58 protein-coding genes, 1 tRNA gene and 4 pseudogenes (2 of these 63 cut by a window edge) are annotated in these 52,070 nt (G+C 67.5%); 30 read left to right on the top strand and 33 right to left on the bottom strand.

The window, feature by feature from the left end:
* The 8 genes and pseudogenes from QT17_RS00570 to QT17_RS00605 form a co-directional block, all read right to left on the bottom strand.
* On the bottom strand, positions 1-641 hold the start of the coding sequence (locus QT17_RS00570) for an FAD-dependent oxidoreductase (protein ID WP_039455136.1). The gene continues 691 nt to the left of window position 1, outside the view; 641 of the gene's 1,332 nt are visible here — the first part of the coding sequence; its start codon is at positions 639-641; the stop codon falls past the left edge of the window.
* 43 nt (positions 642-684) lie between these two features.
* A complete protein-coding gene (locus QT17_RS00575; RefSeq protein ID WP_039455138.1) occupies positions 685-1,365 on the bottom strand; it encodes an ABC transporter ATP-binding protein in 681 nt (226 codons plus the stop codon).
* A complete protein-coding gene (locus QT17_RS00580; RefSeq protein ID WP_039455140.1) occupies positions 1,366-2,508 on the bottom strand; it encodes an ABC transporter permease in 1,143 nt (380 codons plus the stop codon).
* Positions 2,509-2,552: 44 nt separating this feature from the next.
* Positions 2,553-2,821, bottom strand: a pseudogene (locus QT17_RS00585) (NIPSNAP family containing protein).
* A gap of 9 nt (positions 2,822-2,830) precedes the next feature.
* The gene (locus QT17_RS00590; RefSeq protein ID WP_039455144.1) at positions 2,831-4,180 is read right to left on the bottom strand and encodes an FAD-binding oxidoreductase; all 1,350 of its coding nucleotides are present in this window, start codon (positions 4,178-4,180) and stop codon (positions 2,831-2,833) included.
* Between the two features lie 9 nt (positions 4,181-4,189).
* Positions 4,190-5,434 carry an MFS transporter gene (locus QT17_RS00595; RefSeq protein ID WP_039455146.1) on the bottom strand — a complete coding sequence of 415 codons (1,245 nt, stop codon included), beginning with the start codon at positions 5,432-5,434 and terminating at the stop codon, positions 4,190-4,192.
* Positions 5,434-6,393 (bottom strand): aldo/keto reductase family protein, encoded by a 960-nt coding sequence (locus QT17_RS00600; RefSeq protein ID WP_039455147.1) that lies wholly within the window; start codon positions 6,391-6,393, stop codon positions 5,434-5,436. The genes QT17_RS00595 and QT17_RS00600 overlap by 1 nt, the downstream gene beginning before the upstream one ends.
* 43 nt (positions 6,394-6,436) lie before the next feature.
* Positions 6,437-6,646 carry a CDGSH iron-sulfur domain-containing protein gene (locus QT17_RS00605; protein ID WP_039455160.1) on the bottom strand — a complete coding sequence of 70 codons (210 nt, stop codon included), beginning with the start codon at positions 6,644-6,646 and terminating at the stop codon, positions 6,437-6,439.
* A 102-nt stretch (positions 6,647-6,748) separates the two neighbouring features.
* Here QT17_RS00605 and erpA point away from each other — a divergent pair, with 102 nt between their 5' ends.
* From erpA to QT17_RS00625, 4 genes and pseudogenes are all read left to right on the top strand, one after another.
* Positions 6,749-7,129 carry an iron-sulfur cluster insertion protein ErpA gene (erpA, locus tag QT17_RS00610; protein WP_039455173.1) on the top strand — a complete coding sequence of 127 codons (381 nt, stop codon included), beginning with the start codon at positions 6,749-6,751 and terminating at the stop codon, positions 7,127-7,129.
* Between the two features lie 129 nt (positions 7,130-7,258).
* Positions 7,259-9,127 carry a peptide ABC transporter substrate-binding protein gene (locus tag QT17_RS00615; RefSeq protein WP_039455188.1) on the top strand — a complete coding sequence of 623 codons (1,869 nt, stop codon included), beginning with the start codon at positions 7,259-7,261 and terminating at the stop codon, positions 9,125-9,127.
* 74 nt (positions 9,128-9,201) lie between these two features.
* Positions 9,202-10,211, top strand: a pseudogene (locus QT17_RS00620) (ABC transporter permease).
* Between the two features lie 9 nt (positions 10,212-10,220).
* Complete coding sequence (locus tag QT17_RS00625; protein WP_039455201.1) at positions 10,221-11,408, top strand: ABC transporter permease; 1,188 nt, start codon at positions 10,221-10,223, stop codon at positions 11,406-11,408.
* 38 nt (positions 11,409-11,446) lie between these two features.
* Here QT17_RS00625 and truA read toward each other — a convergent pair whose 3' ends face one another.
* The 5 genes from truA to QT17_RS00650 form a co-directional block, all read right to left on the bottom strand.
* Positions 11,447-12,211: a tRNA pseudouridine(38-40) synthase TruA gene (gene truA, locus QT17_RS00630; RefSeq protein ID WP_039455204.1), complete on the bottom strand. Its 765-nt coding sequence runs from the start codon at positions 12,209-12,211 to the stop codon at positions 11,447-11,449.
* A gap of 9 nt (positions 12,212-12,220) precedes the next feature.
* A complete protein-coding gene (locus QT17_RS00635; protein WP_039455206.1) occupies positions 12,221-13,270 on the bottom strand; it encodes an ABC transporter ATP-binding protein in 1,050 nt (349 codons plus the stop codon).
* A complete protein-coding gene (locus QT17_RS00640; protein WP_039455208.1) occupies positions 13,249-14,802 on the bottom strand; it encodes an iron ABC transporter permease in 1,554 nt (517 codons plus the stop codon). The genes QT17_RS00635 and QT17_RS00640 overlap by 22 nt, the downstream gene beginning before the upstream one ends.
* On the bottom strand, positions 14,803-15,792 hold the full coding sequence (locus QT17_RS00645) for an iron ABC transporter substrate-binding protein (protein ID WP_039455210.1): 990 nt from the start codon (positions 15,790-15,792) through the stop codon (positions 14,803-14,805).
* 80 nt (positions 15,793-15,872) lie between these two features.
* Positions 15,873-16,649, bottom strand: a complete 777-nt coding sequence (locus tag QT17_RS00650) for a metalloenzyme (protein WP_039455213.1) — start codon at positions 16,647-16,649, stop codon at positions 15,873-15,875.
* 74 nt (positions 16,650-16,723) lie between these two features.
* Between QT17_RS00650 and QT17_RS00655 the strand changes: the two genes are divergently transcribed.
* Positions 16,724-17,152 (top strand): OsmC family protein, encoded by a 429-nt coding sequence (locus tag QT17_RS00655; protein ID WP_039455215.1) that lies wholly within the window; start codon positions 16,724-16,726, stop codon positions 17,150-17,152.
* Here the strand turns inward: QT17_RS00655 and QT17_RS00660 are convergent.
* The 3 genes from QT17_RS00660 to QT17_RS00670 are packed head-to-tail and all read right to left on the bottom strand — an operon-like array spanning position 17,149 to position 19,204.
* Positions 17,149-17,904 carry a zinc ribbon domain-containing protein gene (locus QT17_RS00660; RefSeq protein ID WP_039455217.1) on the bottom strand — a complete coding sequence of 252 codons (756 nt, stop codon included), beginning with the start codon at positions 17,902-17,904 and terminating at the stop codon, positions 17,149-17,151. The genes QT17_RS00655 and QT17_RS00660 overlap by 4 nt on opposite strands.
* Positions 17,892-18,515: an MBL fold metallo-hydrolase gene (locus QT17_RS00665; protein ID WP_039455219.1), complete on the bottom strand. Its 624-nt coding sequence runs from the start codon at positions 18,513-18,515 to the stop codon at positions 17,892-17,894. The genes QT17_RS00660 and QT17_RS00665 overlap by 13 nt, the downstream gene beginning before the upstream one ends.
* On the bottom strand, positions 18,512-19,204 hold the full coding sequence (locus QT17_RS00670) for a sulfurtransferase (RefSeq protein WP_039455222.1): 693 nt from the start codon (positions 19,202-19,204) through the stop codon (positions 18,512-18,514). Before QT17_RS00670 ends, QT17_RS00665 begins: the two co-directional genes overlap by 4 nt.
* Before the next feature lie 97 nt (positions 19,205-19,301).
* Here QT17_RS00670 and QT17_RS00675 point away from each other — a divergent pair, with 97 nt between their 5' ends.
* Positions 19,302-19,766, top strand: a complete 465-nt coding sequence (locus tag QT17_RS00675) for an Hsp20/alpha crystallin family protein (RefSeq protein ID WP_039455224.1) — start codon at positions 19,302-19,304, stop codon at positions 19,764-19,766.
* 40 nt (positions 19,767-19,806) lie between these two features.
* On the opposite strand, the gene QT17_RS00680 is transcribed toward QT17_RS00675, so the two are convergent.
* The gene (locus QT17_RS00680; RefSeq protein WP_039455225.1) at positions 19,807-20,877 is read right to left on the bottom strand and encodes a MalY/PatB family protein; all 1,071 of its coding nucleotides are present in this window, start codon (positions 20,875-20,877) and stop codon (positions 19,807-19,809) included.
* A 19-nt stretch (positions 20,878-20,896) separates the two neighbouring features.
* Positions 20,897-21,832: a tRNA (guanosine(46)-N7)-methyltransferase TrmB gene (gene trmB, locus QT17_RS00685; protein WP_039455226.1), complete on the bottom strand. Its 936-nt coding sequence runs from the start codon at positions 21,830-21,832 to the stop codon at positions 20,897-20,899.
* 70 nt (positions 21,833-21,902) lie between these two features.
* Between trmB and QT17_RS00690 the strand changes: the two genes are divergently transcribed.
* The 5 genes from QT17_RS00690 to QT17_RS00710 are packed head-to-tail and all read left to right on the top strand — an operon-like array spanning position 21,903 to position 24,665.
* Positions 21,903-22,517 carry a DUF4388 domain-containing protein gene (locus QT17_RS00690; protein ID WP_039455229.1) on the top strand — a complete coding sequence of 205 codons (615 nt, stop codon included), beginning with the start codon at positions 21,903-21,905 and terminating at the stop codon, positions 22,515-22,517.
* Complete coding sequence (locus tag QT17_RS00695) at positions 22,505-23,017, top strand: ATP/GTP-binding protein (protein ID WP_039455230.1); 513 nt, start codon at positions 22,505-22,507, stop codon at positions 23,015-23,017. The genes QT17_RS00690 and QT17_RS00695 overlap by 13 nt, the downstream gene beginning before the upstream one ends.
* Positions 23,017-23,337 (top strand): CZB domain-containing protein, encoded by a 321-nt coding sequence (locus tag QT17_RS00700; RefSeq protein WP_039455232.1) that lies wholly within the window; start codon positions 23,017-23,019, stop codon positions 23,335-23,337. Before QT17_RS00695 ends, QT17_RS00700 begins: the two co-directional genes overlap by 1 nt.
* A gap of 14 nt (positions 23,338-23,351) precedes the next feature.
* Positions 23,352-23,714 carry a roadblock/LC7 domain-containing protein gene (locus tag QT17_RS00705; protein ID WP_039455234.1) on the top strand — a complete coding sequence of 121 codons (363 nt, stop codon included), beginning with the start codon at positions 23,352-23,354 and terminating at the stop codon, positions 23,712-23,714.
* Between the two features lie 9 nt (positions 23,715-23,723).
* Complete coding sequence (locus QT17_RS00710; protein ID WP_039455237.1) at positions 23,724-24,665, top strand: HD-GYP domain-containing protein; 942 nt, start codon at positions 23,724-23,726, stop codon at positions 24,663-24,665.
* Here QT17_RS00710 and QT17_RS14790 read toward each other — a convergent pair.
* The 3 genes and pseudogenes from QT17_RS14790 to QT17_RS00725 all read right to left on the bottom strand — a co-directional run bounded on the left by QT17_RS14790 (position 24,662) and on the right by QT17_RS00725 (position 28,145).
* Positions 24,662-26,448: pseudogene (locus tag QT17_RS14790) on the bottom strand (menaquinone biosynthesis decarboxylase). The gene QT17_RS00710 and the pseudogene QT17_RS14790 sit on opposite strands and share 4 nt — an antisense overlap.
* A gap of 45 nt (positions 26,449-26,493) precedes the next feature.
* A complete protein-coding gene (locus QT17_RS00720; protein ID WP_039455238.1) occupies positions 26,494-26,832 on the bottom strand; it encodes a YraN family protein in 339 nt (112 codons plus the stop codon).
* Positions 26,820-28,145 carry a PASTA domain-containing protein gene (locus QT17_RS00725; RefSeq protein ID WP_039455240.1) on the bottom strand — a complete coding sequence of 442 codons (1,326 nt, stop codon included), beginning with the start codon at positions 28,143-28,145 and terminating at the stop codon, positions 26,820-26,822. The genes QT17_RS00720 and QT17_RS00725 overlap by 13 nt, the downstream gene beginning before the upstream one ends.
* Positions 28,146-28,188: 43 nt before the next feature.
* Between QT17_RS00725 and QT17_RS00730 the strand changes: the two genes are divergently transcribed.
* The 3 genes from QT17_RS00730 (at position 28,189) to lysS (ending at position 30,840) form a co-directional block, all read left to right on the top strand.
* Positions 28,189-28,731 (top strand): NAD(P)/FAD-dependent oxidoreductase, encoded by a 543-nt coding sequence (locus QT17_RS00730; RefSeq protein WP_039455244.1) that lies wholly within the window; start codon positions 28,189-28,191, stop codon positions 28,729-28,731.
* A gap of 42 nt (positions 28,732-28,773) precedes the next feature.
* Positions 28,774-29,565 carry an isoprenyl transferase gene (locus QT17_RS00735; protein WP_039455247.1) on the top strand — a complete coding sequence of 264 codons (792 nt, stop codon included), beginning with the start codon at positions 28,774-28,776 and terminating at the stop codon, positions 29,563-29,565.
* Between the two features lie 144 nt (positions 29,566-29,709).
* Entirely contained in the window at positions 29,710-30,840 is a 1,131-nt protein-coding gene (lysS, locus tag QT17_RS00740) for a homocitrate synthase (RefSeq protein WP_039455250.1), read from the top strand.
* A 2-nt stretch (positions 30,841-30,842) separates the two neighbouring features.
* On the opposite strand, the gene QT17_RS00745 is transcribed toward lysS, so the two are convergent.
* Together QT17_RS00745 and QT17_RS00750 are read right to left on the bottom strand one after the other, a co-directional pair.
* On the bottom strand, positions 30,843-31,049 hold the full coding sequence (locus QT17_RS00745; RefSeq protein ID WP_015716116.1) for a type II toxin-antitoxin system HicA family toxin: 207 nt from the start codon (positions 31,047-31,049) through the stop codon (positions 30,843-30,845).
* Entirely contained in the window at positions 31,039-31,260 is a 222-nt protein-coding gene (locus tag QT17_RS00750; protein WP_039455254.1) for a type II toxin-antitoxin system HicB family antitoxin, read from the bottom strand. Before QT17_RS00750 ends, QT17_RS00745 begins: the two co-directional genes overlap by 11 nt.
* Positions 31,261-31,282: 22 nt before the next feature.
* On the opposite strand from QT17_RS00750, the gene QT17_RS00755 reads away from it, so the two are divergent.
* The 13 genes from QT17_RS00755 to QT17_RS00815 are packed head-to-tail and all read left to right on the top strand — an operon-like array spanning position 31,283 to position 41,626.
* Positions 31,283-32,548, top strand: a complete 1,266-nt coding sequence (locus QT17_RS00755) for a 3-isopropylmalate dehydratase large subunit (protein WP_039455257.1) — start codon at positions 31,283-31,285, stop codon at positions 32,546-32,548.
* The gene (locus tag QT17_RS00760) at positions 32,541-33,032 is read left to right on the top strand and encodes a homoaconitate hydratase (protein ID WP_038029259.1); all 492 of its coding nucleotides are present in this window, start codon (positions 32,541-32,543) and stop codon (positions 33,030-33,032) included. Before QT17_RS00755 ends, QT17_RS00760 begins: the two co-directional genes overlap by 8 nt.
* A gap of 10 nt (positions 33,033-33,042) precedes the next feature.
* Positions 33,043-33,363, top strand: coding sequence for a paraquat-inducible protein A (locus QT17_RS00765; protein ID WP_039455262.1), 321 nt, complete (start codon positions 33,043-33,045; stop codon positions 33,361-33,363).
* A complete protein-coding gene (gene lysW, locus QT17_RS00770) occupies positions 33,357-33,521 on the top strand; it encodes a lysine biosynthesis protein LysW (protein WP_039455264.1) in 165 nt (54 codons plus the stop codon). The genes QT17_RS00765 and lysW overlap by 7 nt, the downstream gene beginning before the upstream one ends.
* A 50-nt stretch (positions 33,522-33,571) precedes the next feature.
* Positions 33,572-34,417, top strand: a complete 846-nt coding sequence (lysX, locus tag QT17_RS00775; protein WP_039455470.1) for a lysine biosynthesis protein LysX — start codon at positions 33,572-33,574, stop codon at positions 34,415-34,417.
* A complete protein-coding gene (gene argC / locus QT17_RS00780; RefSeq protein WP_039455266.1) occupies positions 34,410-35,444 on the top strand; it encodes an N-acetyl-gamma-glutamyl-phosphate reductase in 1,035 nt (344 codons plus the stop codon). Before lysX ends, argC begins: the two co-directional genes overlap by 8 nt.
* Positions 35,445-35,452: 8 nt before the next feature.
* Complete coding sequence (locus QT17_RS00785) at positions 35,453-36,262, top strand: [LysW]-aminoadipate kinase (protein WP_039455267.1); 810 nt, start codon at positions 35,453-35,455, stop codon at positions 36,260-36,262.
* A gap of 4 nt (positions 36,263-36,266) precedes the next feature.
* Positions 36,267-37,826, top strand: a complete 1,560-nt coding sequence (locus QT17_RS00790) for a 1,4-alpha-glucan branching protein (protein WP_039455268.1) — start codon at positions 36,267-36,269, stop codon at positions 37,824-37,826.
* A 4-nt stretch (positions 37,827-37,830) separates the two neighbouring features.
* Positions 37,831-38,706, top strand: coding sequence for a nitrilase-related carbon-nitrogen hydrolase (locus QT17_RS00795; RefSeq protein ID WP_039455269.1), 876 nt, complete (start codon positions 37,831-37,833; stop codon positions 38,704-38,706).
* Positions 38,693-39,538 (top strand): NAD+ synthase, encoded by an 846-nt coding sequence (locus QT17_RS00800; protein ID WP_039455271.1) that lies wholly within the window; start codon positions 38,693-38,695, stop codon positions 39,536-39,538. Before QT17_RS00795 ends, QT17_RS00800 begins: the two co-directional genes overlap by 14 nt.
* A 3-nt stretch (positions 39,539-39,541) precedes the next feature.
* Complete coding sequence (locus tag QT17_RS00805; protein WP_039455273.1) at positions 39,542-40,192, top strand: nuclease-related domain-containing protein; 651 nt, start codon at positions 39,542-39,544, stop codon at positions 40,190-40,192.
* Between the two features lie 8 nt (positions 40,193-40,200).
* Entirely contained in the window at positions 40,201-40,623 is a 423-nt protein-coding gene (locus QT17_RS00810; protein ID WP_039455472.1) for a CoA-binding protein, read from the top strand.
* A 1-nt stretch (position 40,624) separates the two neighbouring features.
* A complete protein-coding gene (locus QT17_RS00815) occupies positions 40,625-41,626 on the top strand; it encodes an A/G-specific adenine glycosylase (protein WP_039455275.1) in 1,002 nt (333 codons plus the stop codon).
* On the opposite strand, the gene QT17_RS13140 is transcribed toward QT17_RS00815, so the two are convergent.
* Together QT17_RS13140 and QT17_RS00825 are read right to left on the bottom strand one after the other, a co-directional pair.
* The gene (locus QT17_RS13140; protein WP_081995741.1) at positions 41,519-42,217 is read right to left on the bottom strand and encodes an FAD-dependent oxidoreductase; all 699 of its coding nucleotides are present in this window, start codon (positions 42,215-42,217) and stop codon (positions 41,519-41,521) included. The genes QT17_RS00815 and QT17_RS13140 overlap by 108 nt on opposite strands.
* Before the next feature lie 38 nt (positions 42,218-42,255).
* Positions 42,256-42,331: transfer RNA gene (locus QT17_RS00825), tRNA-Trp, on the bottom strand.
* 67 nt (positions 42,332-42,398) lie between these two features.
* Between QT17_RS00825 and QT17_RS00830 the strand changes: the two genes are divergently transcribed.
* A complete protein-coding gene (locus QT17_RS00830; protein WP_039455280.1) occupies positions 42,399-43,211 on the top strand; it encodes a C40 family peptidase in 813 nt (270 codons plus the stop codon).
* Here the strand turns inward: QT17_RS00830 and QT17_RS00835 are convergent.
* The 3 genes from QT17_RS00835 to QT17_RS00845 all read right to left on the bottom strand — a co-directional run bounded on the left by QT17_RS00835 (position 43,165) and on the right by QT17_RS00845 (position 45,737).
* Positions 43,165-44,085: a nitroreductase family protein gene (locus QT17_RS00835; protein WP_039455475.1), complete on the bottom strand. Its 921-nt coding sequence runs from the start codon at positions 44,083-44,085 to the stop codon at positions 43,165-43,167. The two genes, QT17_RS00830 and QT17_RS00835, sit on opposite strands and share 47 nt — an antisense overlap.
* Before the next feature lie 10 nt (positions 44,086-44,095).
* A complete protein-coding gene (locus QT17_RS00840; RefSeq protein WP_039455282.1) occupies positions 44,096-44,599 on the bottom strand; it encodes a DUF2939 domain-containing protein in 504 nt (167 codons plus the stop codon).
* 67 nt (positions 44,600-44,666) lie between these two features.
* Positions 44,667-45,737 carry an A24 family peptidase gene (locus tag QT17_RS00845; RefSeq protein WP_039455283.1) on the bottom strand — a complete coding sequence of 357 codons (1,071 nt, stop codon included), beginning with the start codon at positions 45,735-45,737 and terminating at the stop codon, positions 44,667-44,669.
* Between the two features lie 255 nt (positions 45,738-45,992).
* Between QT17_RS00845 and QT17_RS00850 the strand changes: the two genes are divergently transcribed.
* Entirely contained in the window at positions 45,993-47,528 is a 1,536-nt protein-coding gene (locus QT17_RS00850; RefSeq protein WP_039455286.1) for a carboxypeptidase M32, read from the top strand.
* Here QT17_RS00850 and QT17_RS00855 read toward each other — a convergent pair.
* From QT17_RS00855 to QT17_RS00870, 4 genes and pseudogenes are all read right to left on the bottom strand, one after another.
* Positions 47,525-48,594, bottom strand: a pseudogene (locus QT17_RS00855) (YbfB/YjiJ family MFS transporter). The gene QT17_RS00850 and the pseudogene QT17_RS00855 sit on opposite strands and share 4 nt — an antisense overlap.
* Entirely contained in the window at positions 48,584-49,336 is a 753-nt protein-coding gene (locus tag QT17_RS00860) for a hypothetical protein (protein WP_039455288.1), read from the bottom strand. The pseudogene QT17_RS00855 and the gene QT17_RS00860 overlap by 11 nt, the downstream one beginning before the upstream one ends.
* Entirely contained in the window at positions 49,329-50,231 is a 903-nt protein-coding gene (locus tag QT17_RS00865) for an ABC transporter ATP-binding protein (protein ID WP_039455290.1), read from the bottom strand. The genes QT17_RS00860 and QT17_RS00865 overlap by 8 nt, the downstream gene beginning before the upstream one ends.
* Before the next feature lie 4 nt (positions 50,232-50,235).
* Positions 50,236-50,559 (bottom strand): nucleotide pyrophosphohydrolase, encoded by a 324-nt coding sequence (locus QT17_RS00870; RefSeq protein WP_039455476.1) that lies wholly within the window; start codon positions 50,557-50,559, stop codon positions 50,236-50,238.
* Between the two features lie 22 nt (positions 50,560-50,581).
* Here QT17_RS00870 and mgsA point away from each other — a divergent pair, with 22 nt between their 5' ends.
* Positions 50,582-50,959 carry a methylglyoxal synthase gene (mgsA, locus tag QT17_RS00875; RefSeq protein ID WP_039455292.1) on the top strand — a complete coding sequence of 126 codons (378 nt, stop codon included), beginning with the start codon at positions 50,582-50,584 and terminating at the stop codon, positions 50,957-50,959.
* Between the two features lie 581 nt (positions 50,960-51,540).
* Here mgsA and QT17_RS00885 read toward each other — a convergent pair.
* Positions 51,541-52,070 carry the 3' end of an MFS transporter gene (locus tag QT17_RS00885; protein ID WP_039455297.1) on the bottom strand. It continues 625 nt past the right edge of the window, so the window shows 530 of its 1,155 coding nt (coding positions 626-1,155); the start codon falls outside the window, past its right edge; it ends in the stop codon at positions 51,541-51,543.

Below are 52,070 nucleotides of genomic sequence, written 5' to 3' on the forward strand. Positions count from 1 at the left end.
AGGACCCGCACCCCGGTCCAGACCTCCACCCCGTGGCGCTCCAGCTCCCCCTTGAGGAGGGTTCCCACCTCCTCGTCCCAGTGGGGCAGGGGGCGCTCCTTGGCCTCCAGGAGGGTGACCTCGAGGCCCCGCTTGCGGAAGGCCTCCGCCACCTCGAGCCCGATGTACCCCGCCCCCAGGATGGCGGCCCGCCGGGCCCCTTCCAGGGCCTTCAGGAGCCTTTCCCCGTCCTCCATGCTCCTTAGGGTGTAGACCCCCGCCTGCTCCGTGCCCGGAATGGGGGGGATGGCGGGCCTCGCCCCCGTGGCCAGGACCAGGTAATCGTAGCGGTCCTGGAAGGTGCGCCCCTCCCGGTGGTCAAACACCGTGAGGACCCGCTCGTGGGGGTTTATGTCCACCACCTCGTGGCGGGTGTGGACGAGGACCCCCTGTTTGCGGAACTCCTCCGGGGTGCGGGCCACGAGCTTGGCGAGGCTTGGGATCTCCCCTGAAAGCACGTACGGCAGGCCGCAGGCCCCGTAGGAGACCCATCCCGACTTCTCGTAAACCACCACCTCCAGCTCGGGGTTTTCCCGCTTGGCCTTGGCGGCGGCGGAGGCACCCCCCGCCACCCCGCCCACCACCACCATGCGCTTGCCCATGGGGGGTATTTTGCCACAAGGAGGTTGGGCCAAGTGTCCCGGCCTACGGCACCTTCCGGGGTACCTCTTCCCGCAGGAGCCTCCCCCCCTTCAGGTGCAGGATGCGTTCCGCCCGGGCGGCCAGCTCCAGATCGTGGGTCACCAGGATGAGGGTGCGCTCCTTTCCCGCCTGGAAGAGAAGGGCCGCCATCTCTTCCTTGGCCTCGGCGTCCAGGTTGCCCGTGGGCTCGTCGGCGAAGAGGATGGGGGGGTCCAGGGCCAGGGCCCGGGCCAGGGCCACCCGTTGTTGCTCCCCGCCGGAAAGACGGTTCGGGAGGTGGTGGGCCCTCTGGGAAAGCCCCACCCCTTCCAAAAGCGCCAGGGCCCGGGCGCGCCTTTTGGCGGGGGGCCAGCCCGCAAGGAGGAGGGGGAAGGCCACGTTTTCCCAGGCGGTGAGGGTGGGGATGAGGTTCCACTGCTGGAAGACGAAGCCCATGTGCTTTAGGCGCGCCTCCGACCGCTCGTCCTCGGAAAGGCGGTGGAGGGGGATTTCCCCCAGGTAGACCCCGCCCTCCGTGGGCAGGTCCAGCCCGGCGAGGAGGTTTAGGAGGGTGGTCTTGCCGCTTCCCGAAGGCCCCACGATGGCGGTGGCCCCTCGGGGGAAGGTGTAGGTGAAGCCCTCGAGGGCCACCACTTCCTTCTCCCCTTGCCGGTAGCGCTTGGTCAGGTTCTCGGCCCGGAGCATCTAGACCCTCCCCAAGGCTTCCACCACGGGGATGCGGCTCGCCTGGTGGGCGGGAAGGAGCCCGGCCAAAAGCCCCAGGCTCAAGGCCACCAGGAGGGCGAAGAGGGAAAGCCTGGGCGTCACCGCGGATAGGGCCAGGCCCACCTCGCTTTGGGTGTAGAGGTTGATGGCCTGGGATGCCACACCCCCCAGGGCGAGCCCGCCCACCCCGCCCAGGAGGGCGAGGAAGAGGGCTTCCAGCACCACGAGGCGGAAGATGAAGCCCCGTTTAGCTCCCAAGGCCCGCATGACCCCGAATTCCCGCGTGCGTTCGTAGACAGACATCATCACCGTGTTGGCCACCAGGAGGCCGCCCACCGCCAGGGCCACCAGGCTGATGCCGAAGCGCACCAGGTCGCTGATCCTAAGGGCCCGCTCGGCGAAGCGCATCACCTCCCCCGTGGTCTGGGCCTTGAGGCCGGGAACCGCCCTTTCCAGGGCCCGGGCCACCTCCTCCGCCTTCTTGTCAGGGCTTAGGGCCACCAGGACGGCGCCCACGTTTTCCGTGCCCAAAACCATTTGCAGGGCCTTGAGGGGGGCGAAGATGAGGTTGTCGGCGAGGCCCCCGCTCTCCTCCAGGATTCCCTCCACCTTCAGGGTCACCTGGGGAGAAAGGCGCAAGGGGCTTCCCACGGCCAGCCCGGTCCGCTCCGCCAGCTTGGCCCCCACCACCGCCCCGCCCTTTGAGGGAAGGAGGCGGCCTTCCTTAGCCCGAAGCCCGGGGTAGAGGAGGTCCGGGCTCACCCCTGGGGGAAGCCCTTGGAAGAAAAAACTATTTTGCGGGTCAAGGCCGCCCCGGGCCAGGAAGAGGGTGGGGATCACCGCCTGCGCCCCCAGGGCTTCGGCGGCCCGCTTGAGGGCTTCCACCTGGGTGGGGGTGATCTCCGGGTAGGCGCTAAAGGCCAGCCCCTCGCTCCCTTCGGGCACCACCTGGATGGCGGGGCCCACCCGGGAGAGCTCCTGGAATAGGGCGCGCCGAAGCCCCTCCCCAAAGGAGAGGAAAAGGACCATGCTGGCGGTGGCGATGAGGACTCCGAGGAGAGTGAGGAGGCTCCGCACGGGCCGGGCCAGGAGGTTGCGCAGGACCAGGTAGAAGACTTCCATCCCCCCAAGCCTACCCAAAGGAGGCGGAAGGGGGGTGGCGGGGGCTACAGGAGGCGCTCCACAAACTGGGTTTCCACCTCTTCCAGGAAGGCCGGGGGTTCACCTTTTGTCTTTCCGGGTGGTTGTAGTAGGCCTTCTCCGCCCGGGCGAAGTCCTCGTGGGCCACGAACCAGAGGAAGTCCCGGTCGGAAAGCTAGGCCCCGTGGATCTCAAAGCCCAGGGCCTTTCGCAAGGGGACGATGGTTTCCAGAAAGACCTTTTGGAACTCCTCCTTGGCCCCCTCTTTCAGGCGGTAGCGGCGCATCTGGACCATGAGGAAAGTCTAGACCACCTTGCCCGGATTCAGAAGGCCCTCGGGGTCCAGAAGGGCCTTTAGTCGCCGCATCCAGTCCAGGGCGGGGCCGTGCTCCAGGGGAAGGCACTTTTTCTTCCGCAGGCCCACTCCGTGCTCCGCGGTGCAGGTGCCCCCGAGTTCCAGGGCCTTTTTTACCAGTTTTTCCGCGTAAGCCTCCGCCTTTTTGTACTCCTCGGGAAGGACGGGGACCAAGGTGTGGAAGTTGCCGTCTCCCACGTGGCCCAGGATGTTCCCGGTGAGGCCCATTTCCCGAATGAGTGCCTGGGCGAAGCGCACCGCCTCGGGGAGGCGGGAAAGGGGGACGGCGGTGTCCGTGATCATGAAGCGGTGGCCGGGGAAGAGGTGAACCAGGGCCCAGTAGGCCTGGTGGCGGGCCTCCCACTGCTTCTTGCGCTCCTCCTCCGTCTTGGCCGCCTCCACCGCCAGGGCCCCCGCCTCCCGCATGAGCTCCAGGGCCAAGGCGCTTTCCGCCTCCAGGGCCTCCCGGGTGGAGGAGTGGAACTCCAGGAAGAGGGCGGGGCGCTCGGGGAAGCCCGACCCCAGGTGGCGGTTGAGGGCCTTCAGGGCGAGTTCGTCCAGAAGTTCCAGGCGGGCCACGGGAAGCCCCGCTGCCATAACCCGGTAGCTTGCTTCCGCCGCCTCCTCCACCCCGGGGAAGAAGACCCTTAGGGCGTGGACGTGCTCGGGCAAGGGGTGGAGGCGCAGGGTCAGGCGGGTGATGACCCCCAAGGTGCCCTCGGAGCCGATGAAGAGGTCCTTCAGGTCGTAGCCAGCACTCGTCTTGCGCACCCCTCGCCCAAGCTCCAGGACCTCGCCGCTTGCCAGGACCACCTGCAGGGCCAGGACGTTTTGCCGCATGCCCCCGTAGCGCACCGTGGTGGTGCCGCTGGCGTTGGTGGCGGCCATGCCCCCCAAGGTGGCGTCGGCCCCGGGGTCCACGGGGAAGAAGAGGCCCGTGCCTTTGAGGGCCTCGTTGAGCGCCTTGCGGGTGAGGCCGGGTTCCACCACGCAGAGGAAGTCCGCGGGATGGACCTGAAGGATCCGGTTCATCCGGGACATGTCCAGGCTGATGGCCTCGCCCACGGGCAAAAGGGCCCCCTCCAGGCTCGTTCCCGCCCCGAAGGGGATGACGGCCACGTTGTGCTCCCGGGCCCAGGCGAGGGCCCTTTGCACGTCCTCCACCCCTTCCGGGTAGACCACGGCCAGGACCTCCCCTTCCTCGGGGTAGCCCTCGTCCTTGCCGTGGCGCCGCCTTTCCGCAAGGGAGGTTTCCACCTTCCAGGGCAGGAGGCTTTTCAGGGCTTCCACCTTGTCCATGGGGAAAGTTTAGTCCGCTTTGGCGTCGGGGAGGAGGGTTTCCACCTCCCGCACCCGGGGAAGGAGGTAACCGGAAAGCCCCCAAAGCACCCCCAGGCCCCCGAAGAGGAGGAGCATGAGGGCGATCCCCTCCCCCTGCCCCAAGCGGGGTCCGAAGACCCGGTCGGCCAGGGGGCCGGAAAGGACCATGGCCAAGGGGGTGGCGAACCAGGCGATCATGCGCCGGGCGGCAAAGACCTTGCCCTGGACCGCCAGGGGCACCTTGGCTTGCCAGATGGCCTGGTTGGAGCCATTTAGAAGTGGAATAAAAAACGCCTCCAGGAAGGCCAGGGCCGCCCAGGCCCAAGGGCCCTCCACCACCCCCATGAGGGCCAGGGCCAGGCTGGACAGGGCCATGCCCAAGAAGACCCCGTGGACGCGCTGCTTGGGGCCGCCCCAGAGGGAGAGGAAAAGCCCTCCCACCACCCCGCCCAGGCCCGAGGCGGAGCGCACCAGGGCCAAGGCGCTTTCCGAAAGCCCTGTCTTGGCCAGGACCATGGCGGGCATCACCGTGGCCGCCAGGGTGGTGAGGAAGTTGACCCCAAAGAACAGGAGCTGGAGGCCGAGAAGGGGTGGCCTTTCCAGGATGAAGCGAAAGCCAAAAAGGGCCTCCCCCAGAAGGGAGGTCTTTTCCTGGGCCTGGGGTTTGGGGTTAGGGATGGGCACGAGGAGGAGGGTGGTCACCGCCGTGGCAGTTCCCAAAAGGTCCAAGGCGAAGATGCCCTCGAGGCCCAAGGGCTTGAGGAGGGCCGCCGCCAGGACCGGGGCCCCCACCCCGGCCAGGGACTCCGCCAGGCTCATCATGCCGCTGGCCCGGGCGTAGTCCTTCTTGTCCAACATGGCGGAAAGGGCGGCGGAAAGGGCGGGCCAGTGCAGGCTGGAAAGCGCCCCGGTAAAGGCGGACACCAGGTAGAGGTGCCAGACCTCGAGGCGCCCCACGAGGAAGAGGAGCAGGAGGACTCCCGTGGCCACCCCTCCCGCCAGGTCCGAGGCCAGCATGGCCCACTTCCGGGGATACCGGTCCACCAAGGCCCCCGCCAAAGGGGAGAGGAGGATGAGGGGCAGGAAGTGGAAAAACCCCAAAAGGGAAAGGGTGGTGGCCAGGCCCGTCTTCTGGTAGGCGAAAAGGGTGAGGGCGAACCAGGTCATCTCCCGGCCCATCAGGGCCAAAGCCTGGCCCGCCCAGAGCAGGCGGAAGGCGGCGAAGCCCGCCACTAAACCTCGTCCCTTAGGATGGCTTCAATCTTCTCCAGGGCTTCCTTGGGCAGGTCCACCCCGGCCGCGCCCAGGCTCTCCCGGATTTGCTCGGGCCGCGTGGCCCCGGTGATGGCGCTGCTGATCCCGGGAAGCCTGAGGACCCAGGCCAGGGCCAGCTGGGTGCGGGTGAGGCCCAGCTCCTCCGCCACCTCCTTGAGCTTCAGCACCTTCTTGCGGTTTTCCTCCGTGAGGTAGCGGGCCCGGAACTGGTCGTAGCGGGCGAAGCGGCTGTCTTCGGGGATCCCCTCGTCGTACTTGCCCGTGAGCATCCCCTGGGCCAAGGGGCTCCACACCACAAGACCCAGGCCGAACCGCTCCGCCTCGGGGAGGATCTCGTTTTCCACCCGTTCCCGGTAGAGCATGGAGTACTGGGGCTGCTCCACGATGGGGGGGTGGAGGCCGTTCGCCTTGGCGAAGGCCACCGCCTCGGCGATGCGGGGGGCGGGCCACTCCGAGGTGCCCCAGTAGAGGGCGTAGCCCTTCTCCACGATGGTGTGCATGGCGTAGACGCTTTCCTCCATGGGCACCTCGGGGTCGTAGCGGTGGGCGAAGAAGAGGTCCACGTAGTCGGTCTTGAGCCGCTTCAGGCTTTTGGTGACGCTCTCCAGAAGGTGCTTGCGGCTCAGGCCCCGGTCGTTGGGGTCTTCGGACATGGGCCAGTAGGCCTTGGTGGAGAGGACCAGGGTGTGCCGGGGGAACTCCTTAAGCACCTCCCCCATGATCTCCTCCGCCAGGCCCCGGGCGTAAACGTCGGCGTTGTCAAAGAAGTTCACCCCGCCTTCGTAGGCGATCTTCACGATCTCCCGGACCGTCTCCTTGTCCTTGACCACGTCCCCAAAGGTCACCCAGGCCCCCAAGGAGATCTCGGAGACCTTCAGGCCCCACTTGCCGAGTTTCCGGTAGCGCATCTCACCCATGGCAAGAGGAGTCTACCCCTTGCCCCGGCAATTGACCAGCGGGTCAGTCCCCTTCCACCTCCAGCACCCCGGCTTCCGCCTGGAAGCCAATCCTCTTGTGGGTACCGTCGCAGAAGGGCTTGTTGGCCGAGCCCCCGCAGCGGCAGAGGAAGACCCGGGGCTTCTCCAGGACCTCTTCCTTCTCCCCCAGGCGCAGGACAAAGCGGGCGCCTTCCAGGCGGATGGGGCCGTTTTCCAGGAACACGAGCCGCATGCCCCTATGCTACCCGAGGCCCTGGGCTAGCGACAGGTATGAGAGCTATGGCACCTTCTTTTACCCTTGCCGTGCTAGGCTACGGGGTAAGGAGGTTGGGGGATGGTAGAAACGCAGGAGGCGGTTATCCGCATCACTCCTTTGGCAGCGGAAAAGGCTAAGGAGATCCTGACCCGCTACGGCAAGGAGCACGCGGCCATCCGGGTCTACATCAAGTCCGGGGGGTGCTCTGGCTTCCAGTACGGCATGGCCGTGGACGAGCGGGAGTTGGAGGGGGACACCTTCGTGGAGATGCACGGGGTGCGCCTGGTGGTGGACCCCATGTCCTTACCCTACCTGGTGGGCTCGGAGATTGACTGGGTGGAAAGCCTGATGGGGGGCGGCTTCACCGTGAACAACCCCAACGCCGCCAGCACCTGTGGCTGCGGCCATTCCTTCCGCACCAAGGACCAGGAGGGCGAGGCCCGCACCTGCGGCCACTAAGCCTTTCGCACCGTTATTTGGGGGCCTGGTTTCAGGCCCCTTTACCTTTGGCCCATTGACCTTCAGAGTGGGCGCCGTATAATGACCTCGGCCACTAAGGAGAGTGCCGCACACACGAAAGGAGGCAGTATGAGGAAACTAGGCAAACTCGCTGTACTCGGTTTAACCACCCTGGGGCTTGCCCTGGCGGGGCCCCAGGACAACAGCCTGGTGATCGGGGCCTCGCAGGAACCCCGGGTGCTGGCGGGGGACTTCCTGTCCATCATCTCCAACCAGGCCATCAAGAGTGAGATTGAGGGCTATCTTTTCGCCCCCTTCATCGGCTTTAACGCCGATAGCCAGAACTTCCCGGTGCTGGCCACCGAGGTGCCCACGCAGCAGAATGGGCGCCTTCGGGTGACGGACATCGGCGGGGGCAAGAAGCGCCTGGAGATGGACCTGACCATCCGGCCGGATGCCCGCTGGTCCGACGGAAAGCCCATTACTACGGATGACGTGGCCTTTTTCTTTGAGGTGGGCAAGGCCAAGGGTATGGCCGTGCTGAACCCGGACTACTGGGAGCGGGTAAGCGTGCGCATTCGGGATGCCCGTAATTTTACCCTCATCTTTGAACCTGCCTACTACTACGACACTTATGGACCCATCGCTACCTATGCTCCTAAGCACATCATGGGCGCAGAGTGGGAAAAGGTGAAGGCGGCGGCCCGCAACCTGGACCCCGACAAGGACGCGGAGAAGCTCAACGAGCTTTACCGCAACTTCTTCCTCAAGTTCGCCACGCCCCAGGCCCTGAACCGGGGGGCTATGGTCTACTCCGGAGCTTTCAAGCTCCGCCGCTGGGTGCCGGGCAACTCCATTGAGATGGAGCGGAACCCCAACTTCCCCATCAAGCCGGAAGGTGGGGAGAGCCGCTACGTGCAGAAGGTGGTCTACCGCTTCATCCAGAACACCAACTCCCTCCTCGTGGCCATCCTCGGGGGCTCCATTGACGCTACCTCTAGCGTTTCCATCACCTTTGACCAGGGCCGTAGCCCGCAGCTTGCCCGCCGTGCTCCTGGCCGCTTTGACATCTGGTTCGTGCCCGGGGCCATCTGGGAGCACATTGACATCAACAAGTTTGAAAACTGCCAGGCCGTGCGCGACCTGGGCCTGAACGACAAGCGCACCCGGCAGGCCATCCTCCACGCCCTGAACCGCGAGGGGTTGGTGAAGGCCTTCTTTGACGGGCTCCAGCCCGTGGCCCACACCTGGATCGCTCCCGTCAACCCCCTCTTCAACCCCAACGTCCGGAAGTACGAGTTTGACCTGAAGAAGGCGGAGGCCCTCCTCGCGGAAATGGGCTGGCGCAAGGGGCCCGACGGCATCCTGCAGCGCACCGTGGGCGGGCGCACCGTGCGCTTTGAGATTGAATACGTGACCACTGCCGGCAACGCCACCCGCGAGCGCACGCAGCAGTTCTTCGCCGAGGACCTGAAGAAGATCGGCATCGCCGTTAAGATCAACAACGCTCCTTCCGCCGTGGTCTTCGCCGACGACTACATCCAGCGCGCCTCCGAGTGCAAGTGGACGGGGATGTTTGAGTTCGCCTGGGTGTCCAGCCTCCAAGAAGATGGCGGCCTCTTCCAGTACAAGAACCTGAACACCGGGGCCATCATGGTGCCCACCAAGGAAAACAACTACCAGGGCCTGAACATCGGTGGCTGGCGCAACGACGAGTTTGACCGCTTGACCAGCCAGGCGGTGCTGGAGTTTGACGAGGCCCGCAGGAAGCAGCTCTTCGCCCGGGCGCAGGAGATCTGGGCCGAGGAGCTCCCCGCCCTGCCCCTCTACTTCCGCGCCAACCCCTACGTGGTGCGCCAGGGCCTCGTGAACTACGTGGCCAGCGCCTACGCCGGCGGCTTCGGCTACCCCGGCTGGAACGCCTGGGAGATCGGCTGGGCCAGCCGCGGGGCCGTGAAGAAGTGGGACCAGGCGAAGTACGCCCTTTCCATCAAGTAGCCTGGGTGGTATAGTGGGGCCCGCTGGGGTTAACCCCAGCGGGCTTTTTAGTGCCATAAACGGGAGGTACAACGGTGTTTGCCTACACGGTGCGCAGGCTTTTGCAGACGATCCCTTTACTCCTGGCGGCCAGCGTGGTGATCTACGCCCTTTTGGCCCTGCAGCCGGGGGACCCTTTGGAGGAGCTCAAGCGGCAGAACCCCCGCATGACCGCCGAGCAGTTTGAGGCCTTGAAGCGGGCCTACGGCCTAGACAAGCCCCTCTATATCCGCTACTTCAAGTGGCTTTCCCGCGCCGTACAGGGGGACTTGGGCTACAGCCGCACCTACGGCATTCCGGCGGCGGAGTACATCTTCGTCCAGCGGCTACCCAAGACCCTACTCCTCTCGGGCTTGGCCCTCACCCTGGCTTTGCTGGTGGCCATCCCCGTGGGGGTGTTTTCCGCTGTCCGCCAGTACTCCGTGGCCGACTACGTCATCACCTTTCTGTCTTTCGTGGGGTTTTCCATGCCGGTGTTCTTCCTGGGCATCCTCCTCCTCTATCTCTTTGCCATTTGGCTACCTGACCATGTTCCCGGTTTCCCCCGCTTCCCCACGGGGGGGTGCCCGGGGTCTTGTGGGAGGACGTGCGCTCGGGGGCGGTGAGCCTTTGGGAGTTTATTGGCCAGTGGGCTTGGCACCTGATCCTTCCCGTCATCGCCCTTTCCTCCTTGCAGATGGCGGAGTGGACCCGCTTCATGCGGGCTTCCCTCTTGGAGGTCCTCTCCCAAGACTACATCCGCACCGCCCGGGCCAAGGGGCTTTCCGAGCGGGTGGTGCTCTACAAGCATGCCCTAAGGAACGCCCTCATCCCCATCGTTACCCTGGTGGGCTTGGCCATCCCGGGGGTTTTGGGCGGGGCCACCATCACCGAGACCATCTTCAGCTACCCGGGCATGGGACGGGCCATCTTTGACGCCTTGGTGGAGAAGGACTACAACGTGGCCATGGCCGCCTTGGCCTTCTTGGCCTTGATGACCGCCTTTTTCAACCTGTTGGCGGACCTTGCCTATGCGGTGGTGGACCCCCGCATCCGCTACAGCTAGAGGTGAACCATGGCGACCGCGACCGCATCCCCTAAGCCCAGGACCTTCTTCGGCCTCTTCTGGCGCCGCTTGCGGCGGCACAAAATGGCCATGGCCAGTCTGGTGGTCATCGTCTTCCTCATCCTGATGGCCATCTTCGCCCCCTGGCTGGCCCCGTATGACCCCACGGCCCAGCCCACGGGGGAGGACGTGGGCCAGTACTACTTCAACCCCCCTTCCCGGGAGCACCCCTTGGGCACCGACGACCTGGGGCGGGACGTGCTTTCCCGCATCATCTATGGCTCCCGCATCTCCCTTTTGGTGGGCTTCGCCGTGGCCTTTTCCAGCGTGATCCTGGGGACCGTTATGGGCACGCTGGCGGGCTACTTCTCCGGGCGCCCCTTGCGCTTTTACCTGGGCCCTTTGCGCCGGGAGCGGGAGGGGTTTTACCCTTGGAGCTTCGCCCTTTGGCGGGTGGTTTCCTGGTTCCTCTACTACGGGGTGCTTTACCTGGTCCTTTCCATCGCCTGGGCCTTGGCCCAAGACGGCATCCGGGCGGGAAGCGTGGGGAGCTACCTGGGCTTTGGGCTCACCTTGGCCCTGGTGCTCTGGGCCGCCTGGTATGGGCTTAAGGGGCAGATCCGGCTGGACCTGGACGTGGCCATCAGCCGCCTCATTGACTTCATGCTCACCATCCCCACCCTGCCTTTGCTCCTGGTGCTTTCCGCCCTCCTCCGGGACCCTGGGGTCAAGGTGGGGCAGTGGGCGCAAGGGGTGTTTGGGGATGCGGCGAGCGTTTTCATCATCATCGCCATCTTGGTGCTTTTCGGCTGGCTGGGCACGGCGAGGCTGGTGCGGGGGAACATCCTCTCCCTGCGGGAGCAGGACTACGCCACCGCCGCCCAGGCCCTGGGGGCCACGGACGCCCGCATCATGTTCCGCCACCTGGTGCCCAACACCCTGGCCCCCCTCATCGTCCAGGCTACCCTGCAAGTGGGTGGGGCGATCCTTACGGAGGCGGCGCTTTCCTTCCTGGGCTTTGGCATCCAGCCCCCGGTGGCCACCTGGGGCAACATGCTGACCAACGCCCAGGAGTACATCTTCACCGCCCCGTGGCTGGCCCTGCCCCCGGGCTTCATGATCTTCATCACCGTCTTGGCCTTTAACTACCTGGGGGACGGCCTGCGGGACGCTCTGGACCCGCGGAGCCGGCTCTAGGGCTTCGGGGGTCCAGGGGCCGGCTACGCCGGTCTCTTTTACCTTGGGGTGAGGCGGTCTTCCGGGTAGGCCGCCTCCACGAAGTAAAGCCCGTGGGGTGGGGCGGAGGGGCCGGCGAGGCGGCGGTCTTGGGTTTGCAGGATGGCCTTTAGGCTTTCCGGGGAGCGTTTGCCCAGGCCCACTTCCAGAAGCGTTCCCACCATGCCCCGCACCTGGCCCCGGAGGAAGCTCGTGCCCCGGAAGTGGAAGTGGACCTCGAGGCCCCCCTCCCCCTCCACCACCGAGAGCCTGGCCTCCAAGAGCTCCCTTACCCCTTCCCGCACCTCCTCCTTGGCGAAGCCCAGGAAGTTGTGCCGCCCAAGGAGAAGGGGAAGGGCCTCCTCCACGGCCTTTAGGTCCAAGGGGTGCCGGAGCCAAAGGGCCCGGTGGCGGAGAAGGGGCGAGGGGTGGGGCCTTAGGAGGACCCGGTAGCGGTAGGCGCGCCACAGGGCATCCTTGCGGGCGTGGAAGTCCCTCGCCACCTCCCTGGCGCCATGCACCTTGAGGTCCTCGGGGAGGAGGCGGTTTAGGGCCTCGGGGATCCTTTCCACGGGGATGCGGCCTTGCAGGTCCACGTGGAAGGGCATGGCCAGGGCGTGGACCCCGGCGTCGGTGCGGCCGGCGGCCACCGCCTTGGGGAGGGCCCCGATGGCGGGAAGGACCTTCTCCAGCTCCCCCTGCACCGTGCGCAAGCCCTCCCGTTGCCGCTGGAGCCCGGCGAAGTGGGTGCCGTCGTATTCGGCGAGGAGGAGGATGCGGCGCACGCCCTAAGCTTAGTCGGTGCCCACGGGGGCCTTGGGGCTTTGGCCTTCCAAGGCCACCCCTTCCCCCACCACCTGGACCGCCACCACATCCCCCACCCGGAAGGGGCTTTCCGGCCCCTCTTGCACCAGGACCTCCCGCTCCGGGGCCAGGAGGCGCACCCGGTAGGTGAGGTCGTGCCCCTTGAACTCCCGGGCCACCACCCGACCTAAGGCCCCGCCCGCCTCCGGGGGGGCGAGCCGCAAGGCCTCGGGGCGCAGGGAAAGGAGAAGGGGTCCGTGGGCGGGCTCGGCCAAGGCCACGGGGCCAAGGCAGGTTTCGGCGTAGCGCCCCTTCCCCTCCCCGGAAAGGAGGTTGGTGCGCCCCAGGAACTGGGCCACAAAGGGGGTCTTGGGCCTAAGGTAGACCGCCTCGGGGGTGTCCACCTGCAAAAGCCTCCCGTCCCGCATCACCCCCAGGCGGTCGGCGAAGGAAAGGGCCTCCTCTTGGTCGTGGGTGACCAGGAGGGCGGTGGTGCCCGTTTCCTTGAGCACCTTGCGCACCTCTTCCCGGGTGGCGGCCCGGAGGCTTGCGTCCAGGCTGGAGAAGGGCTCGTCCAGGAGGACCAGCTTGGGGCCGGGGGCCAGGGCCCGGGCCAAGGCCACCCGCTGCTGTTGCCCGCCGGAAAGCTCCTGGGGCTTGCGGTGCTGGAAGAGGGTCATGCCCACCCGTTCCAGGGCCTTCTGCGCCCGGAGCAGGCGGTCTTTCCCCTTGAGCCCGAAGGCCACGTTGCCCAAGGCGGTGAGGTGGGGAAAGAGGGCGTAGTCCTGGAAGACGAAGCCGATGCCCCGCCTTTCTGGGGGAAGGTGGGTGATGTCTTGGCCCTCCAGAACCACCCTTCCCCCGTCGGGGCTTTCCAGGCCGGCGATGACCCTAAGGAGGGTGGTCTTGCCGCAACCCGAAGGCCCAAGCAAGGCCAAGATCTCCCCGGGGTAGACGGCGAGGTCTATCCCCTTCAGCACCTCGTGCTCCCCGAAGCGTTTGCGGATGCCCTTTAGGGCTAAAAGCGGCGCTCGGTCCAAAGCAGCACCCCCACAAAGGCCGCCGAAAGAAGGGCGATGAGGAGGGCGAAGGGGGCGGCCTCAGCGAACATGGCCTCTTGAGTGTAGCTGAAAACCCGGGTGGCCAAGGTGGCGTAGCCCATGGGGGCCAGGAGGAGGGTGATGGGGAGTTCCTTCACCGCCCCGATGAAGGCCAAGGCTCCCCCCGCCACCGCCCCCCGCCAAAGGAGGGGGAAGGTGACGCGGAAGAAGGCCCCCGTGGGGGTTTCCCCCAGGGTCCTCGCCGCTTCCTCCAGGCGCCTTGGCACCTGGAAAAGCGCTCCCCGCACCGGGCCCAGGCTCTCCGCCAGGAAGTGGAAGGCGAGGACCAGGACCAAAAGGGGCAGGGTGCCGTAGAGGAAGGGAAGGCTCCGGAGGCTGAAGAAGATCCAGGCCAGGGCGAAGGCCAAGGGGGGGATGGCGTACCCCAGGTAGGCCAGGCGCTCCAGGAAGCGGGAGGCGGGGGAGGGAAGGCGCACCGCCAGGTAGGCCAAGGGCAGGGCCATCCCCACGGCCAAGAAGGCGGCGGGGGCCGCGGCCAAGGCGGAATGCCCTAAAGCCTCCCAGAGCCCGCTAAGCCCCTCCTGGGGAAAGCGGCGGGCCAGGTGGAAGAGGGCATAGAGGGGAAGGGCCAAGGCGACAAGAGGGGGGAGGAGGGCTAGGGCGTAGCCCAAGGGGGCGAAGGGTCCCAGGCGAAGGGGCTTATGGTGCCGGCTTGCTCCCTTTCCGGTGCGGGCCAGGGTGAGGCGGCGGAGGAGAAGGCCCTCCAGCCACAAAAGCCCCCCGGTGAGAAGGAGGAGCAGCAGGGCCAGCCAGGCGGCGTACACCCGGTCAAAGGCGGCGCTGTACTGCAGGTAGATGGCGTAGGAGAAGGTTTCGTAGCGCAGAAGGCTCACCGTGCCGAAGTCTCCCAGGACGTGGAGGCCCACCACCAGGTAGCCCGAGAGCAAGGCGGGCAGAAGCTGGGGGAAAGCGGCCCGGAAGAAGGCCCGCCAAGGGCCCATCCCCAGGGTCCTCGCCGCCTCCTCCAAGGCGGGATCCAGGCCCAAAAAGGCGGCGCGCAAGGAGAGGAAGAGGTAGGGGTAGGTGATGAAGGAAAGGACGAAAAGGGCCCCCACGTACCCCTCGAGGCGGGGCAAGGGCAGGATGCCCCCCGGGCCGGTGGCGGCCAGGAGGACGTAAGCCCCCACGTACCCCGGGACGGCCAGGGGCAGGGTGAGGAGCAGGGAAAACAAGCGCTTGCCCTTGAGGTCGGTGCGGGTGGTGAGGAAGGCGAGGGGCAGGGCGAGGAGGGTGGTGAGGGCCAGGACCCCCACGAGGAGGGCCAGGGTGTTGCGGAGGAGCTCCAGGTTTTTGGGGCGAAGGAGGATTTCTTGGAGGGCGCCGGGGTCGGCCTCCAGGGCCCGCAGGACCAGGTAGGCCAGGGGCAAGGCCACCCCGCCCCCCGTGAGGAGGGCGGGCACCAGGAAGGGCAAAAGCCCGGGCAGGTGGTGGAGGCCTCGAGGCCGGACCATCTACAAGATGCCCAGGTCGCGCAGGAGCTTCAGGGCTTGGTCCAGGGGTAGGCGCTCAAAGTCCAGCTTGGGGCTTTTCCGCAGGGCCTGGTCCAAGGGGAGCAGGTTGGGGTCCACCACCACGCCTTTCACCAAGGGGTACTCCCCCACGTTGCCCACGAAGTACTGCTGCCCCTTGGGGGAAAGGAGGTAGGTGAGGAAGCGGTTGGCGGCCACCAGGTTCTTGGAGGTTTTGAGGATCCCCGCCCCCGTGACCAAGGCCAGGTTGCCCACGTCCCCGTCTTGGAAGTGGTGCATGCCCAGGTTGTACCCGGCCCGGCGGAAGCGGACCACGTAGTAGTGGTTGGTGGAGCCCAGGTCCACCTCCCCCGCCCGGATGGCGTCCAGCATGGCGGGGTTGGAGGCGTAGGCCTTGGGGTTCAGGGCCTTCATGGCCAAAAGCCACTCCCGGGTCCGGGCTTCCCCGTACAGGGCGATCATCCCCGCCACCATGTCCTGGAAGCTGGAGTAGGTGGGGGTCCAGCCCACCCGGCCCTGGAGGCCCTTCTCCTGGGCGAAGCGGGGGAGGTCTAGAAGGCTTTGCGGCAGCTCCTCCGGCTTGAACTTCTGCGGGTTATAGGCCAGCACCCTAAGGCGCACGGTCACCGGCACCCAGGTCTTGGAAGCGGGCACGAAGGCCAGGGGCTGCTTGAGGAGGGTTTCCCCCAAGGGCCTAAGAAGCCCCCGGGACGCCGCCTGGCCCAAGGCCCCGGCGGTGTTGGCCCAGAAGAGGTCTGCCGGGGAGCGGCTTCCTTCTTCCTGCAAGGCGGCCAGGATCTGGGCGTCGGAACCGTAGCGCACCTGGACCCGGATCCCCGTTTCCTCCTGAAACTGCTTGATTAGGGGTTCCACCAGGCTTTGGCCCCGGCCAGAGTAGATGGTGAGGGTCTGCGCCTGGGCCAGGCTCAGGGCGGTTAAGCCGACTAGCACGAGCCACGTTCTCTTTCGCATCCTACCTCCTTCTCCCGGAAGCCTCCGGGGGGGCGAGGGCGCCCTCTGCCTGGGTAGGCTAGCCCATCCCGGGGAGAAAGTCAAGTATTCCGGTCGGATTTCAAATATTTAGGAGCGATAATTGCTCGCAACAAGGGAAAGACCCCGGTCAGGTTCGTGGGCCAAGAGGGGGCTTCCCCGGTGTAGACCAGGGGCACGGGGTTTCGGGTGTGCCGGGGGTGCCAGGGCTCCTCGGCGTTGCCGTGGTCCGAGGTGAAGAGAAGCTCTCCTCCTTCGGCCAGGAAGCCCTTGAGGAAGAGGGAAAGCTCCCGGAAGCGCTCGGGCAAGGTTTCGGGGGCGCGGTGGGCCGCCAGGTCCAAGGCCCAGTACTCCAGGACCACCAGGTCCCAAGCCCGGGCCAAGGCCGCTGCCCGCGCGCCCATGCCGTAGGGGTCTTCCCAGAAGGCGGGGGGCAGGGCCAGGGGGTGGCCCAGGGGGAGGAGGGGGAGGCCGGCGAGCCTCGCCGCCTGGGCGAAGGCGGAAAGCATCTCCCTTCGGCCTTCCGTGGCCCGCTTGAGGTACTCCGGCCGGTAGGCGTTGGCGTGGAGGACGTTTAGGCCCTTTTCCCGGGCCCAGGCGTAGAGGCTTCGCCGGAGGAGGGGCTTAAGCCTGGGGCTCGGGAAGGGCCCCTGGTGGTGGCCGAGGAGCCGGGCGGCGTTGATCCCGGTGAGGAGGGCGGTCTGCCCCGTGCCCGACTGGGGCAGGCCCTCCACGCCAAGGGTGGCGTCCAGGGGTCTGGGGGAGAGGTCCAGGAGGAGGGGGAAGAGGTCTTTGAGCGCCTCCCCTAGGCCCAGGCCATCCACGAAGAGGAAGAGCACAAGGCCAGTGTAAAGGTGCCTTGCCTTTCTATGCGCCCCGGGTTTTTGGGTAATCTGGAGCCGGAGGGAAAGCGATGCCGGTGCGTAAGGCGAGTGCGGTATGGGAAGGCGGTCTCCGCCAGGGCAAGGGTATCATGCGGCTCCAGAGCCAGGCCTTTGAGGGGCCTTATTCTTTCCCCTCCCGCTTTGAGGAGGGCGAGGGCACGAACCCGGAGGAGCTCATCGCCGCGGCCCATGCGGGTTGCTTCTCCATGGCCCTGGCCGCCAGCCTGGAGCGGGAGGGGTTTACCCCCAAACGGGTTTCCACCGAGGCCAGGGTACACTTGGAGATGGTGGAGGGAAGGCCTACCCTCACCCGGATTGAGCTCCTGACCGAGGCGGAGGTGCCCGGGATTAGCCCGGAGAAGTTCCAAGAAATCGCCCAGGCGGCCAAGGAGGGTTGCCCGGTTTCCCGCGCCCTGGCGGGAGTGAAGGAGATCACCCTCCAGGCCAAGCTGGTCTAGGCCTCCCCCTTCCAAAGGAGGCGGCCGCAGGAGGGGCAGCGGGTGAGCTGCCCCTGGACCACTTTTTGCGCCACGTGGGTGGGCAGGACCACGTTGCACCCCTCGCAGCGGAAGACCTGTCCCTGCCGGGCCATGCGCACGATGCCCATCCCCTTGCGGGCGCGGCGGATGGCCTCGTACTCCTTGAGCACGGGGGCGGGGATGCCCTGGGCCAGGGCCTCCCGCTCCGCTAAGCGGGCGGCGATCTCCGCCTTGAGGGCCTCCACCCGCACCCGGTTGGCCTCGAGGAGTTCTTCCAGCTTGGGTCTGAGCTGGGCGAGCTCCGCCTCGAGGCGGGCGATCTCGCCCTCCAGGTTCTCCATGGCCTCCATGATGGGGGTGGAAAGCTCCAGGAGCTCCCGGATGCGGTCCTTAATCTGCTGGATGCGGTTTTCGTACTGGGTCTGTTCCCGGGCGCTTTGGGCTTGGCGCTGCTCCGCCTCCGCCTGCTTTTCCTTGGCGGTGAGGTCTTCTATGTCCAGGCTGTGGCGGTTGTACTCCTTCCTGAGCTCCGCCTGGCGCTCCAGGAGGTCGGCTAGCTCCTCTTCCAAGGCCTCCACTTGGGCTTTGACGGCGAGGAGCTCCTCCGGGAGGCTTTCCGCCTCCTGCCTGAGCCTGTCTATTTCCAAGTCCTTTTCTTGGAGCCCGAAGAGGGCCTTGAGCGCCTCGAGTTGTCCCCGGTGGGGAGCGTCCGGCCCGTTCACGCTTCCCATTCTAACCCCGTGAGGAAGGGGTTCGTGCGGGCCTCCAGGGCCAAGGTGGTGGGAGGCCCGTGCCCGGGGAGGACCTGGGTTTCGGGGGGCAGGGAAAGGAGGCGTTTCAAGGAGGCGAAAAGGGCCTCCCGCTCCGAGCCCGGCAGGTCGTAGCGGCCGATGCTTCCCCGGAAGAGGAGGTCCCCGGAATACACCGCCTGGCCCACGGGGTCCAGGAAGGCCACGTGCCCGGGGCTATGGCCCGGGAGATGGAGGACCTTCAGGCCGAAAAGCTCCATTCCCTCCGCCAGGGGCTCCACGGGCAAGGGGGGTTTGGGGATGGCGAAGCCCCAGGCGGCCGCCACCTCTCCCGCCCGCTCGTACAGGGGAAGGTCCAGGGGGTGGAGGTAGACGGGCAGGCCGTAAGCCGCCACCAAGGGGGCCACCGCCCCCACGTGGTCAAAGTGGGCGTGGGTGAGGAGGATGGCCTTGGGGGTGAGGCCCCTTTGGGCCAGGAGGGCTAAGATCTTCTCCGGCTCGTCCCCAGGGTCTATGAGGACCGCCCCTTGGGGGGTTTCCACCAGGTAGCCGTTTTCCGCCAAGGGGCCGAGGACCAGGCGGTGGGCTTTCATGGCTCCGTGGGGAGGCCCTCCTGTAGCCACTCGTGCATGGAACCGAGGTAGTTGCGGGCCTTCACCCCGAGGCTTCGCAGGATAAAGAAGGCCACGGCGCTCCGGGCCCCGGAGTGGCAGTAGACCCCCACCTCCTGGCCCGGGGCGAGGCCCAGCCTTTCCAGAAGCCCCTCGGGGTTGAGGAAAAGCTCCAGGGGGGCGTTTCGGCTTCCCGGGATGCGGCCTCCCCGGGGGCAGCAGGGGGGGTGGACCTTACCCTGGAACTCCTCGGGGCTCCGCACGTCCAGGAGGAGGGGGTGACGGGCGGCCTCGTCGGCGGTGAGGAGCCAGTCGCGGCGCAGGCGGGCCTGGGTTTGGCTCCGCTCGGGCTTGGGCTCCTCCTTCTCCGTGGCGTAGGGTTCCCAGCCCTCGGTCCAAAGCTCCACCTCGAGGCCCCCTAGCCCCAGGAAGAAGGCGGTGCGGCAAAGCCGGCTCGTGAGCCCCTCGTCGTAGAGGACCACGGGGCTTTGAAGGCCGAGGCTTTGGAAAAGCTCGGTGAGGCCCGCCTCCAGCGCCCTAAGCTCCGCCTCCTCCCGCAGGCGGAGCTTGGGCGCGGAGAGGTCCAGGTGGCGGGCCCCCGGGAGGTGCCCGGCCTCGTAGGCGGGCCGGGGCCGGGTGTCCACGAAGAGGGCGTTTTGGGGAAGCTCCATGCCCTTGATTATAGGGGGCGCAGGGGTAGGCGCTTTGGATGAGGATACTTGACAAAGGAAGGCGCAAGTGATATAAGTGTAAGTGGAGGTGATGAGTATGGCCCTGGTGCGTAGGGACGCTCGTCCTCTGGAGATCACGCCCTTTAGGACCTGGGGTCCCCTCTCCCTCCTGGAGGAGGCCAACCGGCTCTTTGAGGAGGTCTTGGGCGACTTCGGCCGGCCCGTGGTGACCTACGTGGCCCCCGCCGACCTCTACGAGACGGACGAGGCCTTGGTCCTGGAGATGGCGGTGCCGGGCCTCGCCCCGGAGGATTTGGAGGTGAGCCTCGAGGGCAACAAGCTCACCATCCGGGGCCAGGTGAAGCCGGCTCAGGATGCCCAGGCGCGCCGCTACTACCTCCAGGAGATCCCCCACGGCTCCTTCGTCCGCACCTTCACCCTTCCCGTGGAGGTCAAGGGGGACGAGGCCAAGGCGGAGTTCCGCCACGGCATCCTCCGGCTCACCCTGCCCAAGGTGGCGGAGGCCCGGGCCAAGCGGATCCCCATCCAGGTGGTCCAGTAAGGGCCTAAAGGGCTAAGGCCCCCGGGGAAGCCCGGGGGCCTTAGGCTTTCCGCAGGGCCTCGGCGAGGCGCTTTAGGGCCTCCTCCAGGACCTCGGGGTAGGTGGCGAAGTTGAGGCGCACGTAGCGCTCGTACCCTTCCCCGAAGCTCTCCCCGGGGTTCAAGGCCACCCGGGCCTCTTTAAGGAGGTAGGCGGCGGCCTTGGGGATCCCCGTGCCCAGCCAGGCCAGGTAGGTCCCCTCCGGGGGGAAGTGGACCAGGCCCAGTTCCTTGGCCCAGGCGGCCACCCGCTCCCGGTTGGCCTTCAAGAGGGCCAGGGTTTCCCGAAGCCAGGGCCCCCCTTCCCTTAGGGCCGCCTTCCAGGCGGCCATGGCGAGGACGTTGGGGAAGGTGTGGGGGAGGTGGCGCTTTAGGGCTTCCACCAAGGGTTTGGGCCCCACCACGGCCCCCATGGGGAGCCCCGCCAGGTTGTAGGCCTTGCCCGGGCCCAAGAGGGTGAGGGTGCGCTCGGGAAGGAAGCGGGCCAGGGGCACGTGGGGCCTTTCGTAGGTGAGGGGGGCGTGGAGTTCGTCGGAAACCACGATGAGGTCGTGCTTGCGGGCGATGGCGGCCAGGGCGGAAAGCTCCTCCTCCGTGAAGACCCGGCCTGTGGGGTTTTGCGGGTGGCAGAAGAGGAGGAGGCGGCTGGCGAAGGCCAGGCGTTCCAAACCGGGGAGGTCCAGGCGGTAGCCCTCCTCCGTTTCCCGCAAGGGGTTGGCCAGGAGGGTGCGCTTCTGCTCGCGGATGGCGGCGAGGAAGGGGGGGTAGATGGGAAGCTGGGTCAAGACCCCTTGCCCGGGGGCGGTGAAGGCGGCCACGGCGGCGTAAAGCCCCACCACCACCCCGGGCAGGAAGGCCACCTCTCCCTCGAGGCCCGTGCTCTCCAGGAGGAGGGCCTTGAGCTCCCAATCTCCTTCCCGGGGCGGGTAGCCCAAAAAGCCTTCCGCCCGCTCCTTCAGGGCCCGCACGATGGGCTCGGCCACGGGGAAGTCCATGTCCGCCACCCAAAGGGGCAAGACGTCCTCGGGGTAGGTGCCCCACTTCAGGGAGTCCTTGCGGGGGGGTAGCGTCATGGGTTTATCTTACCGGGGCCTAGGTGTGGTCCTGGACCACCCTAAGGCCCAAGGCTTCCAAGTGTTCCACCAAAGCCCGCACCGCCCCCTTCACCCCCTCGGTGATGAGGGGACTCCCGAAGCGGCTCACCCCGGCGTAGATGCCGTGGGCGCTTGGCCGCACCTCCAGGAGGAGGTCTTGGGTGAGGTCCTCCTCCTCCACGTGGGTGAGAACGTAAAACCCCTTCTCCCCCTTGGCGGTTTCCAAAAACACCGCCACCCCGCCCGAGAGGGGCACGGGGGTTTTCCCTAGCTCCAGGGCTTCGGGTAGGTTTCCTTCCAGTAGGGCGTGGGCCACGGCGTACCTCCTTAGGGGGGGCCAGGGGTGGGGGTCCTCCCCCACCTTGGTGAAGACGGCGTGGAAGAAGGGGCGCCCGGCCTCCCGCCACTTGAGGGCGTACTTGGTCCTCAGGTGGGCCTCCGGGGGCGGCTTCACCTCCACCCGGTAAAGCCCCGTTTTGGCCGCCTCCTCCAGGGCGAAGCGGAAGTAGTCCTCGTGGTCCGTGGTGAGGAGGAGGCTTCCTCCTTCCCTGAGCCGGGTGGAAAGTTTGCGGAAAAAGCCCTCCTGGAGAAGCCGCCTTTCTTGGTGCCGCTTCTTGGGCCAGGGGTCGGGGAAGTTCACGATGACCGCCTCGAGGCCTCCCGCCGGCACCAGGTTCCGCAGGGCAAAGGGGCCTTCCCCGTGGTAGAGGCGCACGTTTTCCACCCCGTGGCGGCGCATCTTCTTGTAGGCCCGTAGGACGCTCGCCGCCGAAACCTCGGCCCCCAGGATGAGCCAGTCGGGGTGGGCCTGGGCCAGCTCCAGGGTGAAGCGCCCGTCCCCGAAGCCGATCTCCAGCACCAAGGGGCCTTCCCGGCCAAAGAGGTCCCGGGGGGAGGGGGGCCAAGCGGGAAGGAGGGCGGGGCGCACCAGCACGAGGGGGCATTATACGGCCTTTTCAAACCCTTTTCACTGGGAGCTGCCAGGCTAAGGGTGGGAGGCGGTTATGGCCCTATTCGGAAGCCTGGATTCCCTGCCCCTGGAGGAGCTCTTGCAGATGCTTTCCCAGAAGGAGGGGGCGTTGGAGCTTTGGAACCTGAAGGAAATTCCTCCCACCACCATCCACCTGGAGCCGGGTTTCATCCGCTCCTTGGAGCAGCGGGGCGAGCCCCTGGACCCCATGGCGGCCAAGGCTGTCCTCCACGCCCTCCTCTTGGCCCGGCAGGGAAGCTTTGAGTTCCTTCCGGGGGTGAAGCCCAAGCACGGGGTGCGCCTGAACCTGCCCGTGCAGAAGGTCCTCCTGGGCCTGATGACCCTGCAGGACGAGCTGGAGCGCTACCGCCCCTACCTCCCCCACCCCGAGGCGGTCTTCCAGGTGGCGGGAAGCTCCCCCGAGGACCCTCGCTTCCGGGACTTCTTCCGCCTCGCCCTGCCCTACCTTAAGCGGGGGGCCTCGGCCAAGGAGCTGGCGGAAAGGCTCCACCTGCCCCTGGACCAGGTGCGCCTCTACCTTTACCGGCTTCAGCTTTTGGGGGCGGTGAAGCGGCTGGAGAGGAAGGCCAGGGTCCATCCCTTGGCCCGGGGCCTCCTGGCCCAGCTTAGGTGGCTATGGAGCCGCTGAAGGTGCTGGTGGCCGGGCCCGTGGGGGCGGGGAAGACCGCCTTGGCCAAAAGCCTCCTGGGGGAGGAGGCCCTGACCACGGAGGCCAAGGCCAGCGAGGACCTGGGCAAGGAAACCACCACCGTGGCCCTGGACTTCGGGACCCTGGCGGTGGGGCCTTACCGGGTCCACCTCTTCGGCGTTCCGGGGCAAGAGCGCTTTGACTTCATGTGGGACGTGTTGGCAGAGGGCGCTTTGGGCCTCCTCTTCCTCGTGGCGGGGGACCGGCCCCACCATCTCCCCGAGGCGCGCAGGATGCTGGACTATTTTCTCTCGCGGCACCCCGTTCCCTACCTGGTGGGGGTAACGCGCCTGGACCTGGGCCGGGCCTGGACCCCGGGGGAGGTGGCCCTCTACCTGCGCCTGCCGGAGGAGCGGGTGATGGGGCTGGACGCCAGGAAGCGGGAGGAGGCCTTTCGGGCGCTTGCTCGCCTTGTGGAGCTAGCCACAGGAGGGGAATGATGCTGGAAGTCATCGTCCTTGCGCACCTGCGGTATCTGGAAAACGTGGAGAAGTTCTTGGAAGGAGGGGAGGAACCGCCCCTCACCCCGCCCACGGAGTGTTCCTTGGGCCGTTGGTACCACGGGGAAGGGGAGAAGGTCTATGGCCACCTTCCCGCTTTCCGGGAGATCGGCCCTCTGCACGAAGCCTTCCACGCCCTCACCGCCCAGGCGGTGAGCCTGAAGAAGGAGGGGCGGGAAGCTGAGGCCAGGGAGAGGATGAACGAGGCTTACCGGCTTTTTGGCAGGATAGAGCACCTGCTCTTGACCCTAGGTCAGTAAAGGGAGGTACGAGGATGACCAGGCAAGAAGAGATTCAGACCCTCATTCGCAGTCTGAGGCAGGCGGTTCCCGAGGTTTCCGGCGTGATGGTGGCCTCGGCGGATGGGCTGCCCATGGTGCACGACTTTCCCGAAGGGGAAGCGGCCAGGATCGCCGCCATGGCCGCCACTTCCTTGGGGCTTGGCAAGCGCATCGCCACCACCTTGCGCCTGGGGGAATTTCAGGAGACGGTGATCCGGGGCCAAAACGGCTACTTCGTGGTCTATGAGGCGGGGGAGAAGGGGGTGCTGGCGCTGGCGCTTCCCACGGGGGCCAACCTGGGTCTGGTTCACCTCGAGGCCCGGGAGGCCGCCCGCCACCTCAAGGACCTTCTCTGAGGGGGAGCCATGCGCCTCATGGTGGTGGACGACGACCCCTTACAGCGCCGCCTCCTCATGCGGGCCCTGGCCCCCTTGGAGGCCGAGGTGGTGGAGGCCAGGAACGGGCAAGAAGCCCTGGACCTCTTCAAGGACGGCTTTCCCCACGCGGTCCTCACCGACCTTCACATGCCCGTGATGGACGGGCTGGAGCTCACGCGGCGGGTCAAGGCCCTGGACCCCCTTCTGCCCGTCATCCTCCTCACCGCCGATGGGGAGCGGGAGGTGCGCCTGAAGGGGATTGAGGCGGGGGCGGACGACTTCCTGAACCGCCCCGTGGACCTGGCGGAGCTCCGCCTGCGGGTGAAAGGGCATCTGGAGAGGCGGCGCCTGCAGGAGCGCTTGGAGGACTTGGAACGCACCCTCCTCGCCCTCATGAGGGTGGTGGAGATGAAGGACGCCTACACCGCGGGCCACGGGGAGCGGGTGGCGCGCTACGCCCTCTGGACCGCCGAGGAGCTGGGGGCGAAGGGGGAAGAGCTGGACGCGCTCCACCTGGGTGCCCTGCTCCACGACGTGGGCAAGATCGGCATCCCCGACCATATCCTGCGGGGGGACTACACCTTGACGGAGGCGGAGTGGCGCCTCATCCGGGAACACCCGGTGAAGGGGGACGAGATCCTAAAGCCCCTTAAGGCCCATCCCCGCCTGCGCCCCTACGTGCGTTGGCACCACGAGAAGCTGGACGGCTCCGGCTACCCGGACGGGATCATGGAGGTGCCCCTCCTGGTGCAGGCGGTGGCCGCCGCGGACATCTACGATGCCCTCACCAGCGTCCGCACTTACCGGGCCCCGGCCAAGCCCGAGGAGGCCTTAGGCCTTCTGGAAAAGGAGGCGGCCCAGGGCAGGCTTTCCCGCGAGGTGGTGCGGGCCTTTAGGAGCGCCCTTTTGCGCAACCGCGCCCTGCGCTAGAACCCGTACTCCTCCCAGCGGGCCTCCACCAGGGCCTTCACCTTGGGGTCCATGCGGATCTTTTCGGGCCAGACCCGCTGGAAGCCCTCCTCGGGGAGCTTGCGGGTGCCGTCCAGGACCAGGACGGGCCCCTCCGCCCCGGGCATCACCCGCGCGTCCCGCTCGGGGTCAATGTTGTTGAGCACGGCCCAAAGGAGCTCCCCTGGGGCGAGGGCGGTGTCGGCGTCGGTGAGGAGGAGGAGGCGGATGCCGGCGCTTTGGGGCGCCCTTAGGAGCCTTTCCGCCACCTCCCAGGCTTGGTGGGGTCTCTGCTTCTCCAGGGCCACCCCCCAAAGCCCGGGCCACTGCCGCTGGGCCAGGGCCTCCGGGTCCTCGGGAAGCTCGGCGTGGGCCCTGGGGGTGAAGGGCACCTCGCTCCCCTCCTCGGAAAGCTTCCGCGTGCCGTCCAAAAGGAGCTTGCCCCCGAAGGCGAAGGCCCGGGCGCTATGGTCCAGGACGTCCATGGGGCCCCTGAGGAGGAGGGTGTCCCGGCCCGGTAGGGCGTGCTTGAGGGCCTCCAAAAGGGCGGGGAAGCCCGGCTTCACCGGCACCTCGGCGTCCACCGCCACGATCACCTTGGCGAACATCATCTGCCCCAGGCCCAGCATCCCGTAGGCCACCTTGTAGGCCTGGCCCGGGTATTCCTTCCTCAGGCTCACGTTCACCCAGTTGTGGGCCACCCCCTCGGGGGGCATGTGGTAGTCCACCACCTCGGGGAGGACCAGGCGCAAGGCGGGGAGGAAGAGCCTTTCCGTGGCCTCAATGAGGTAGGCGTCCTCCATGGGGGGCACCCCCACGATGGTGGCGGGGTAGATGGCCCCCTTGCGGTGGGTGAGGGCGGTGACGTGGAAGCGGGGGTAGAGGTCTTTGGGCGTGTAGAAGCCCGTGTGGTCGCCGAAAGGCCCTTCCTCCACCAGGGGTTCTTCCGGGTCAATGTAGCCCTCGAGGACGAACTCCGCCTCCGCCGGCACCGGCAGGTCCACGGTGAGGCCTTTGGCGAGCTCTATGGGGGCCCCCCTGAGGAAGCCCGCCAGGTGGAACTCGCTCACCCCCGGAAGCGGGGGAAGGGGGCGGTGGCGGCGTAGGTGAGGATGGGGTCTCCCCCCAGGGCCACGGCCACCTCCAGCTTTTTCCCGAGCTTCCTCGCCTTTTCCAGGTGGCGGCGGCCCACCTTGTGGAGCTGCCAGTGCATGGCGGTGCTCCGCTCGTCCAGGACCTGCATGCGGTACATGCCGAGGTTGAGCTCCCCCGTCTCCGGGTCCTTGGTGATGACCAGGGGCAGGGTGAGGAAGGGCCCCCCGTCCAAAGGCCAGCACGTGAGGACGGGAAGGCGCCTTAGGTCCACCGCCTCGCCCCTATACACCACCTCCTGCACGGGGGCCCGGCGCACCCGCCGGGGGAAGAAGCCCTTGAGGAGGGAAAGCTTGGGAAGGAGCCCCAGGAGGGCGGAAAGCCCTCCCTTGCCCGGGTTCAGGGCCAGGAGGGTTTCCACCTTCTGGGCCAGCTCGTCCAGGTCCTCCACCCCCAGGGCGAAGGCGGCGCGTTCCCGGGTCCCAAAGAGGCCGATGGCCAGGGGGAAGTCCTTGCCCACCACCCGCTCAAAGAGGAGGGCGGGGCCGCCTCGCTTCACCATGCGGTCGGCGATCTCGGTGATCTCCAGCTCGGCGCTCACCGGGACCTGGATGCGCTTGAGCTCGCCCCGGGCTTCCAAGGCCTCTAGGTAGGCCCTTAGGTTCCTAAACACGGGCCTAAGCTTACCCAAAGGGGAAAAGGGAGGGGAAGGTGGCGCCTACACTTCCAAAACCAGGTGCTCTAGGCGGAAGGCCTTGGGGGTGCCGTGGACCAAAACCGCCTCCAGGCGCACGGGGAGGTCGTCCCGGCCCAGGAGGAAGCGGGCGCTTTGCAGGAGGCGGAAAAGCTTCTTGGGGGTGATGGCCTCGAGGGGGGTGCCGAAGCGCCCGGAGGCCCGTTGCTTCACCTCCACCACCACGTAGACCCCGTCTTTTTCCAAGAAGAGGTCCACCTCCCCGAAGGGGGTGCGGCGGTTCCGCCCGAGGAGGCGGTAGCCCCTTTGCAAGAGGTAGGCCAGGGCCGCCTCTTCCGCCCACTTCCCCTTCACGGCGCCCACTCTTGGAAAAGAACCCCGTCCAGGTAGAGGCGGAAGCGGGCCTCCCCCCGCGCCGGGTAGGTCCCCTCCAACCTTAACCCCGCCTGCCCCACCCCCTCGTACACCACCCGCTCCCCGTCCGCGTCCAGGAGGGTGAGGCGCACCTCCCGCCCCTCCGCTTCCTGCGGCAGCTCCAGGGCCAAGGACACGCTCCGTTCCTCCACGGGAGGGGCGGGGGGCAGGAGCACCTCGCCCCGCACCGCCACCCTAAGGCGCACCCCGCTCCCCTCGGGCATGGGGGTGCCGGGGGCGGGTGCTTGGGCGATCACCGTGTCCTCAGGGGCGCCCGAGGGCACCTCCTCCACCTCCGCCTTGAGCCCGGCGGCGTTGAGGAGGAAAAGGGCCTCCTGGCGGGAAAGCCCCACGAGCCGGGGCAGGGGCCAGGTGGAGCCCGTGGAGGCCCCTTGGGAAACGAGAAGCCACACCCCACCCCCGGGGGCCAAGGGGGTGCCGGCGGGGGGGAAGGTGGCGAGGACGGTGCCTAGGGGCTTTGGGCTTTGCGCCTGGGCCACGCCCGCCACCTGGAAGCCCAGTTCCTTGAGCCGGGCCTCCGCCTCTTCCTGCCTAAGGCCTGCAAGCTCGGGCACCGGGTTGAGCCGCGCCTGGTTGAGGGTGAGGCGCACGGTGCGGCCGGCCCGGAGGCGGGTGCCGGGCGGGGGATCTTGGGCCAGGACCGCCTCCTTGGGCTTGGTGGGGTCGTTGCCCTCCTCCACCTCCAGCCTCAGCCCCGTGTCCTTGAGGAGGAGAAAGGCTTCCCGGGCGCTTTTGCCCACCAGGTCGGGCACGGGGTACTCGGGGGGGTTGAAGTAGCGGTAAAGCCCCTGGGAGAGCAAAAAGACGCCCAGGGCCAGGAGGAAGACCCCGGGGGCCACCCCCAGGAGGCGGGGCCTTAGCCTGGGCTTGAGGGGGGCGGCCTTCTTTCCCAGGGGCCAGGGGGAGAGGTAGGCTACCCCGTCTTCCCCCATGGCCAGGTGCTCCCGGCCGAAGCCCAAGGGGGCCAAAGCCTCCAGGGCCTTGGCGGGCGGGGCTTTGCGGGAGAGGGGCTTTTCCGGGAAGAAGGCGTAGTGGCGGCCCGGCTTGGCGGAGACGTGGGCCTCGAGGAGCCCCAGCTCCATGAGCCGCTTCAGGGCCGCCCGGTAGCGGTAAAAGCGCTCCTTGTCCTCGGGGGTCTTCACGTCAAAGAAGAAGACGAGCCCCCCCTCCACCCGGTAGAGGGTGATCCCCTCTCGGCTTTCCAGGGTTTCCAGCACCGGGTAGCGGTCGTCCAGGACCATGCGCCGCCGATTATACCTGGGCCGCCTTATACTCTAAGGCGCTATGTGGGATGTGCTCGTGGTGGGCGGTGGACCTTCGGGCCTCTCCGCGGCCCTCTTTTTGGCCCGGGCGGGCCTAAAAACCCTGGTATTGGACGGGGGCCGCTCCCAGGTCCTCCAGGTGAGCCGGGTGCCCAACTACCCGGGGCTTTTGGACGAACCCTCCGGGGAGGAGCTTTTGGCCCGGCTCAAGGCGCACGCCGAGCGGTACGGGGCCGAGGTGCGCCCAGGGGTCGTGAAGGGGGTGCGGGACCTGGGCGGGGTCTTTGAGGTGGAAACGGAAGAAGGGGTGGTGGAGGCGGAAAGGCTTCTCCTTTGCACCCACAAAGACCCCACCCTCCCCTCCCTCCTGGGCCTTAGCCGCAAGGGCACCTTCATTGACACCGACGAGGGGGGGCGCACCAGCTACCCCCGGGTCTACGCCGCCGGGGTGGCCCGGGGCAAGGTGCCGGGCCACGCCATCGTGAGCGCCGGGGACGGGGCCTACGTGGCGGTGCAGCTCATCTCCGACCTCCGGGGCGAGCCCTACAAGGACCACGCCAAATAGGGCCTTCCCTTTCTCATCCTTCCCCCGTAGGGTGGGGAAGGTATGCTCCGCCGCCTCCTTTCCCTCACCCGCCCCCTTTACTGGTTTTACGAGCGCCGCCTGCAAAGGGAGGTGAAGGGGGGGCCCATGCCCCGCCACCTGGGCCTCATCCTGGACGGGAACCGCCGCTACGCCAAGGCCCTAGGGCTTTCCCCCACCAAGGGGCACGAGTTCGGGGTGCACAAGGCCTACGAGGTCCTGGAGTGGTGCCTGGAGATGGGCATCCGGACCGTCACCGTGTGGGTCTTTTCCACCGACAACTTCCGGCGCTCCCCCGAGGAGGTGGAAGAGCTCATGCGCCTTTTCGTGCGGGAGGCGGAGCGGATGGCGGAGGACCACCGCATTCATCGCCACCAGGTGCAGGTGCGGGTGATCGGGCGGCGGGAGGGCTTCTCCGAGGAGGTGCTGAGGGCCTTGGAGCGCCTGGAGGAAAGCACCCGCCACCACCGGGGCATGGTGCTCAACATCGCCATGGGCTACGGGGGGCGGGAGGAGATCGTGGATGCGGTGAAAAGGCTTCTCCTCGAGGCCGAGGAGAAGGGGCTTACCCCGGGCCAGGTGGCGGCCGCCTTGACCCCGGAGGAGATCGCCCAAAGGCTTTACACCGCCGGGCTTCCCGACCCCGACTTCATCATCCGCACCTCGGGGGAGATCCGGCTTTCGGGGTTTTTGCTCTGGCAGTCCGCCTACTCCGAGTTCTACTTCGCCGACGTGCTTTGGCCGGAGTTCCGCAAGATTGACTTCCTCCGCGCCCTCAGGAGCTACCAGGCCCGGGAGCGCCGCTTCGGGCGTTGACAAAATGCGGGGCTTCGTATACCCTTACAGGCAAGATGCTGGCCCGTGGGAAAAAACTCGGCCGCCGGGGGGTAGGATAGCCCTCTAAGGGTTCCTTATCCCCCGGCCCGAGTTCGGGCCGGTTTTCTTTTTAGGGAGGGGCGCATGCGGGAATGGAAGATTATAGACTCCACCTTGAGGGAAGGCGAGCAGTTTGAGCGGGCGAACTTCTCCACCCAGGACAAGATTGAGATCGCCAAGGCCCTGGACGAGTTCGGCGTGGAGTATATAGAGGTCACCACCCCCATGGCCTCTCCCCAGTCCCGCAAGGACGCGGAGGTCCTGGCCTCCTTGGGCCTCAAGGCCAAGGTGGTGACCCACATCCAGACCCGCCTGGACGCGGCCAAGGTGGCGGTGGAAACCGGGGTGCAGGGGATTGACCTCCTCTTCGGCACCAGCAAGTACCTGCGGGCGGCCCACGGCCGGGACATCCCCCGGATCATCGCCGAGGCCCGGGAGGTGATCGGCTACATCCGGGAGCACGCCCCCCACGTGGAGGTGCGCTTCTCCGCTGAGGACACCTTCCGCTCCGACGAGCACGACCTCTTGGCGGTGTACGAGGCCATCGCCCCTTACGTGGACCGGGTGGGCCTGGCGGACACCGTGGGCGTGGCCACGCCCCGTCAGGTCTACGCCTTGGTGCGGGAGGTGCGGCGGGTGGTGGGGCCTAACGTGGACATAGAGTTCCACGGCCACAACGACACGGGCTGCGCCATCGCCAATGCCTTTGAGGCCATAGAGGCGGGGGCCACCCATGTGGACACCACCATCCTGGGCATCGGGGAGCGGAACGGGATCACCCCTTTAGGGGGTTTTCTGGCCCGCATGTACACCCTGCAACCCGAGTACGTGCGCCGGAAGTACAAGCTGGAGATGCTTCCCGAGCTGGACCGCATGGTGGCCCGGATGGTGGGGATAGAGATCCCCTTCAACAACTACATCACCGGGGAAACCGCCTTCAGCCACAAGGCGGGGATGCACCTCAAGGCCATCTATCTTAACCCCGAGTCCTACGAGCCCTATCCGCCAGAGGTCTTTGGAGTGAAGCGCAAGCTCATCATCGCCTCCAAGCTCACAGGCAGGCATGCCATCAAGGCCCGGGCGGAGGAACTTGGCCTGCACTACGGGGAGGAGGAGCTGGCCCGCATCACCCAGCACATCAAGGCCCTGGCGGACCGGGGGGAGCTTACCCTCGAGGAGCTGGACCGCATCTTAAGGGAGTGGATCACGGCATGAGGCTAAAGGTTTCGGAACTCCTCCTCGGTGAGGCCGGCTTGCTTCAGGATCTTTTTGAAGGTGCCCTTGGGAAGCTCTCCGCTGTGGAAGGGTATCACGGCTATCCGGCCATCGGGGTGGGCATAAAGCCGATGCCCTCCTTTGGCCATGCGCTCCACAAACCCCAGGCGCTGAAGCTTTCTGGCCACTTCCTCGGGTCTAGGCGGCATCTATCCCCACCTGCACCGTGCGGATGTCTGGGGGAAGAGGGCGGCCTGTTTCCTTCAGGTAGGCCAGTACCAGCTCCAAGGCTTCTTTGGCGTGGGCCAAGGCTTCCTCGGGGGTCCGGCCAAAGGAATGGGCTTCAGGGATGGCGGGGAACTCGGCGATCCAGGTGCCCGGGGTTTCAGGGTCTTCGTAGACGAGGGCAGTGTAGGTCATACCCTCAGTATAGGAGGCGGGCATGGGCATGACCTTAGCGGAAAAGATTCTTTCTGAGAAGGCGGGAAGAGAGGTAAGGGCGGGGGAGCTGGTGGTGGTGGAGGTGGACCAGGTGATGGTGGTGGACTCCATCGCCGGGAGCTTCTTCAAGCGCCTGGCTTACCTGGAGGCCACCCCCCGGTACCCGGAAAGGGTTTCCATTGTCATCGACCACGTGGCCCCGGCAGCCAACCTCGAGGTGGCCAAGGCCCAGAAGGAGATCCGGGAATGGGGAAGGAAGCACGGCATCCGGGTCTTTGACGTGGGAAGAGGCGTGTGCCACCAGGTGCTCATCGAGGAGGGTCTGGCCCAGCCGGGCTGGATCGTGGTGGGGTCGGATTCCCACTCCACCACCTACGGGGCAGTGGGGGCCTTCGGCACGGGCATGGGGGCCACGGATATCGCCCTGGCCGCCGCCAGCGGCCGCACCTGGTTCAGGGTGCCGGAAAGCGTCAAGGTGACCTTCCGGGGGAGGCTTCCCAAGGGGGTTACCGCCAAGGACGCGGCCCTCGAGATGGTGCGCCTCCTCACCGCCGAGGGGGCCACCTATATGGCGGTGGAGATCCACCTCTTGGACGGGGCGGAAAGCCTTTCCCGGGGGGAAAGGATGACCCTGGCCAACCTCACGGTGGAGGCGGGGGCCAAGGCGGGGCTCGTGGTGCCGAGCGGGGAGATTTTGCGGATGTACCGGGTGCCCGAGTGGCTCTACCCCGACCCCGACGCCCGGTATGCCCGGGAGGTGGAGATCGACCTTTCCACCCTCTCTCCCAGGGTGTCCGTACCCTTCTACGTGGACAACGTGCAGGAGGTGGCCGCCGTCCGGGGCAAGCGGGTGGACCAGGTGTTCATCGGCACTTGCACCAATGGGCGCCTCGAGGACCTGAGGGCGGCCGCCGAGGTGTTAAAGGGGAAGAAGGTGGCCCCCGGGGTGCGCCTTTTGGTGATTCCCGCAAGCTCCCAGGTTTTGGAGGAGGCCACCCGGGATGGCACCCTGCTCACCCTGCTGGAGGCCGGGGCCACCATCGGCACCCCTGGGTGCGGTCCTTGCATGGGGCGGCACATGGGGGTTTTGGCCCCGGGGGAGGTGTGCGTTTCCACCTCCAACCGCAACTTCCGCGGGCGCATGGGGGCCCCGGACGCGGAGATCTACCTGGCAAGCCCCCGGGTGGCGGCGGCCAGCGCCGTGGCCGGGTATATCGCCACCCCCGAGGACCTAGCCTCTTTGCCTCAGGAGGAAGCCCATGCCTAGGGTTTGGAAGTTTGGCGACCACATCAACACGGACGACATCCTTCCCGGCAAGTACGCTCCTTTCATGGTGGGGGAGGACCGGTTCCACACCTTCGCCTTCGCCCACCTGCGGCCCGAGTTCGCCAAGGAGGTGAGGCCGGGGGACATCTTGGTCTTTGGGAGGAACGCGGGGCTTGGCAGTAGCCGGGAGTACGCTCCCGAGGCCTTGCGCAAGCTGGGCATTCGGGCGGTCATCGCCAAAAGCTACGCCCGCATCTTCTTCCGCAACCTGGTGAACCTGGGGATCATTCCCTTCGAGTCGGAGGAGGTGGTGGATGCGCTAGAGGACGGGGATACGGTGGACCTGGATCTGGAAACGGGGGTTCTGGTGCGGGGAGGAGAGCGCTTCGCCCTTCGTCCCCCGCCGTCCTTCCTCTTGGAGGCTTTGAGGGAGGGTTCCCTGCTGGACTACTACAAGAAGTATGGTCACTTCCCGGGAGAGTAGACTGGGGTTTATGGAGGACCTGGAGATCACCTGCCCGGTGTGCGGCGAGGCCAGCGTGGTGCTGGCCGAGGACATGGAGACCCTGGAAGTAGGGGACGTGCTGGAGTGCGAAGCCTGCGGGGCCTTTTTGGAGGTGGTCTCCCTGGATCCCCTCGAGGTGGAGGTGACCGAGGAAGGCCTGGAGGGCTTCTTCGTGGACTGCCCCCGTTGCGGCTATACCTTTGAGGTATCCGAGGAGGATCGAGGCCAAGAGGTGCAGTGCCCCGAGTGCGGCTTTAGCTTTGTCCCCGACTGGAGCGAAGTGGAAGGAGAGGAGGACGAGGAATGGTAGCCACCTGTCCAGAATGCGGTGCGGAGATCCGTTTGGAAAACCCCGAGCTTGGAGAGCTGGTGGTCTGCGAGGACTGCGGCGCCGAGTTAGAGGTGGTGGGGCTTGACCCCTTGCGCCTCGAGCCCGCCCCCGAGGAGGCGGAGGACTGGGGCGAGTGAGGTTTTGAAGCCTTGGGGAAGGCCTTTTGGCCTTCCCCCTTTCTAGAGCCATGCTGGCCATCCTTTACGACCGCATCCGCCCCGACGAGAGGATGCTCTTTGAGCGGGCCGAGGCCCTGGGCATCCCCTACAAGAAGGTGTACGTTCCCGCCCTGCCCATGGTCCTGGGGGAAAGGCCCGAGGAGCTGGAGGGGGTTACGGTGGCCCTGGAGCGGTGCGTGAGCCAAAGCCGGGGCCTGGCCGTGGCCCGCTACCTCACCGCCTTGGGCATTCCCGTGGTGAACCGCCCCGAGGTGATGGAAACCTGCGGGGACAAGTGGGCCACCAGCGTGGCCCTGGCCCGCCTCGGGGTGCCCCAGCCCAAAACCGCCCTCCTCACCGATACCGAGGAGGCCCTGAAGCTCATGGAGGCCTGGGGGTACCCCGTGGTCCTCAAACCCGTGATCGGGAGTTGGGGGAGGCTTCTCGCCAAGATCACCGACCGGGAAGCGGCGGAGGCCATCTTGGAGCACAAGGAGGTTCTGGGGGGCTTCCAGCACCAGCTCCTCTACCTGCAGGAGTACGTGAAAAAGCCCGGGCGGGATATCCGGGTCTTCGTGGTGGGGGATAGGGCCATCGCCGCCATCTACCGGAAAAGCCCCCACTGGATCACCAACACCGCCCGGGGCGGCCAGGCGGAAAACTGCCCCCTCACCGAGGAGCTCGCCGCGCTCTCCGTGCGGGCGGCCCAGGCGGTGGGGGGCGGGGTGGTGGCCATTGACCTCTTTGAGTCCGAGCGGGGGCTTTTGGTGAACGAGGTGAACCACACCATGGAGTTCAAGAACTCCGTGCACACCACGGGGGTGGACATCCCCGGGGAGATCCTGCGCTACGCCTGGGAGGTGGCCCGTGGATAGGAAGACCATCTCCATCGTGGGGGCTTCCGGGTACGCCGGGGGGGAGTTTTTGCGCCTGGCCCTTTCCCACCCCTATTTGGAGGTGAAGCAGGTGACCTCGAGGCGCTTCGCCGGCGAGCCCGTGCACTTCGTCCACCCCAACCTCCGGGGGAGAACGAACCTCAAGTTCATCCCCCCCGAGAAGCTGGAGCCCGCGGACATCCTGGTCCTGGCCCTGCCCCACGGGGTCTTGGCCCGGGAGTTTGACCGCTACGCCGCCTTGGCCCCCATCCTCATAGACCTCTCCGCCGACTTCCGCCTGAAGGACTTGGAGCTTTACCGCAAGTACTACGGGGACCACCCCAGGCCCGACCTCCTGGGCCGCTTCGTCTACGCCGTGCCCGAGCTCCACCGGGAGGCCCTAAAGGAGGCGGACTGGATGGCGGGGGCGGGGTGCAACGCCACCGCCACCCTGCTCGGCCTCTATCCCCTCCTGAAGGGCGGGGTGCTCAAGCCCACCCCCATCTTCGTCACCCTCCTCATCTCCACCTCCGCCGCCGGGGCGGAGGCCACCCCGGCGAGCCACCACCCGGAAAGGGCGGGTTCCCTGCGGGTCTACAAACCCACGGGCCATCGCCACACCGCCGAGGTGGTGGAAAACCTCCCGGGCCGCCCCGAGGTCCACCTCACCGCCATCGCCACCGACCGGGTGCGGGGCATCCTCATGACCGCCCAGTGCTTCCTCCAGGACGGCTGGAGCGAGCGGGACGTGTGGCAGGCCTACCGCGAGGCCTACGGGGCCGAGCCCTTCGTCCGCCTCGTCAAGCAGAAGAAGGGCGTCCACCGCTACCCCGACCCCCGCTTCGTCCAGGGCACCAACTACGCCGACATCGGCTTTGAGCTGGAGGAGGACACGGGCAGGCTGGTGGTCATGACCGCCATTGACAACCTGGTGAAGGGCACCGCCGGCCACGCCCTGCAGGCCCTGAACATCCGCATGGGCTGGCCGGAGACCCTGGGCCTGGACTTCCCCGGGCTCCACCCCTAGGAGGCGCCATGATCGTGGTCAAGGTGGGCGGCGCGGAGGGCATCAACTACGAGGCGGTGGCCAAGGACGCGGCCTCCTTGTGGCGGGAGGGCGCGCGGCTCATCCTGGTCCACGGGGGAAGCAGCGAGACCAACAAGGTGGCGGAGGCCCTGGGCCACCCGCCCCGCTTCCTCACCCACCCGGGGGGGCAGGTGAGCCGCCTCACGGACCGCAGGACCCTGGAGATCTTTGAGATGGTCTACTGCGGCCTGGTGAACAAGCGCCTGGTGGAGCTTTTGCAGCGGGAAGGGGCCAACGCCATCGGGCTTTCCGGCCTGGACGGAAGGCTTCTCGTGGGCCGCAGGAAGACCGCGGTGAAGTACGTGGAAGACGGCAAAATCAAGATCCACCGCGGGGACTACACGGGCACGGTGGAGGAGGTGAACAAGGCGCTTTTGGACCTCCTCCTGGGGGCGGGTTACCTCCCCGTCCTCACCCCGCCCGCCCTAAGCTATGAAAACGAGGCTATCAACACGGACGGGGACCAGATCGCCGCCCTGATCGCCACCGCCTACGGGGCGGAGGCTTTGGTGTACCTCTCCAACGTGCCCGGCCTCCTCGCCCGCTACCCGGACGAGGGGAGCCTGGTGCGGGAGATCCCCGTGCACAACGTGGAGGATCCCGAGTACCTGGCCCTGGCCCAGGGGCGGATGAAGCGCAAGGTGATGGGGGCGGTGGAGGCGGTGCGGGGTGGGGTGAAGCGGGTGGTCTTCGCCGACGCCCGGGTGGAAAACCCCATCCGCCGTGCCCTGGCGGGAGAGGGCACCGTGGTACGCTAGCCCCATGGCGCGCTTCGCCCTGGTCCTCCACGGCCACCTCCCCTACGTGCGGGCCCACGGGATGTGGCCCTTTGGGGAGGAAACCCTCTACGAGGCCATGGCCGAGACCTACCTGCCCCTATTGCGGGCCCTGGAGAGGCTTTGGCAGGAAGGGGTGGAGGCCCGCTTCACCCTGGGGATTACCCCCATCCTGGCGGAGCAACTGGCGGACGCCCGCATCCGCCAAGGGTTTTCCGCCTACGCCCAAGACCGCTTGGAGCGAGCCCAGGGGGACTACCTTCGCTACCAGGGCACGGACCTGGAAAAAAGCGCCCGCCACCAGGTGACCTTCTGGGAACTCACCCTGGACCACTTTCACTCCCTTTCCGGAGAGATTCTGCCCGCCTTCCGCCGGGCCCAGGACCGGGGGCAGGTGGAGCTCATCACCTCCAACGCCACCCACGGCTACTCGCCCCTCCTCGGCTACGACGAGGCCCTTTGGGCCCAGATCAAAACCGGGGTGGCCACCCACCGCCGCCACTTCGCCCAACACCCCACGGGCTTTTGGCTGCCCGAGATGGCCTACCGCCCCCGGGGTCCTTGGAAGCCCCCGGTGGAGGGCCCCCCGGAAGGGCTTAGGGCCGGGGTGGACGAGCTTTTGATGCGGGCTGGGATCCGCTACACCTTCGTGGACGCCCACCTGGTCCAAGGGGGTAAGCCCCTTGCCCCCTATGGGGAGGCGAGCTTGGGGCCGGTGGAAAGCGGGGAGGCCACCTTTTACGTGCACGAGCTGGAGTCGGGGCTTCGGGTCCTCGCCCGCAACCAAGAGACCGCTCTCCAGGTCTGGAGCGCCGACCACGGCTACCCGGGGGAGGGCCTTTACCGCGAGTTCCACCGCAAGGACCCCCTTTCCGGCCTCCACCACTGGCGGGTGACCCACCGCCAGGCGGACCTGGCCGCCAAGGCCCCCTACGACCCCGAGGCCGCCTTCGCCAAGGTGCGGGAACACGCCGCCCACTTCGTGGGCCTGGTGGCCCGCCTCGCCCGCCGCCATCCCCGTGGGGTCATCCTGGCCCCTTACGACGCAGAGCTTTTCGGCCACTGGTGGTACGAGGGGGTGGCGTGGCTGGAAGAGGTCTTGCGCCTCTTGGCCCGGGAAGAAGGGGTGAAGGCGGTGACGGCCAAGGAGGCGGTGCAGGGGCCCGCCGTGCGCACCGCCTTGCCCGAGGGGTCTTGGGGCCGGGGCGGGGACCACAGGGTCTGGCTGAACGAGGCCACCTTGGACTACTGGCGCCAGGTCTACCGGGCGGAAGGGGCCATGCGGGAGGCGGTGCGGCGGGGCGTCTTGCCCTCTTCGGCGCTGCAGCAGGCCATGCGGGAGCTTCTCCTCCTGGAGGCCTCCGACTGGCCCTTCCTCATAGACACCGGCCAGGCCAAGGAGTACGCCGAGGAGCGCTATAAGGCCCACGCCGAGCGCTTCTTCCGCCTGCTAAGAGGGGTTTCCCCGGAGGAGCTAAAAGCGCTGGAGGAGCAGGACAACCCCTTTCCCGAGGCGGACTTTAGGCTGTACCAAGAGCTAGGATAAGGCCGTGGTCCGGCACGCCATCCTCCAGTTCCGGCCGGAGAAGGGGCGGGTTCGGGAGAACCTGGCCCGCTTGGCCGAAGCCCTCCGCCTCCTAAAGCCCCACGCCCCCGAGGTGGTGGTCCTGCCCGAGGCCGCCCTCACGGGGTACTTCCTGCAAGGGGGGGTGCGGGAGCTCGCCCTCACCCGCTACGAGCTTTTGGAGCTCCTTTCCAAGGTGCACCGGGAGGCGGGTTGGGAGGGGCTTTTGGACGTGGTGGTGGGGTTTTACGAGCGCGACGAGGGGGCTTACTACAATAGCGCCGCCTACCTGGAGCTCCCTCACCGGGTGGTCCACGTGCACCGCAAGGTCTTCCTCCCCACGTACGGGGTCTTTGACGAGGAGCGCTACCTGGCCCGGGGCCGGCGGGTGGAGGCCTTCGGCACCCGTTTTGGCCGGGCGGCCATCCTCATCTGCGAGGACTTCTGGCACTCCGTCACCGCCACCATCGCCGCTTTGGACGGGGCGGAGGTCATCTACGTGCCGGCGGCAAGCCCGGCTCGGGGTTTCCATGGGGAGCGCCCGGAGAACGTGGCCCGCTGGCGCACCCTGGCCCAGGCGGTGGCGGCGGAGCACGGGGTCTACGTGGTCCTGGCCAGCCTGGTGGGTTTTGAGGCGGGGAAGGGGATGAGCGGGGGGAGTCTGGTGGCGGGCCCCGAGGGGCGGATTTTGGCCGAGGCGCCACTCTTTGAGGAGGCGGCCCTCCTCTTCCACCTGGACCGGGAGCGGATCCCTCCGGTGCGCTACGATAGCCCCCTCCTTTCCGACCTCGAGGCGGGCCTTCCCCTTCTTCTCCCGGACCTCACCCGGGTCCTCAACGGGAGGCGGCATGAGGCTTCTTGAGGCGCCCAAGGCGCACGAGGTGTTGGAGCTCAACTGGCCCCTGGTGGCGGACTTCCTCACCCGCTTCATCCGGGAGGAGCTCGCCTGGCGGGGGTACACCAAGGCCCTGGTGGCGGTCTCGGGCGGGGTGGACTCCGCCACCACCTTGGCCCTGGCGGTGCGGGCCTTGGGGCCGGAGAACGTCCACGCCCTTTTCCTGCCCCACAGGGACTCCAGCCCCCTTTCCCGGGAACACGCCCACCTGGTGGCCCGCACCTTCGGCGTGGCCCTGGAGGAGGTGGACATCACCCCCATGGTGGAGGGGTACGCCGCCCTCACCCCCGACCTCACCCCCCACCGCAAGGGGAACGTCATGGCCCGGGCCCGGATGATCGTCCTCTTTGACAAGGCCGAGGCCTACAAGGCCCTCCCCTTGGGCACGGGCAACAAGACCGAAAGGCTTTTCGGCTACTTCACCTGGCACGGGGACGATACCCCTCCCGTGAACCCCTTGGGCGACCTCTACAAGACCCAGGTTTGGCGCCTGGCGGAGTACCTGGGGGTGCCCGAGGCGGTGGTGAGGAAGCCCCCCACCGCCGACCTCATCCCTGGCCAGACGGACGAGGCGGACCTGGGGGTGCGCTACCTGCGGGCGGACGTGATCCTGGAGCACTACCTCAAGGGCTATCCCGACGCCTACATCCTGAGCCTGGGCTACACGGAGGAAGAGCTTAGGCGGGTGAAGGAGCGGGTGAACCGCACCCACTGGAAGCGGGCCCTGCCTACCGTGGCCCTCCTTTCCTCCACCGCCATCGGGGAGTTTTACCTGAGGCCCTTGGATTTTAGGCTCTAGGCTATGGCGCGACAGATCGGCAAGGCGGGAAAGACGCTTTCCAAAAAACTTTGGCGGGTGGCCTTTGTCCTCTTGGCCTTTGGCTTCGTGGCCTGGCTTCTCGTCAAGCTCCTGGTCCCCTGGGCGGGGTTTTTGGCCTTTCCCCTGGCCCTTTTGGCGGTGGCCAAGCTCCTCCAGGACAAGGAGGTGGAGCGGGTGGTGGTGGCGAGCGCCCGGGGCTACCTTGGGGAGGCCCGGGTGGCCCAGTTTCTGGCCCAGCTTCCCTCCACCTGGCGGGTCTTCCACGACGTGGACCTGGGCGGGGAGAACGCCGACCACGTGGTGGTGGGGCCGCCCGGCGTCTTCAATGTGGAGGTCAAGAACTACACCGGCAAGATCCGGGCCACGCCCCGGGGCCTTTGGATCCGGGGCGAGCGGCGGGACGACCTCGTGCGCCAGGCTTGGCGCCAGGCGCACAAGCTCCGCGAGCTTCTGGGGGTGGAGGTGGAGCCGCTTCTGGTCTTCGTGAGCGGGGAGTTGGAGGGCCGCCAGGTGGGGCGGCTTCCCGTACTCCGGCCCGAGGAGGTGGTGCCCTACCTCAAGGGGCTTCCTCCCCGGCTAAGCTTCGCCCAGGCGCAAAAGGTTGCGGAGCTTCTGGAGAAGAGGGTGAAATGATTGAGATGATGGACGATCAAGCCCTGCGGGCCTATCTGGAAAGGGCCCGGACCATCGCCGTTTTGGGTGCCCACAAGGACCCTTCCCGCCCCGCCCACTACGTGCCCAAGTACCTGTGGGAGAAGGGCTACCGCATCCTGCCCGTGAACCCCCGCTTCGCCGGGGAGGAGCTCTTTGGGGAGAAGGTGGCGGCGAGCCTCGCCGATCTCCAGGCCCCGGTGGACATCCTGGACGTCTTCCGCCCCCCTTCCGCCCTCCCGGACCACCTCCCGGAGATCCTGGCCCTGAGGCCCGGCCTGGTCTGGCTCCAGTCGGGGATCACCCACCCCGGCTTTGAGGAGGCCCTACGGGAGGCGGGCATCCCGGTGGTGGCGGACCGTTGCCTCATGGTGGAGCACAAGCGCCTCTTCCGAGGCCCCATTCCCCTCTAGCGTGGAAGCCTGGCAGAAGGCCCTCCTCGCCTGGTACCGGCAAAACGCCCGGCCCCTTCCCTGGCGGAAGGAGAAGGACCCCTACCGCATCCTGGTTTCCGAGGTCCTCCTGCAACAGACCCGGGTGGCCCAGGCCATCCCCTACTACCACCGCTTCCTGGCCCGCTTTCCCACCCTGAAGGCCTTGCGGGAAGCCTCCCTGGAGGAAGTGCTGAGGGTCTGGCAGGGGGCGGGCTACTACCGCCGGGCGGAGCGCCTCCACCGCCTGAGCCGGGAGGTGGAGGCCCTTCCCCCAAGCTTCGCCGCGCTTCAGGAGCTCCCCGGCCTAGGGCCCTACACCGCGGCGGCGGTGGCCTCCGTGGCCTTCGGGGAGCGGGTGGCGGCGGTGGACGGGAACGTGCGGCGGGTGCTCTCCCGCCTCTTCGCCCTGGAAAACCCATCCCCTCGGGAGCTCTTTTCCCTGGCCCAGGGGCTTCTCCCCGAGGGGGAGGACCCCGGGGAGTGGAACCAGGCCCTCATGGAGCTCGGAGCGGTGGTCTGCCTTCCCCGGAAGCCCCTTTGCCCCGCCTGCCCCCTCGCCGCCTTCTGCCGGGGCCGGGAGGCTTGGGCGCGCTACCCGAGGCCGAGGAGGCGGGAGGCGCCGGAGGAGGGGCTCGCCGCCTTGGTCCTTTTGGGGAGGCGGGGGGTGTACTTGGAGCGCCTTGCGGGCCGCTTCCGGGGGCTTTACGGGGTGCCCCTTTTCCCGGAAGGGGAGCTGGAGGCGCGGGCACAGGCCTTCGGCGTGGCGCCCCGGTACCTGGCCGAGGTGCGCCACGCCCTCACCCACCGCCGGCTTCGGGTGCGGGTGTACGGGGCCCCCTGGGACGGGGAGGGGGAAGACCCTCAGGCCAAGCCCCTACCCAAGCTCATGGAGAAGATACTGGGCGAGGCGCTTCCCCTCCTGGCTCATGCGGGCGTAGTCCCCCTCCCGCACGCAGAGCCCCACGGCATAAAGCCCCGCTAGGCGCTTTAGGCGGAAGGTTTCCTCCTCCCACTCCTCGGGGTGGAAGGCGTGGTAGCGCACCCGGTAGCCCGGGGTGGTGGGGGTTTGGGGCACCTCCCTTTCCCGCACCACGAAGCGAAAGCCCTGGGCCTTTAGGTCCTCCCAAAGGTCGGGGTAGCTCGCCTCGGAGAGCCTTCCCGCCTCCTCCTCCACTTCGCCTAGGTAAAGTCGGGCCCCAAGGAAGCTTCCCACCGCCAACACCACCCGCTCCCCCCAGGCGGGGGGGCCTTCCCAGGTCCTCACCCCCACCACCCGCTCCCCCTCCAGGAGGAGGCCCGTGGCCGTGGCCTGGAAGAGGTGGAGGCGGGCTTCCGCCTCGAGGAGGTACTTGGCCCGGGCGTGGAAGGCCCAGACCCGCTCGTCCTCGGGGTCATAAGCCCTTTCCAGGAGGCTTCCTTGGGGAAAAGGGGGCTTGGGGGGGAGGAAGGGCATCATCACCGAGTCCAGGCTTTGGGTGAGGAGGCCCACCTCCACCCCAGCCCGGGCCAGGTGCCAGGCGGCCTCGGCCCCGGCGAAGCCCGCCCCCACGATGAGCACTTGGTAGCTCCGCATAACCCTAAGAAAAAGGCCCTCCCTTAGGGAGGGCGCGCTGGCGGGCCGTGAAGGACTCGAACCTCCAACCCCCGGTTTTGGAGACCGGTGCTCTGCCAATTGAGCTAACGGCCCCCGCCTTGGGGATTGTAGCACACCCTTGGCGCCAAGGGGAAGGGGGCGGAAGGGGTAAAATGGCTCCATGCCCCGCCTTCTTTTTGCCTTGCTCTTCCTCCTTTTCGCCTTCGCCCAGGAGGCCACGCACGTGGTGGCGCCCGGGGACACCCTTTTTTCCCTCGCCCGGCGCTACGGCACCACGGTGGAGGAGCTCATGCGCCTCAACGGGCTGGAAAGCTTCCTCATTCGCCCGGGGCAGGTGTTGAAGGTGAAGCCCCTCGAGGCCTCCACCCACGTGGTGGCCCCTGGGGACACCCTTTTTTCCCTCGCCCGCCGCTATGGGACCACGGTGGACGCGCTCATGCGCCTAAACGGCCTCGCCTCCCCCGAGCTCAAGGTGGGGCAGGTGCTCCGGCTTCCCCCAAACCAGGAGGCCCCACCCGCCCCGGAAGGGCAGGCGCAAGGGGAGGTGGAGGAGGAGTGGAACCCCGAAAGCCCCCTCTTGCGGGCGGTGCTCCGCTACCTGGGGGTGCCCTACAAGTACGGGGCCAACTCCCCCTTGGCCCTGGACTGCTCCGCCTTCGTAGCCCAGGTGTACGCCGAGCTTGGGGTGGCCTTGCCCCGCACCTCAAAGGAGCAGTACCAGGCCCTCACCCCCGCCGATGCCCTCCGCCCCGGGGATCTGGTCTTCTTCAGCTTCGGGGGGAAGGAGGTGGACCACGTGGGCATCTACCTGGGCCGGGGGGTCTTCGCCCACGCCTCTAGCTACGGGAGCCGGGTGGTGATTGAGAGCCTCGAGGCCCCCTTCTACCAAAAGGCCTACCGGGGGGCGCGGCGGGTGGCGCAGGAGGCTACGGCCAGTCCGGGATCTCCCCCCGGGCCTTCCTCAGGGCGGTGAGGAGGGCTTCTCCTGGCCTTCCTTCACCCCGGAAGGCCTCCTGCTCCCGCTCCAACCAGGCCTCCCCCGGGCGGAAGAGCACCCCCCTGGCCTCCCGAAGGGCCTCCTCCAAAAGGGCCCCGAGGGAGTAGAAGGGGGCCCCTGGGGGTAGGTCGGGGTCAAAGCCCTGGCGGGCTAGGGCCCTGCCATAGGGCGTTTCCCGCGCCTCCATGGTGCCCCCTTGGGTGAAGTAGCGCTTTAGCACCCGGTTCCAGTCCCCCACCCGGCTGTAGGGGGCCATGGCCCGGTAGGCCTCCTCGAGGTCCTCCGCGCTGTAGGGGCGGTAGCGGTCCTCGTGGACCACGAGCCTGCGGGGAAGCCTTGGCCTCGGCGGGCCCTCCTCGTCGGGCACGCCCACCGCCAGGCCCGCCACGGGAAGAACCCCCGGGGGAAGCCCCAGGAGGTCTACGAGGGCTTCTATCCCGTTCAGCACCCCTCCGATGAAGCAAACCCCGTAGCCCAAGGCCTCGGCGGTGAGGGCCAGGTAAGCCCCGGAAAGCCCCGCGTCCAGGATGGCGAAGTGGAGGGCGGTCCTGGGCCAAGGGGCCATGGCTTGCCCCCGGTGGGCGAGAAGCCGTTCCAGGCGGTGCACGTCCGCCAAGAGGACGAAGAACTCCGCCGCCTGCCGGATGTGTTCCTGCTCCCCGGAGAGCCTGGCGATCTCGTCCCGGAGGGCGGGGTCCCGGAGCCGGATGACGGAGTAGAGCTGGGCGCTGGCGTCCGTGGGGGCCCGCTGCAGGGCGAAGAGGAGCTTTTCTAGGTCCTCTTCGGGGATGGGCTCGGGCTTGAAGCGGCGGGTGCTACGCCGTCTGGCCAGGACTTCCAGAAGGTCCACGGGAGGCATCCTACTGCAAGGGAAACTCCAGCCGCACCACCTTCCAGCCGAAAAGCCCCTGCCGCTCCAGGTAAAGCCGGCTTTCCGGGTCGTCCTTGTGGTGGATGTAGGCGGTGCGGAAGTCCAGGTACCTTAGCCGCCAGTTCTTCACCTCCTCCTTGGGGGCTTGGCCCGGCTCGGCGCCCGTGCCCAAGGCGGCGAGCCCCTCCGGGGTGAGGAGGGCCTCCACAAAGGCGTTCACCAGGCCCGCGGCGAAGAGGTAGGCCAGGCCGGCGAAGGGGTTGTTCTCCGCTTCCTTGGCCGCCTCCTGGAGCACGTGGGCGTTGATCTGGGCCTTAAGCCCCTCCCGCACCCGGGGGAAGTCCACCATGCGCTCCAGCTGGGCCCGGTCGCCCGCCAGGATGGCGTTTTGCAGGTGGCGGAGGAAGAGGTAGGGCGAGGCCCAAAGGTAGGCTCCCAGGGCCACACCCACAAGGCCGAGGGCCAAAAGAGCGATCCATAGGGGCTTCCGCATGGCTCCTCCTGGATTTGGAAAGGGGAATAAACCTGTCCCCCCTACAGAATACGGGGCCAAGGGCTGGTTAGTAAACCCCGAGAAGGCGCAAGTAAGCCTCCCAGATGGCCGGCCCGAAGAAGAAGGCCGCCACCCCCCCGAGGGCCAGGTAGGGCCCAAAGGGGATTTTGCGCTGGCGGAAAAGGAGCCCGGCCAAAGCCCCGGCGAAGACCCCGAGGAAGAGGGCCAAGAAGGCGTAAAGCCCAAGCCAGGCGCCCAAGGCTCCCAAAAGCTTCACATCCCCGTAACCCAGGGCCACGGGCTCCTCGTCTTCCCCTTCCGGCACCGGGCGGAGGGCCCAGTAAAGCCCCCCGGCCAGGGCCAGGCCCCCCGCGGCGAGGAGGGCTCCTTTGAGGCTCGCCAGGAGGTCCAGGCCCAGGGCGGGGGCGAGGAGGAGGGCCAGGGGCAGAAGGGGCAGGGTCAGGCGGTCCGGCAGGACCACGGGCTTTCCGGTGCGCCCGGAAAGGGCCCAGGTGAGGAAGGCCAAGGCCATCCCCACCCCGGGGCCCAACAGCGCCCCGAAGAGGGCCGCCATGTGCACCTGGTGGGGCCCCACGGGCACCTCGGCCCGGCCCTCTTGGAAGCGCCTCATGAAGAGGTTGGCGTAGCCGGCGATGAGCCCAAGCCCTCCCGCCGCCAGGAGGGCCCCGTCCAGGGCCTCCCCGAAGGGGAGGGGAAAGGAAAGGAGCCAGGCCCCGAGGAGGCCCAGGAAGAGGAGGCCGTAGGTGAGCGCGTCGGGAAGCTCAAAGGTGTCCAGGTCAATGAAGGAGAGGGCCACGAGAAAGCCCAAGAAGGCGAAGACCAAAAGCGCTTCCACCGAGGGCGGGTAAAAGAGGGCGGCGAGGAGGAAAAGCCCCCCCGTGAGCCCCTCCACCAAGGGGTAACGGGGGCTAATGGGCTTGCCGCAGTAGCGGCACCGCCCCCGAAGGCCCAGGTAGGAGAAGACGGGGACCAGGTCCAAGGCTGAAAGCCTGTGGGCGCAGTGGGGACAGCGGGAAGGGGGGAAGACGATGGATTCTCCCTTAGGCAGGCGGTGGATGACCACGTTGAGGAAGGAGCCCACCAAAAGGCCCAAGACCAGGGCGAAGAGGGGCCACATGGGGGCATTTTACGGGGTGGGCCGCCTGGGGTTCTTGGGGTCTAGGAGGGGCTCTGGGTTTGGAAGCTTCCGAAAGAGAGGCGGTTCTAGCCGGCCCATCCTCGAGGCCTTTCGCCGCGTCCTCGGTCTGGGCTGGGCGGAGGGCTTGGGTGGGCCCCTTCAGGGGGAACTTAGGGCGAGCCGCCCCTTTTCCTTGGGTCGCGGAGGCGGGAGGCCATTCGCCCCGCTTTCACACCCCAGGTGTAGGATGCTTCCGTGACGCCGGAAGCCGCTTACCAAAACCTCTTGGAGTTCCAAAGGGAAACCGCCTACCTGGCCTCCTTGGGGGCCTTGGCCGCTTGGGACCAGCGCACCATGATCCCCAGGAAGGGGCACGAGCACCGGGCCCGGCAGATGGCCGCCCTGGCCCGCCTCCTCCACCAGCGCATGACCGACCCCCGCATCGGGGAGTGGTTGGAGCGGGTGGAGGGTTCCCCCTTGGTGCAAGACCCCCTTTCCGACGCGGCGGTGAACGTGCGGGAGTGGCGCCAGGCCTACGAGCGGGCCCGGGCCATTCCCGAAAGGCTCGCCGTGGAGCTGGCCCAGGCGGAAAGCGAGAGCGAAAGCTTTTGGGAAGAGGCAAGGCCCCGCAACGACTGGCAGGGCTTTTTGCCTTACCTCAAGCGGGTCTTCTCCCTGACCCAGGAGAAGGCCAACATCCTCTATAGCCTTCCCCCGGCCCCCGGGGACCCGCCTTACGGGGAGGTTTACGATGCCCTTTTGGACGGGTACGAGCCGGGGATGCGCGTGGAGGAGCTTCTACCCCTCTTCGCCGAGCTCCGGAAAGGGCTAAGGGGGCTTTTGGACCGCATCCTGGGCAGCGCCAAGCAGCCCAGGACGGAGATCCTCCACCGCCCTTACCCCAAGGAGGCGCAGCGGGCCTTCGCCCTGGAGCTCCTTCAGGCCTGCGGGTACGACCTCGAGGCCGGCCGCCTGGACCCCACGGCCCACCCCTTTGAGATCTCCATCGGCCCGGGGGACGTGCGCATCACCACCCGCTACTACGAGGACTTCTTCAACGCCGGCATCTTCGGCACCCTGCACGAGATGGGCCACGCCCTCTACGAGCAGGGCCTGCCCAAGGAGCACTGGGGCACTCCCAGGGGGGAGGCGGTCTCCTTGGGGGTGCACGAGTCGCAAAGCCGCACTTGGGAGAACCTGGTGGGCCGCTCCTTGGGCTTTTGGGAGCGCTTCTTCCCCCGGGCGAAGGAGGTCTTTGCGAGCCTCGCCGATGTGGGCCTAGAGGAGTTCCACTTCGCCGTGAACGCCGTGGCTCCCTCCCTCATCCGGGTGGAGGCCGACGAGGTCACCTACAACCTCCACATCCTGGTGCGCCTGGAGCTCGAGGTGGCCCTCTTCCGGGGCGAGCTCGCCCTGGAGGACCTTCCTGAGGCCTGGGCGGAGAAGTACCGGGCCTACCTCGGGGTGGCCCCCAAGGACTACAAGGACGGGGTCATGCAGGATGTCCACTGGTCCGGGGGGCTTTTTGGCTACTTCCCCACCTACACCCTGGGCAACCTCTACGCCGCCCAGTTCTTCCAGAAGGCGGAGGCGGGGCTTGGGGCCTTGGAGCCCATGTTTGCCCGGGGGGAGTTCCGGCCCTTTTTGGACTGGAGCCGGGCCAAGATCCACGCCGAGGGGAGCCGTTTCCGCCCCAGGGCCCTGGTGGAGCGGGTGACCGGGGAAGCCCCGAGCGCCAAGCCCTTCCTGGCCTACCTGGAGCGCAAGTTCGCCGCCCTCTACGGCTTCTAGCCCCGCCGGGGCCAGACGGGGGGGAGGGCTAGGGCCAGGAGGAGGCTCGCCACCCACAAGGCCCCCTCCCCCCGGCCCAAGGCTTCGGCCCCTAGCCCCGCCAAGGCGGGGCCTAAGGCTTGGCCTAAGGCGAAGGCCGCCGTGGAAAGCCCCATGGCCCTGGGCCAGGCGGAAGGGGGGAGGAGGGCGCGGAAGGCCTGGGTGACGGCGGTGATGACCCCTAAGAAGGCCAGGCCGAAGAGGAAGGCGCTAAGCCCGGGAAGCCCCTGGGCCAAGGGGGGGAGGCTCGCCAAAAAGAGCACCAGGAGCACGTGGAATAGCCCCCGCTTCCCCCCACCCGCTCCACCCAGGTACCCCAGACCACCCCTGTAAGGAGGGCGCCCAGGCCGAGGAGGGTGAAAAGCAGGGTCCAGTCCCCCACCGCCGTGGTCACGAAGGTCATGTAGCCGATGTACCCCGCCCCGTAGAGGCCGTAGGCCAGGAGAAGGGGGAGGATGGGCCTGAGGCTTCCCTCCCCCCGGGCGGGAGGCGGGGGCTCCTTGAGCGCTTTCCAGGTCCAAAGGGGGGCCAAGGAGAGGAGAAAGGCCCCAAGGCCAAGACGTCCCCAGGCGCTTTCCGGCGTGTCCGCTCCCAAGAGGAGCCAGGGGGCGAGGAGGAGGCCGAGGCCCACCCCGCCGTAGTAGGCGCCCAAGCTCCGCCCCGAGCTTCCCAGGGCCATGAGCAAGGCGGCGCCGCCCACGAAGACCAAGGCCCCCAAAGCGCCTTGGAGAAGCCTTAAGGCGAAGGCCAAGGCGTAGCCATCAGCCCCCGTGAGGGCCAAGACCCCCCCTTGGAGGAGGAGCGCCAGGAAAAACCCCCTCCGGTAGCCGAGCCACCCCAAAAGGCGGTGGCTCACGATGGCTCCCAGGAAATACCCCAAGGTGTTGGCGCTACCCAAAAGCCCCCCTTGGGCGTAGGAAAGCCCCCAGGCGGCCTGCATGAGGGGAAGGACCAGGGCGTAAGCGAAGCGCCCCAGGCCCAGGGCCACCCCGGGCCCCAGGGTGAGGAGGAGGATCCTAATAGCCATGGAGGAGGCCCAGCCGCTTGGCCCTGTACACCGCCCGCCGGAAGAGGAAGAGGCCCACGCCCAGGTAGGCCAAGCCGTTCAGGAAGGCGAGGCCCAAGGCAGAGGGGTCCAAGGGGGCTCCTTCCGCCAGCATCCTCCGGGCCAAGGCCGCCCCCGGGGCTAAGGGCAGGAGGGCGAAGGGCCCCGTGCCCGGGGCCTGGAGGAGGAAGAGGAGGAGGAACTGGGAAAGCCCCAGAAGCTGCTCCACCCGCTTGTAGAGGAGGGCCAGGCTCCCCATGGCGAAGCCCAGGCCGTACCCCCCGAGGAGCACCGCCAAGCAGGGGAGGATCACCCCAGGGGCGAAGGCGAGCCGGGCCCCGGTGAGGGCCATGAGGACCAGGGCGATGAGGAAGACCAAGAGGCCCTGGGAAAGGAGCCCCGCCAGGTTCCGCACCAAAAAGAGGGGGATGGGCCCATAGGGGGTGAGGAAGACCTGCTCCAGGGTGCCCGTCTGCGCCTCCTCCATAAGGCCGAAGGAGAGGCCGTTATAGGCGGAAAGGGTGAAGGTCCAAAGCAAATAGCCCACCAGCACCGCCTCCAGCCTTCCCCCGAACTCCGCCCCCGGCCCCGCCAGGAACCGGGCCCCGAGGAAGAGGAAGTAGAAGATGAGGCTTAGGGTGACCACCGCCCCCAGAAGCTCCAGGGGGTAGCGGCGGAGGTAGAGGAGGCTCCGCCAGAACTCTGCCAAAAAGAGGTCAAGCATGGCCCACCACCTTTAAAAAGACCTCCAGAAGATCGGCCTCCGCCTTGGCCACCCGCTTGAGGGGAAGGGGCTTGAGGGCCTCGAGGACCCGCCACAGCGCCTTCCCGTCCCCGCGAAAGAGGAAAGGTCCATCCCCTTCCACCCCCAGGGCGCGAAGCCGAGCCAAGGCTCCTTCCGGCACGGGGCCCTCCAGCTCCAGCACGTAGTGGTCCCCGGCGAAGCGGGCGAGGAGGGCGCCCTTTTCCTCCTCCAGGACCACCTCCCCCCGGTGGATGATGGCGATGCGGTCCGCCAGGGCCTCGGCCACCTCCAACTGGTGGGTGGTGAGGAGGATGGCCTTGCCGCTTTGGGCCAGGGCCCGGATCCGCTCCCGCACCAAGAGGGCGGTTTCCACGTCCAGGCCCAGGGTGGGCTCGTCCAAAAGGAGCACCTCGGGGTCGTGGATGAGGGCCTGGAGGAGGGCGAGCTTCTGTTGCATGCCCCGGGAGAGGTGGCGCACCTCGGTGTGGGCCTTTTCCCGGAGGCCGTACGCTTCCAGGAGGGCCAAGGCCCGCTTTTGGGCCTCCTTCAGGCGTAGCCCCCGGGCCACGCCGAAGTAGACCAGGTTCTCCAAGGGGGTGAGCCGCCAGTAGACGTTGCGGTTCCCCTCCAGCACCGCCCCCAGATGGCGGAGGGCCTTGGGGTCCTGGAAGGGATCCCGGCCCAATAGGCGCACCTCCCCCTCGTCGGGAAGGAGGAGGCCGGAGAGCATCTTCACCGTGGTGGTCTTGCCGGCCCCATTTTTGCCCAGGAAGGCCAGGACCTCTCCCGGGCGCAAGGCGAGGTTCACGCCGCGCACCGCGGTGAGGGCCCCAAAGCGCTTCACCAGCCCCCGGGCCTGGAGGAGGGGTTCCATGGCCCTAGTCTAGGGGGCTCCAGCGGGTGGCGTCCCGCTTTTGGTACTTTTCCATGGCCTTGCGGAAGGCTTCCTCCAGGTCAATCCCTTCCCGGTTGGCCAGGGAGATGAGGACGAAGAGGAGATCGGCGAGCTCCTCCGCCAAATCCCCTTCCGCCTCCCCCGGCTTGGGCTTTTTGCCGTGGCGGTGGGCCAGGACCCGGGCCACCTCTCCCAGTTCCTCCGCAAGGCGGGCCAGCAGGAGGAGGGGTGGGAAGTAGCCCTCCTTGAACTGGGAGATCCACGCATCCACCTGGCGTTGCGCTTCCCTAAAGGTGAGGGGCTCCATGCCCCAAGCGTACAATGCCCCCATGCGGGCCCTTGCCCTCATCGCCCACGATGCCAAAAAGGAGGCCATGGTGGACTTTTGCCGGAGGCACCGGGAGCTTCTCGCCCGCTTTCCCCTCGTCGCCACGGGCACCACGGGGAGGCGGATAGAGGAGGCCACGGGGCTGGAGGTGGAAAAGCTCCTTTCGGGCCCCCTGGGTGGGGACCAGCAGATGGGGGCCCGGGTGGCGGAGGGGCGGATTTTGGCCGTGCTGTTCTTCCGCGACCCCCTCACCGCCCAGCCCCACGAGCCCGACGTCCAGGCCCTCCTGCGGGTGTGCGACGTGCACGGGGTGCCCCTCGCCACCAACCCTATGGCGGCGGAAGCCTTGGTCCCGTGGCTCGCCTCCCTGGTGGGCTAGAGGGTCCTGCGGCAGACTCCCCTACTGGGATGGGTGGGAAGAGCACCCCCGCCACGGTGAGCCCTCCCCGAAAGGCATGGCCCAGGAAGACCAGTCAGATTGAGGGGATGGTAGGGGGCCTGGTTGCGCAGCACCCGGAAGCTGTCGCGGAAAGAGGGGTCTTCAAGGGGGATCAGGTCGGGGGCGCAGCCCCCCTTTTCCGTGGACCCAGGCCGTGAGCTTTTCGTTCGCCGTACTCTGAAGGTAGGCCACCCAGGGCGTGAGGAGGAAATCCAGACTAAAGGCCAAGGCCAGCCCTGCCAGGGGCTAGAGGGGGCTGGAGTAAGGGCGCCGCTTCCCAGATCGGTTGCAGGTTGTTCACCAGGAGGCGGGTCAGGCCCAGCACCGCCACCGGCGCCAAGCCTCCCAGGGCCGAGAGGCCCAAAAGGAAGAGGCTCTCCGTGGGGGTTGCGCGGAAGATATGCTGCAGCGCCGGGGGCAAGAGGGGGCTTTTTCCGTTCAGCCCTGACCACCTCCTGTCCTTCAAGATGCTTTTGCCGGTGCTTGGGGTTTGTCCCCCAGTAGTGCACGGAAAGCATTTCTCAAAGACGTCCGGAGAACTGGGACTTGCCCCTCCCCGCCAAGGGCGCAAGGGCGAGGAGAAGCCCCCCAGCGAGGAGGAAGGGGCAGGGAAGGGACACCCCCGCCAGGGCCCCGCCCAGGAGGGGACCTAAGGGGGCCAGGGCTCCGCTAAGGAAGAGAAAGCCTCCCGCCACTCGGCCCCGAAGCTCCGGGGGGGCCTGGCTCAGGCGCACCGCCCCAGCCACCGCGCCGAAGAGGGTGCCCCCAGCCCCCAGGAGGAAGGCGGAGCCCGCGAGGAGGGGCCAGGGAAGGAGGAGAGCAGCCCCCAGCAAACCCAGACCCGCGAGGTATAGGGCAAGCCTTAGGGTTCTCCCTTCCCCTAACCGCTTTAGGGCCGCTCCTACCAGGACTCCCCCCAAGGCTCCCCCCAGGTTTTGGGCCGTGCCCATGACGCCCAAGACCCAAGGAGCTTCCCCGAGGCCCCGCAGGATCACAAAGGGAAGGAGGCCGGCGAAGAGGGCGTAGGCCAGGTTGAGGAGGGCCTCCTGGA

The sequence above is a fragment of the Thermus sp. 2.9 genome, from assembly GCF_000794385.1.
Taxonomy (GTDB): Bacteria; Deinococcota; Deinococci; order Deinococcales; family Thermaceae; genus Thermus; species Thermus thalpophilus.

What these genes read in the sequence shown, in the direction of transcription:
- QT17_RS00575 (WP_039455138.1), bottom strand. Translation starts at nt 1,365, where the DNA reads ATGCTCCGGGCCGAGAACCTGACCAAGCGCTACCGGCAAGGGGAGAAG.
- QT17_RS00580 (WP_039455140.1), bottom strand. Translation starts at nt 2,508, where the DNA reads ATGGAAGTCTTCTACCTGGTCCTGCGCAACCTCCTGGCCCGGCCCGTG.
- QT17_RS00590 (WP_039455144.1), bottom strand. Translation starts at nt 4,180, where the DNA reads ATGGACAAGGTGGAAGCCCTGAAAAGCCTCCTGCCCTGGAAGGTGGAA.
- QT17_RS00600 (WP_039455147.1), bottom strand. Translation starts at nt 6,393, where the DNA reads ATGGGTGAGATGCGCTACCGGAAACTCGGCAAGTGGGGCCTGAAGGTC.
- QT17_RS00605 (WP_039455160.1), bottom strand. Translation starts at nt 6,646, where the DNA reads ATGCGGCTCGTGTTCCTGGAAAACGGCCCCATCCGCCTGGAAGGCGCC.
- erpA (WP_039455173.1), top strand. Translation starts at nt 6,749, where the DNA reads ATGGTAGAAACGCAGGAGGCGGTTATCCGCATCACTCCTTTGGCAGCG.
- QT17_RS00615 (WP_039455188.1), top strand. Translation starts at nt 7,259, where the DNA reads ATGAGGAAACTAGGCAAACTCGCTGTACTCGGTTTAACCACCCTGGGG.
- QT17_RS00625 (WP_039455201.1), top strand. Translation starts at nt 10,221, where the DNA reads ATGGCGACCGCGACCGCATCCCCTAAGCCCAGGACCTTCTTCGGCCTC.
- QT17_RS00640 (WP_039455208.1), bottom strand. Translation starts at nt 14,802, where the DNA reads ATGGTCCGGCCTCGAGGCCTCCACCACCTGCCCGGGCTTTTGCCCTTC.
- QT17_RS00645 (WP_039455210.1), bottom strand. Translation starts at nt 15,792, where the DNA reads ATGCGAAAGAGAACGTGGCTCGTGCTAGTCGGCTTAACCGCCCTGAGC.
- QT17_RS00655 (WP_039455215.1), top strand. Translation starts at nt 16,724, where the DNA reads ATGCCGGTGCGTAAGGCGAGTGCGGTATGGGAAGGCGGTCTCCGCCAG.
- QT17_RS00660 (WP_039455217.1), bottom strand. Translation starts at nt 17,904, where the DNA reads ATGGGAAGCGTGAACGGGCCGGACGCTCCCCACCGGGGACAACTCGAG.
- QT17_RS00665 (WP_039455219.1), bottom strand. Translation starts at nt 18,515, where the DNA reads ATGAAAGCCCACCGCCTGGTCCTCGGCCCCTTGGCGGAAAACGGCTAC.
- QT17_RS00670 (WP_039455222.1), bottom strand. Translation starts at nt 19,204, where the DNA reads ATGGAGCTTCCCCAAAACGCCCTCTTCGTGGACACCCGGCCCCGGCCC.
- QT17_RS00675 (WP_039455224.1), top strand. Translation starts at nt 19,302, where the DNA reads ATGGCCCTGGTGCGTAGGGACGCTCGTCCTCTGGAGATCACGCCCTTT.
- QT17_RS00680 (WP_039455225.1), bottom strand. Translation starts at nt 20,877, where the DNA reads ATGACGCTACCCCCCCGCAAGGACTCCCTGAAGTGGGGCACCTACCCC.
- QT17_RS00690 (WP_039455229.1), top strand. Translation starts at nt 21,903, where the DNA reads ATGGCCCTATTCGGAAGCCTGGATTCCCTGCCCCTGGAGGAGCTCTTG.
- QT17_RS00695 (WP_039455230.1), top strand. Translation starts at nt 22,505, where the DNA reads ATGGAGCCGCTGAAGGTGCTGGTGGCCGGGCCCGTGGGGGCGGGGAAG.
- QT17_RS00700 (WP_039455232.1), top strand. Translation starts at nt 23,017, where the DNA reads ATGCTGGAAGTCATCGTCCTTGCGCACCTGCGGTATCTGGAAAACGTG.
- QT17_RS00705 (WP_039455234.1), top strand. Translation starts at nt 23,352, where the DNA reads ATGACCAGGCAAGAAGAGATTCAGACCCTCATTCGCAGTCTGAGGCAG.
- QT17_RS00710 (WP_039455237.1), top strand. Translation starts at nt 23,724, where the DNA reads ATGCGCCTCATGGTGGTGGACGACGACCCCTTACAGCGCCGCCTCCTC.
- QT17_RS00725 (WP_039455240.1), bottom strand. Translation starts at nt 28,145, where the DNA reads ATGGTCCTGGACGACCGCTACCCGGTGCTGGAAACCCTGGAAAGCCGA.
- QT17_RS00730 (WP_039455244.1), top strand. Translation starts at nt 28,189, where the DNA reads ATGTGGGATGTGCTCGTGGTGGGCGGTGGACCTTCGGGCCTCTCCGCG.
- QT17_RS00735 (WP_039455247.1), top strand. Translation starts at nt 28,774, where the DNA reads ATGCTCCGCCGCCTCCTTTCCCTCACCCGCCCCCTTTACTGGTTTTAC.
- lysS (WP_039455250.1), top strand. Translation starts at nt 29,710, where the DNA reads ATGCGGGAATGGAAGATTATAGACTCCACCTTGAGGGAAGGCGAGCAG.
- QT17_RS00745 (WP_015716116.1), bottom strand. Translation starts at nt 31,049, where the DNA reads ATGCCGCCTAGACCCGAGGAAGTGGCCAGAAAGCTTCAGCGCCTGGGG.
- QT17_RS00750 (WP_039455254.1), bottom strand. Translation starts at nt 31,260, where the DNA reads ATGACCTACACTGCCCTCGTCTACGAAGACCCTGAAACCCCGGGCACC.
- QT17_RS00755 (WP_039455257.1), top strand. Translation starts at nt 31,283, where the DNA reads ATGGGCATGACCTTAGCGGAAAAGATTCTTTCTGAGAAGGCGGGAAGA.
- QT17_RS00760 (WP_038029259.1), top strand. Translation starts at nt 32,541, where the DNA reads ATGCCTAGGGTTTGGAAGTTTGGCGACCACATCAACACGGACGACATC.
- QT17_RS00765 (WP_039455262.1), top strand. Translation starts at nt 33,043, where the DNA reads ATGGAGGACCTGGAGATCACCTGCCCGGTGTGCGGCGAGGCCAGCGTG.
- lysW (WP_039455264.1), top strand. Translation starts at nt 33,357, where the DNA reads ATGGTAGCCACCTGTCCAGAATGCGGTGCGGAGATCCGTTTGGAAAAC.
- lysX (WP_039455470.1), top strand. Translation starts at nt 33,572, where the DNA reads ATGCTGGCCATCCTTTACGACCGCATCCGCCCCGACGAGAGGATGCTC.
- QT17_RS00785 (WP_039455267.1), top strand. Translation starts at nt 35,453, where the DNA reads ATGATCGTGGTCAAGGTGGGCGGCGCGGAGGGCATCAACTACGAGGCG.
- QT17_RS00790 (WP_039455268.1), top strand. Translation starts at nt 36,267, where the DNA reads ATGGCGCGCTTCGCCCTGGTCCTCCACGGCCACCTCCCCTACGTGCGG.
- QT17_RS00800 (WP_039455271.1), top strand. Translation starts at nt 38,693, where the DNA reads ATGAGGCTTCTTGAGGCGCCCAAGGCGCACGAGGTGTTGGAGCTCAAC.
- QT17_RS00805 (WP_039455273.1), top strand. Translation starts at nt 39,542, where the DNA reads ATGGCGCGACAGATCGGCAAGGCGGGAAAGACGCTTTCCAAAAAACTT.
- QT17_RS00810 (WP_039455472.1), top strand. Translation starts at nt 40,201, where the DNA reads ATGGACGATCAAGCCCTGCGGGCCTATCTGGAAAGGGCCCGGACCATC.
- QT17_RS13140 (WP_081995741.1), bottom strand. Translation starts at nt 42,217, where the DNA reads ATGCGGAGCTACCAAGTGCTCATCGTGGGGGCGGGCTTCGCCGGGGCC.
- QT17_RS00830 (WP_039455280.1), top strand. Translation starts at nt 42,399, where the DNA reads ATGCCCCGCCTTCTTTTTGCCTTGCTCTTCCTCCTTTTCGCCTTCGCC.
- QT17_RS00840 (WP_039455282.1), bottom strand. Translation starts at nt 44,599, where the DNA reads ATGCGGAAGCCCCTATGGATCGCTCTTTTGGCCCTCGGCCTTGTGGGT.
- QT17_RS00845 (WP_039455283.1), bottom strand. Translation starts at nt 45,737, where the DNA reads ATGTGGCCCCTCTTCGCCCTGGTCTTGGGCCTTTTGGTGGGCTCCTTC.
- QT17_RS00860 (WP_039455288.1), bottom strand. Translation starts at nt 49,336, where the DNA reads ATGCTTGACCTCTTTTTGGCAGAGTTCTGGCGGAGCCTCCTCTACCTC.
- QT17_RS00865 (WP_039455290.1), bottom strand. Translation starts at nt 50,231, where the DNA reads ATGGAACCCCTCCTCCAGGCCCGGGGGCTGGTGAAGCGCTTTGGGGCC.
- QT17_RS00870 (WP_039455476.1), bottom strand. Translation starts at nt 50,559, where the DNA reads ATGGAGCCCCTCACCTTTAGGGAAGCGCAACGCCAGGTGGATGCGTGG.
- mgsA (WP_039455292.1), top strand. Translation starts at nt 50,582, where the DNA reads ATGCGGGCCCTTGCCCTCATCGCCCACGATGCCAAAAAGGAGGCCATG.